Below are 55,741 nucleotides of genomic sequence, written 5' to 3'. Positions count from 1 at the left end.
AATTAAACATCAATTTACAAGTAATGAAATTAGACTTTCATTAACTAATTATTGCCTTTTTTTTAAAAAACAACAAACAAAACACATATGAAAAAAATATTAGTGGAAACAATTCTGTAAATGCGCTCTATTATCTGGGAGATGACATAACGAAAGACTATCCAAATGTGGAAGGAGCGGCAAATCAAAAAAATGATGCTCATTTCCTTGAAATGGCGGCAGCGCTTTCAATAATAGATTTTGCAAAAAAGGATGCTACAGAATTAGTTACTATAGATGGTAAAGCTGAAAACCCTTTTTATAAAGAATTTGGTATTAAATCAAATTCCAATTCTTTAATATTTGAGAATCTTGGAGATTCCACACAATTACAATTAAAAAAACCATTAACGCAATACACTAAATTTTTAGTGTATTTAAGAGACAAGGTTCTAGAAAGTACAGATCAAAACTGGGCTAAAAATGTAAATATTTCCAATCTTTTAACACAACCTTTTTATAGTAATTATTTAAAAAGATTCAATCAGTATTACGTGGAATGGTTAAATGAAATGGCGCACAATCAGCGAAGTTTTTCCCCATTAAACCTTAATGTTAATGATAACAATTTATTTGAAATGGTTAAAAATGTAAAGCCGAATATTAGCTGGTTAGAATCAGGTAAAAATTACAATCGTTATGATTTTTTACTCTCTAAACATGACAAAGAAATATTAAAAACAGGTTCACAAGAACAGCAGTTTATGGATCTATTTTATAACACAACTGAATCTTTAGTAAAAGAAAAATATAAATTCTAAGAAAATGGCAAAAGTATTTCGTTTCCATGATGGTAGTAATAATATAGAGGACTGGCAAACTTCAACGGCTTATGGTAAAAATGCCATTGAAGCAATAAAAGATCCCAACGGGTCATCTGCTAATACAGAAATAACCTCGATACCAAGTCCATTTGCGAGAATGGATCTGGTAAAAACAGCATTTGAAAACTTGGTTAATTTAAATCAGGTGGATGGTAAAACTATTTTTCATAAAATGGTTTCCGATTGTTTAGATGTAGGAGAAATATTTTTTAATAGTGATAAATTAAAGGAAAAAATTAATATTGTAATTTGGGATAAAGCCAATGATTTAAACAAGTTATTACATTCTTCTAATCCCAAACACAAACTATTAGGAGAAACATTAAAATTGTATTTAGAGCAAGATGCCAAAGCCTATAATTTTGACAAAATTCAAAGACTATATCTTCTTAATTACAAGAAAGGAAACAATGAATTAAACATAATTGGAGGGACTTCTCCAGCAACTTTATTTTTCACCTCTGCTAATAAACTAGATATTGATATTCAATTTGGTACTGACATTGTTTTTGATGATCATTATCAGCCATTATATAAAAGGGATTTTAATTTTCAAAAATTTATTTTTGGGATACGTAAATTTATGCCTAGTTTCAATCCCCTTTTTAAAGGGGTAGATGATTATTTAGAAATGAATTATAAAATGCTTTCTCATGAGCAAAGGACCATTTTAAATAATTATACTGAAGATAACTTTAATACCGAATTTGAAAAACTAACAATAGCGGGTGATGGTATTGTCGAAATTTTAGGTTTTCCACTTCGTAAAAAAACAGAAAGTCCCATTGATATCCAAAATAATAGTGGATTTGTTATAGATTCTGAAAAATACAAAGAGGGTAGTAAACCATTGGTATTACCAATTGATAATCATCCAGATGAAACATTTTATACAACGGCAATTTGGGATAGAAATAATAGGGCAAATATATCAGATGACAGTCCTATAAAAGAAAGAACGTTACCTTATGATGATTCAGTTTACCCATACCTAACCATTAGTGATTTCTTAGAACCATATATAATTCGCACTATTTACCCCATTGATAATGATAAATTCTTCAATGGTAATTTTTCAATAGACTCAGGAGAAATTTCTAAAGGTTTTTTATTACCTGTAAAAAAGGAATATTTTGATTATTTCAATGTGGAAGACTTACAAGGAGTTACTTCAGACGGAAAAAAAACAATTGAAATCAAACAATCTTCAACTGGTGGCGTAAATGTGACACTTCGTATCCCGATCAAAAACAGAAAATACGTAACCTACGAAAGAACGTATTATCCTCCAATGAAGGAGTATCAAATTCCAGAACCTGATTTGACTAGAAATAAGGGGGCTATAATTGAAAATCAATTTGGATTAACGCTGTTTCCATTTTTGAAATTAGAGGAGGATACACAAAATTTTTATAGGATTGCTTTTATGGATAGAGATATCCTAGAGCACAATAAAAATAATAAATACAGTCTTGATTTTTTTAAAAATAAAGATAATAAGAAGGTAATAGAAAAAGCAGTAAAACAAAGAAGTGAAAAAGCTATTGATAATATATCTTCTGAATATTATGTTTTAGAAGAAGGCTTTGATTATATTGTTGTGAAAAATAATTGGGCAAATGGAGTGGTTATTCCGCTATTTAAAACGATTACTCATGGTGCTGCTGCGTTTACCTTTGCTGTTGACTTTGGCACCACTAATACGCATATCGAGTATCGTAAAGATAATGGAGAGCCAAAACCATTTGAAATCGTACAAAATGACATGCAAACAGCTACTTTGTATGATCTTAACAACCCAGAAACAATTAAGTCAATCAATGCCGTAAGTGCAACGCGTTTATTTGATATAGTAGTTCAAGAATTAATCCCTGAAGAATTAAATAAGAACTCTGAATTTCATTTTCCACAGAGAACAATTATAAACTCAAAAAAGAATTTAGATTTAAATAGAGATACCTATGCCTTATCTGATTTTAATATTCCTTTCGATTATGAGAAATATCCAATTCATAAAAACTCTTTTATCCGAACAAATTTAAAATGGTCCAATTACACCAATAACCCAAATGAATCAAAAGTAATCGATGCCTATTTTGAAAATCTTTTATTTTTAATCAGAAACAAAGTGTTGTTAAATGGAGGTGATTTAAATAAAACTAAATTAATTTGGCTTTACCCTTCTAGTATGTCGACTTATAGAATTAACCAACTGGAGAGTAAATGGAATGAGTTATTTAAAAAATATATAAATAAATCCATAGCTCCAGAGAAAATTTCGGAGTCCATAGCTCCATTCTATTATTACAATACACAGTTAGGAGTTAATGCTTTAGCAAATCCTGTGGTGTCAATTGATATCGGAGGTGGTACAACAGATGTTGTAGTCTACACGAATAATAATTCAGAATTATTAACTTCTTTCCGTTTTGCAGCTAATAACGTTTTCGGTGATGCATTTGGTCGTTCTTCCAAAATAAATGGATTTATCCTAAAATACTTGGATCGTATTAAATTTCTACTAGAGGTAAATAAGCAATATGATCTGCTAAAAGTATTAGAAGAGGTAATAACTGAAGGAAAATCCGAGGATATAGTTGCTTTTTTCTTTTCGATCGAAAAAAACAAGAAAATTAAAGACAATAATATTCCAATATCATTCAGTAAAAAATTAAAGCAAAATGATGATTTTAAGATTGTCTTCCTTCTTTTTTACACTTCTATTATCTATCATATTGCAAAATTGATGAAGGCACAATCACTGAATGTACCTCGTTACATTACTTTTAGTGGTACAGGATCTAAAATTATTAATCTCGCCGATGGAAGTGACAAACTAAAAGGCCTATCAGAATTAACACAAATTATTTTTCAGAATATCTTTAACGCTGATTCAATTCCTAAGATAGATTTAAAGCAAGATGAAAACCCTAAAGAGATTAGCTGTAAAGGAGCTTTAATGATTAGCAACTCTCAAAACGTAGATATTGATGTTCTGAAAACTGTCCTATTGGGAACTAAAGAAGATATTTTAATTCCGAATACAACTAAATCATATAATGATATTAATTCAACGATAGAAAATGAAGTTGTTACTGAATACAATGGTTTTATTGATTGGTTCTTTTCATTGAATAAGCAAATTAGTTTTAATAATAATTTCGGAATCAATCAAGCGCATTTAAATGCCTATAAAGATTATCTAAAAGAAAATGCTTTAGATAATTTAAAAATAGGATTACAAGAGAAAAAAAATGACTTAAAAGGAGATCTAAACGAAAATATAGATGAAACATTATTTTTCTACCCATTAATTGGAGGAATAAATCATCTAGCGTTTAACATCCATACTGAACTTAACATCCACGGAGCATGAAAAATATCTTTTTGATTATATTATTAATAATATCCAACACAGGGCTTAAAGCACAAAGCAACATAGGTCCTGACTTAAACGAAACAGTAGATTACGTCACTTATGTGTGTATTAATTCGACACTTTCTAAAAATGAAAAAGTTACTAACGAAAATAAGCAAATAACTATAAATGATATTCCACAATCATATACAAGTACCATTGATTTATTTAATGAATTCCAGAAATTAAAAAAACGATCTAACATTATAGATTATTCTCATTTTTTTTCTGAGGAAATTTTCTCTGACCAAAAAAGGTTCGGTAAAATTTATGCCTTTGCTGATAAGAGAAAAGGAGAAGAAATACTACGATTAAAAACTGAAATATTAAATTATATTGAGGACAAAGAAAATGTTAGTGATCAAGAAGTCATAACTTCAGATACAGTAGATAGTGATTCAATGACCTCGGAAAACATTGTAAAAGGTACTGAAACAGCAAGTGATGACACCAATGATTTTGGGTCCCAAAACAGAAGAAATAAAAATTCATCTTTTTTCGATTTAAAATTTTGGGTTATTCTGATAGGCGTATTTATATTATTAATAATGATAGCTCTGTTTTTTCTTACTAAGAAAATCTTTCAAATTGAAGACTCTTTAAACCATTTAAAAAAAGTAAGTAAGGAATCAAAATCGAATACAAATCAAATTGATTTCAACATAAATTATAATAAACTAGATGACGAGATAAGAAAACTTAAAAGTCAAATAAGAGATTTGAGTCCAGTTCAAGATTACAATAATAATTCTGTAAAGAGTGATATTCCTGAAATAAAAAATCATATTGAATTAGAAGTTACTCCAAAAAAACCACAAGAGGTTTTTTACATGGCCACGCCTAATGATATGTTTTTTGATATGCGCAGTCAATCTAGCATTCCTAGACCAACTCAAACTTTATATAAATTCACTGCTGATAATATGGATAAATCAAAAGCTACTTTTGTTTTTGATTCAGATGAAATAGGAATAAGTGAAGCTGTAAATGCTCCTCATAGATATCTAGATTCTGTATGTGAATCTCAAAACGCACACAATCAAAACGCGAAAAAAATTACAACCACAAAACCCGGAATCGCAGAAAAAAGAAATGATAGATGGGTAGTGATAACTAAAGCTAAAATTAAATACGAATAGATATGCATGATATACTAATAGGAGGTCTAATTGCAATTATTGTAATGGCACAAATCTTAGTGGCAATTACCACTTCAAAAAAAATATCGCTTTTTAAAACTATAGTACCGGAGGCTAATAGTTTTGAAACAGTAAAAGTTTTTATTCCTGAAGATCAAATAAAAACGGTGACCGTGGAATACATTTTAAATAATCTTTCTATTTACAGTAATTCAACTTCAGCAGATAACCTACCAAAAGAAGGTACTTCTGAGAAGATCTTAATCGATATTCCCGAATATGTGAATGGAGAAATTGAGATGACTGATTTTTCCGATGATGATGATGATGATGATGAAACCAATCATGACAGTACTGATTTAGTTTGGGTAATGAACGGGACTTTGGAGGAAAAAATCCCTAGAAGTAGTTTGTACCATTATCAAGATATGGGATGGTCTTTACTTTATGAGTAAAATTACGAGTCTTAAAGTTTAAAAATAATAAAACACTATGGAATCAAAATATATTGAAATTACGCTTATAAAATCTAAGGGAGAATCTAATGTAGTATTCGATAAAGTACTAAGTTCAGTAAACACCTATTTACTACGAAATAAAGGAGCGGTTAGCGATTTTAATTTAATTAAAGATGTAGTTGAACGAAATACAGATGCAATTGATGAGGAGATAAATACATTATTACCTATACCCTTATATTTAGGATTAATGGGAACTATGTTAGGAATCGTTATTGGCCTTTTCGCCATGCCTAGCATTAGCGATGCCAATTTTGAAAAGGCAATTGATATCTTGATTGGCGGGGTAAAAATAGCCATGATTGCAAGTTTTACGGGACTATTATTAACCGTTTTGCTTTCGGGTTGGAGGTATAAGGGCGCAAAAACTAAGGCTGAAGGGCTTAAAAACGATTTCTTTACTTGGATACAAACACATCTTTTGCCAGTTTTATCACAAAATATTTCCTCAAGTATCTACTCGCTGCAAGCTAATCTGCTTAAATTCAATGATACTTTTGAAACTAACATTCATAATTTTAATGGTCTAATGAACCGCATATTAGATTCTTTTGAAGGTCAAACAACCTTGATGAATGATCTTAAAGAGGTTGACGTTGCTCAGTTAGCAAAATTAAATGTAAATGTGCTACAGGAACTTAGAACGAGCACGAAAGAATTTGAAAAATTCAACACCTACCTCCACCAGGTTAACTCTTTTGTTGATAATGCTCAAAAGTTAAATTACAGTATTAACGATCAATTAGAACGTACACACTCTATGGAAAAAATAGCAGATTCTATAGGTACAAATATTGATATGAATAAAAAAATCATCGATATTCTGCAATCTGAATTAAGAGAAGTAAGCAGTAGAAAGCAAATGGTTTCAGATGCAGTAATTGATGTTGATAATGTTTTAAGTAAGAGTTTAGAACAGTTAAAAATACATATTGATACACAAATAAAAGCAATAACAGATATAACCATTAAAGAAGAAGACCTATTAGAAAAACTGTTGAAAGAAGACAGAGGTAATTTAAATGAATTAAAAAAATTAGGGGAATTAAAAACAAGCATGTCTAATATGGAACAGGAAGCCAAGTCCCAAAACAACAAATTAGAGGCACTTAATACTTCTATAGATAAACTGTCTGACGCAATTTTAAATCAAAAGCAACAAACAGGCATAGAAATCCCAAAACCAATTAAATATGCAGGATATGTTTTTGTCTATTCAGGAGCTATCATTGGCGTTGTCTTTAGCGGGTGGAAAATATTTGAATTTATTTTTAAGTAATTATGTCAAAAAAAACAAATTTTTTCTGGGCCAGTTATGCTGATTTGATGACCAGTCTCTTTTTTATAATGTTAGTATTATTTGTACTTACTGTTGTTATGATGAAAAGACAGTCCAAAGCAACTGAAGAACAATTAAAAAAAATAGTAGAAATTCAAAACTCTGTAAAGGAATTGGACACAAAATATTTTTCTTATCAGGAAGAATACAAGAGATTCACTTTAAAAGAGCAAATTCAGTTTGATCCAGCTAATAGTAAAATTAAAGATGAGTATAAGGATTACCTATTAGATGTAGGGAAAAACATTGAAAGTTTAATTGTTAGGTTACAAAGTGAATATAAAAACAACGATATCAAATACATGATAATAATTGAAGGTATGGCTTCAAAGGATAATTATCAGTATAATGATAATTTAAGTTATCAACGCGCACTATCTCTTTTAAAGCTATGGGATAGTAATAATATCCATTTTGACCCCAATTTTTGCGAACTTCAAGTCGCTGGTAGTGGTATAAGAGGTGTAGGTCGTTATAGTGGGAAGGATGAAACAAAAAATCAACAATTTTTAATACAAATTATTCCAAAAATAGGTAAAATTGAAAATCAAGACAATTAATATAGCATACGGCATAGCAGCAATTGCTTTTTCAATGTTATTGACAGACTGTACGAGATGCTCTAGATCTGGCAGAAACAATACAAGAGATGCAAAGACTAGATACAACTCCGTCTCCGGTTCAACTAGACATGGCAAGACGATGGTTAAAATGTCAGAAGAAAACGGGATTTATAAAATACCAGTTGAGATAAATGGTAGTAACATGAATTTTATTTTTGATACAGGAGCAAGCATTATTTCGATCTCTGCCACAGAAGCGATGTTTTTATACAAACAGGGGACTTTAAAGGAAGAGGATTTCATTGGAAATGTTAATTTCCAAGATGCTACAGGTGCTATATCTGAAGGAACAATAATTAGACTAAAAAGTGTAAAGATTGGAAATAAAACCCTTGAGAATGTGAGGGCTTCTGTAGTCCATAATAATGAAGCTCCTTTGTTATTTGGTCAATCAGCATTGGCTGAATTTGGAAAAATATCAATTGATTATAAAAAAAATGAAATCACTTTTGAATAATTACAGTAGAAAAATTGTACTTCTTATACTTTGTATAACATTATTTTCTACTGTTTTATCAGCGCAGACCAAACTGCTATCTTGGAATATAGAAAACATTGGCAAATCGAAATCAAATCAAGAAATAGCATTCATTGCTAATACAGTAAGAGATTTTGATATTATTGCAATCCAAGAAGTCGTTGCCGGTTATGGAGGCGCACAAGCTGTGGCAAGACTGGCTGACGAACTAAATAGAAAAGGAGCCAAATGGGATTATGTAATCAGTGACCCAACGAGCAGCAGTGCTTATAAAACCGAACGCTATGCCTATATCTGGAAAACAAATAAAATCAAAAAGATAGGACAAGCTTGGCTGGAAAAAAAATACAACTTAGAGATTGACAGAGAACCTTATTATTGTACGTTTCAATACGAAAACAAGCAATTTACAGTAGTTAACTTTCATGCAATAACAAAAAGCAAACAACCCGAAACGGAAATCAAATACTTTAAATTTTTGCCTGCCGTATATCCAACATTAAATCTAATTTTTGCTGGCGATTTCAATTGTCCACAATCGCATACGGTGTTCAATCCATTGAAAAAAATGGGATATAGATCAGTATTGATCAATCAAAAAACTTCTTTGAAAAGAGATTGCATAATGAATGAATGCCTAGCTTCAGAATATGACAATATGTTTTACAATTCCGCAAGAGTTACAGTTAAAAATTATGGAGTAGTTCCGTTTTATCAAAAATTCAATTCTTTAAAAGAAGCACGAACTATTTCGGATCATATCCCAATCTGGGCAGAAATTGTGTTGAATTAAAAGGAGGAGCAAACTAATAGAATACGTTAAACAGACTTCAAAAACCAAATAGCATCTTATTTAAAAAAGACAAATAAGAACAATAAATTAAAAAATGTAACAATGGATTTAACAAAAGTAAAAAATATAGTTAAGAGTCTTGAAAACGATTTCTACAATAAAATAATTCTATTGGATGATTTAAAACAATGTGAGTATCTATTACTCAATTTTGAATATAAAACTATAGACAGAGTTATTCACTATATTGAATTCCCTATTGGCGATAATTTAAAGAAATCATTTATTTCATTACAAAACAACACCCCTCCAGTTAGAAACAAGGCTTTTTTAAATGACAGCTTGATTAGGGATAAATGTGATACTATAAAAAGTGAAAAAGTACATTGTAGTCCAAAAGATGTCCGTTTGGAATTTCCAATTGAAACCGACAACGATAGATTTTTGGAGAAACAGCAACTATTTTACTTGCAAGATTCTGTAAAGACATGTAGTTGCAAGGAATGTTCTGGAGATGGTTTAGTAAGCTGTTATGACACAGTTTGTAATGGGAATCATTCCTGGGAATGCGACGAATGTATTGGAGAAGGAAAAGTTTCTTGTCCTAAATGTAGTGGAGAAGGCTGGAATCGATGCGGAGGCCTATTCACTGGATGTGGAGGATCGGGAAAAGTAAAAAAAACAGTTCGTCTGGCTAGTGGAAAAACATCAGAAAAATTTGTCAACTGTTCTTCCTGCTCAGGAAAAGGTAAGGTAAAATGTATGACTTGTAATGTTACAGGCAAAGTTACTTGCTCTAAATGTTCGGGAAAAAGAACCATCACCTGCAATTATTGTTATGAAGACAGAAAAAGATACGGGTTAACAGACTGCCGTAATTGTGATGGTATGGGAGAGTTTGGAGAATTAGACTTTGTTGTATCCAAAATAGAGAACAAAAAACACCAGAAAATTATAATTAATGGTCCTGCATTACAATTGGATCTAAGTACGATCGAAGATTACTTTTCACATCTAAATGATAAAAAAGAATTATTTTATCAGCATAATACGGTCGTAAAAAATGACTACTCTGAGTTTGAAAAGAAACATTGTGAGATCTTAGAACAAGAATTAAATTTAGATAAAAACTCATTCCCTAAGGTTTTGACAGAAAAAATAGCCTATAAATGTATTAAGTGCGTTGAGTTTAATTACAAGCATATTTTATCTAATGTAATCCACAGTGGCGTTATAATTGACTACAATTCCGCACCCAGCCTCCATCTTTACTCTAATCCCGAAGAATTAAAAATGGACTTAAAAAATGCGGCAAAAACAACGACAAGTTTTTTATCCAAAATTTTTAAAACTAAAAAGTTCAAACTTAAAACAAATAGACTCATTGAAATAAAGTTAATGATTTATTTAGCAAAAGCAGATGGAAAAATTGAAGAGTCCGAAAAAATATTTTTATCTGAAATAATTAAAAATTTAGATGATTTCACCAATACTGAAAAGAAAGACTTATTTACGTTAATGGACACAAAAGTATTGCCAATGTTAACATTTAAGGACTTGAAATTTTCTAGTAATGAGGTTGAAAATCAAATTATTGGAAGACTAAATGAAATGGCCTTGGTAGATGGCGAATTTGAACCGGCAGAAATAAGGTTTATTGAAAATTTAAAAAACACTGCTATGTAGAACACCGTTATTTTTAGAATTGTACTTAGAAGAGGATGTTGATACGGAAAGTAAGATTGATGAATTAGTAAATAATTATTTAAAATCAATTGCATTACCTCACTTTGAACACATAAATTTAGATAATTTGCAAAATAAATAATACAATTATTAAACTAATTATGAGCACCATACTTCTACTCTGCCTACTCGGCATGCCTAATGATTACTTTCACTTCATGCGTTTTGTTAGGCAATAGTAGACGTCTATTTGGCAGATTCACCTAATGACCAAAAAAAATGATGTCTTTATCCCTGCAGATCACCCACCACATCAAAATCACCTTCGAACTCTCTTCGCTTTTCAAGTTTTTGTCTTTATAAAATCATACATTTGTTAGTAATATACACCTACTTAAAATGACAATGGATCAGGATAAATTTATTTTCTGCCTTGAAGCCGTCCCTGATGTAGAAACTGACACTACAACAGAAGTGGTCAAAAGCTTAGAACAATTGGCTTTTACGCATGGGATTTCAAGTATTTACAAAACATGCGATACGATTGAAGGTTTGGACGATAGTTTAAGTGCTTTACTCTATGACGATCACAATTTTACGGATTATGAAATTATCTATTTAGTGATGCAAGGCGAGGAAAACAGTATTTGCATCAATGAATATTACTACAGTTTAGAAGAAATAGCGGAATTATTTGAAGGAAAATTGAAAGGTAAAATTGTACACTTCGCAAATGAAAAGGTGGTGGACTTAAGCGCGGAAGAAGCCCAGTACTTTTTAGATATTACCGGAGCAAGAGCAATTTCGGGTTATGGAGCAAAATTCGATAATCTAAGTAGCATTCATTTGGATAAAGTATTTTTCAGTTTGTGCCAAGACGAAGATGATCTGATACAAATCGTTGAAGAATTACATGAAAAGCACTTTGCTCTTTGTAAGCTCCTTGATTTTAGATTGTACTATTAAAAAGCAAATCTCAATACCTTTTTAACCAATTAAAAAAGTAAAGAATTACACCGTTGAACCTCTTTTAAATTTTCAGTGAAATATGCATCAAAAAAGCACGAATTGTGAAAGCTGATTACTCCAATATTTTTTATAAAAAATACCTCGTTTTAATTCCAACTTTCGCTTATCACACTTCCTTTTTCCTCCTGTTTAAAGACATTAATTGAGCGGGGAATCCGTTCTTGCAGTTCGGCTACATGGGAAATAATTCCAACAATTCGGTTCTCTTTGTACAGCGATTGCAACGTTTCAAAAACCACAGCAACACTTTCGGGATCTTGCGTTCCAAAACCTTCATCAATAAAAAAGAAATTCTTATCGTTTTTATTTAAGGACTGAACACTTTCTGCCAAAGCCAGAGCCAAGCATAAAGAAGCTTGAAATCCTTGACCTCCGGAAAGCGTTTTCACACTCCTCGAAACTCCATTGTTGAGATAATCAATTACCTCAAACTCATTGGAACTATTAATCGTTAGACTCAATTGGTTTTTGGTCATGCGATGAAAACGAACATTGGCCACATCGGCTAAATTTTGTAAATAAATACTCGAAACATAGTTTACAAAGCCACTTGCATTAAACATATTTGCCAGCGTAACTAAATTAGTCGCACGGGTATTTAATAGTTCAAATTGGGCTAGCAAATCTGCTTTTTCAACAAATTGTGCCTGAACGCGTTTCAAATTATCTTGTAAAGCAGAAACAATTCCTAATTGAGTTTCAAATTTTAATTTGAAAGTAGAAAATTGTGCTGTTTTTTCTTCTAAAATTTTATTTTCGAAAGTTTTACCAAGGATTAGTTTCTCCGCTTCGGAAACAGAATTAATAACAATTAGTAAATTCCCGGTAAAAACTTTCACTTTCTCTTTTTCTGCTGCTATATTCCAGTTTTTTAAAAGTATTGTTCTCACTTCTTCAACTGATGAAAAAGAATGTTCTTGCAGTAATTTGGCAATTATTTTTTGTGTCTGTACTAGAGTTTTTTCATTCTCAGTTACTTGTAATTGTAATGTAATTAAACTTCCTGTGAGCGTTGCTATTTCTTGATTTTGAATTGCAATTTGCTCCTTTATCGCTTGATAATCTGTAGCTATTTTTATATTTTTATTATGCAGGATGATTTTTTCAGCTTGAATTGAAGCAGCTGAAATTGATTCGTAATCGACATAAGAAAGTACTTTCAATTGCGACAATTCATTAGCAACAGCGCCCTTTTTTGTAGCTTTTATTGCTTCGAATTCTCCCTTCGAAGTATTGTTGTTTTTTAGTACCAACGAAATACTTTCCCGCTCCTTGCGAAGTTCGTTTTCGTCCTTTTCTAAAACTACTATTTCTTTTTCTAAAAGGTGTTGTTGTGTTTTTGTCGATTCAAAAGACTGCGAATCTTTTGCATCAAAATCTTTCCAAGTGAAATTTGACAGATGTATTTTTTGTTCCTTTTCGATGGTTTCGCCTTCCGTAATAATTCCTTTCCATTGCGATTGAACATGATTTATTTCGAATTCTAATTTTTCAGCTTGTGTCTTTTTCAAACTGATTTGCGTTTCTTTATCGGCTAAACCAGTAATTGTATGGGTAATAATTACTAATTGATTCGAAAGATCTTCCCCTTGCATCACATTTGGATGTTCTTGCGAACCGCAAAGCGGGCAATTTTCGCCATCGTGCAAATTTTCAGCATAGTGAACCAACTCTTTCGATACTAAAAGTTTATTTCTTATTTCAATTGCTTTTTCTTTTTCGAAAAAAATTGTTTCTGCTTTAGTTGCTAACACCTTTTTCCAACTATCAAAAGGCAGTTCCAAAAGTAGAAAAGCTGCTGTTTTTAACTTTAATTCTTGCTTCAAAGAATTAAGTTTTATGTTAAGTACATCAAAATTATTTTGGAGATTTCGCTGCTGCTGATACCAAGTTCCTAAATCAAATAATAAAGAAGTATCCAATCGATTTTTTTTGGCCTCGACCAACTGACTCAGAATTATCTCCAATTTTGCGACTAGATCCTTTTCTATTTTCTCACTAGCTAAAAACAAAGCTTCTTCCACTTTTATTTTTTCATCTAAAACGGCCAAAGCACTCTTTGCAATTACAATTTTTTCAATCGATTCTAAATCGGATACTTTATGCTTAGAAATGTCAAGCGTTTCAAAATCAGGCTGGATTATTTCTAAAGCAGATTGACTTTTCAAATTGTTTTCCACTACTGATTTCTTCTTATTTTCAATAGTAATCAGATTTTCTTTCGCTTTTTCCAAAGCCGTTTTCTCTGTTTTTAGAGTGATTAAAGTGGATTTAAAATTCCGTTCCGTTTTTTCGAACAAATCGATTTCCAACTCTAAAGCATTCATCTTCACTTTTTCAGCATTCAATTTAGAAAGCTGCTGTTGCTTTTTTTCTAAATCTTCAAAGTTTGCCTTTAATGTATTGAGTTCATTTAGTTCTTTTTCAACTAAACTTAACCCTATTTTATCGTTTTTCAATTCGTTATTCGATGCTATAACTTCCTTCTCTAAGGCCAAAATAGCATCAGCAGAAATAGCTTCAAATCCTGATAAAGCGCCTTTTAATTGATCTAGTTTTGTTCTGGTGGCACTCTGTAATAATCCCACTTTGGATGCTAAATCAAAACGTTGAAGGTGAAAAATCTCTTTCATCATATCCGAACGATCTTTGCCTTTCAAATCTAAAAATTCCTTAAATTTTCCTTGTGGAATGATAATGGTCCGACGAAAATTTTCATAGGTTAAACCAATGATGATAGTGGCATCAGCAGAATTCATTGGAACCCATTCCTCCCCTTTCCATTCATAGGCCAGACGTTCAATAGGAGTGGTTTCTTCAAAGCGTTTTTTCCGCTTCCAATCGGCTACAAATTTGAATTTCCGTTCTTCAAAATTTAAGAATTCAAATTCGATATTGGCCTTATCAGATTTTAGATTCAACATATTATAGGAACGCTTGTCTGTCTTGTTTAAACGCTCCGTGTCCCCATATAAAACAAAACCAATCGCTTCCAAAATAGAAGATTTTCCGGATCCTACTGCTCCAAAAATGCCGAATAATCCAGCATTAGTCAATTCTTCAAAATCTATCGTTTGCCTTTTCTGATAGGAATACAAACCGGTTATACTTAACTTTAGTGGTAACATAAAAGGTTTTTTTAGTCGTTTTTAGCTTGACTTCCAATGATCTCATTAAACAAATCCAATAGTTCCTCGTTCGGTTCCTGTTTGTGTTTCGATACAAAGTAATCTTTGAACAATCCCTGAATATTCTGATCTAAATTTACTTTTGGAGTGTGTTGTTCCGCATTCCCATCCTTAGTCACAATTGGAATAATAAAGATAATTCCGTCGTGACTTTCATGGATTCTTTTTAAATCTTGACTGGCGAAAAAAGTATCGCTAACCAAAGTCAGCTCAACCAAACAGTACGGGTTTTCTAATAACCAAATTACTGCTTCGTCTGTATTTTCAAACCGTTTTCGATGTAAAACCCTACCCGATTGCAGCGGAATATCTGTAAATTTTACAACCTCGTTTGGTTGTGCTTCAATTAGAACTACTTTTTTATCCTGACCCGCTTCTGCAAAACTATAGCACAACGGACTACTGGAATACACGACTGGATTAGGATGTCCCCCCACGTTTTGAAAACGATGTAAATGTCCCAAAGCGGTATATTGAATTTGGTGTGGAATGCAATCCGTGTAAACTATATCTGCATTACCAATTCGCAACGGTTTTTCACCCTCTGGTTCTTCTAAGATTTCGCCTCCACGTTTCAGCATATACAAATGGGTGGTTAGGATATTAACTCCTTTAGTATCGCAGTATTTATCAGCTAACGCCGCCCAAGAATCTTGTAATAATTGATTCAATTGTCCCTCCTTATTTTCGGCTCCTAAATAGGTTTTCAAGCGCATCTCGTTCGCATAAGGGGTTGTGATAATGCGAATAGGAAATTCATATTGCGGCAGTTGAATTTCTAAAAATCCATTTTCCGATTGCGTAATTTCAAAACCGTTTTCGATGGTGACAGTAGGAATGGTCACATCAGGATTCCCTACAAAAAGAATCCCACATGCTCTAGCCAAAGGATTTGGAGCATCAATTCGATCTGGACTATCGTGATTTCCCGCAATAGCAATTACAGGACGTTTGCCATTATTAGTCAATTTTTTCAACGTCTTATATAACAAATCTACAGCTTCGACTGGTGGATTGAACGTATCAAATAAATCCCCTGCTACGATAACTACATCCGCATTTTGGACATCCGCTATTGTGCATATTTCATTCATTACTTTCTTTTGTTCTTCCAAACGAGAAAAGTGATCCAGTTTCTTTCCTAAATGCCAGTCGGCAGTGTGTAGTATTTTCATGCTGTATTTCTATTAAATAGGACTTTCAAAAATAGTAGTTTTAAAAACTAATTTTCTACAACAATATGGTAATAAAAAAATTATAAAATGCAGTTTTTATGAAATTAGATCTTGCAATTTTTTGACGTTTTGAATCGTTTTCTCCACTTAATGAGATTAAAGATTAGCTGTACTTGTACAAGCAATACTATTTGCAGATGATCTCTGCCATATGACCTTTTACAATTTCTTTTTTTTGCTGTAGCGCTTTTAAATTGAATTTGTCGCTCGTATTGCAACGACCTACTGAAAACAATTTTTAAGGTGGTAGTAATTAAAATGAAAAAACCGTCTCCTATTAAAAAGACGGTTCTAAAGATTTTAAAATATTTTTAAATATTCAATTTGCTATTCTTTCGACCAAAACTGAAATAGACCACCAAACCGATCAACAACCAAATTCCAAAATAAATCCAGTTCCAAACACTCAATTCTGCCATCATATACAAACAAGATATAAGACCTAATAATGGTATCAATGATAAGTTTGATCTGTAAGACCATACGACTAATCCTATCATAACAATAAGGAAAATCCACATTGGAATTTTATGCTTGAACAAACTAAATCCACTTTCATATTTAACTGAATCTGCTAAGGGCAAACCTGCAATAACATTAGAATATTTGGCGTCATCTTTCTGATACTGATTTAATAAAAGTTCTAAATCTGGGGTTTTATCCGTACTGTTTTTGGCATCTATACCTACTAAGTAAGCATATACTTTTTTGGTTTCCTCTTTGTTTAATGAAGTAATAATTGCTTCTGAGCTATTGATTTGAGTTTCATTAGTAATGAAATCCATTGTCGCTTTTTTGTTGTAACCAAAAGCAAATACCAATCCAATTACAATCAAAACGGGCAATATAAATTTTGAATTTACATAAGGGGTTTTGAATTTTCCACGAGGAATATCGGTTCTATTTTGCAATACTAACACTCCTGCACAAACCAATACAAAAGCAAATAAAGTTCCAATACTACATAAATCAGTCACCAAAGTCAAGTTTAAAAACAATGCTGGAACTGCCACCACAAATCCGGTAACAATAGTCGCGTAAGAAGGTGTTTTGTATTTTGGATGTACTTTTGAGAAACGCTTTGGTAACAAACCATCACGACTCATACTCATCCAGATACGCGGTTGTCCCATTTGAAAAACCAATAAAACACTAGCCATTGCCACCACAGCACTAACCGCAATAATTCCCGACATCCATTTCAAGTCTAATTTTTCAAATACAAAAGCCAGTGGATCACCTACATTTAATTGATCATAAGAAACCATTCCCGTTAATACTAACGCTATGGCAATATATAAAATAGTACATATAATAATAGCCCACATCATCCCTTTTGGCAAATCACGCTGTGGATCTTTACATTCTTCGGCAGTTGTTGAAATGGCATCAAAACCGATATAAGCAAAAAATACAGCAGATACTCCTTTTAAAACTCCAGTAACCCCATTAGGAGCAAAAGGATCCCAATTTGCCGTATCTACGTAAAACACCCCAACCGCAATCACCAGTAAAACGATACATAATTTCACTACTACCATGATATTACTCGCATTTCGAGATTCTTTCATTCCACGGTAAATCAAGGCGGTAATTAAAACAATAATCAATAAGGCTGGGAGATCCGCTACAAAATGAAACGAACCTATCACTGGTGAAGTGGTCCATGCCATATAAGCATCTTGCAAAGCCGGACTCAATTTAGCATATTCTTTTCCCCCTTGCATTAGCGCAGTAGCGTCATCGAAACCTCTGGAGGCAGACAAGAAATCCATCTGAACCCATTGTGGTAGATGAATGCCTCCACTATCTAGTAAACTCGTAAAATAATCACTCCATGAAATAGCAACAGTTATATTACCCACAGAATATTCCATAATCAAGGCCCAACCAATAATCCAAGCTATAATTTCACCAAAAGCAACATAAGAATACGTGTAAGCACTTCCGGAAACCGGAACCATAGAAGCAAATTCTGCATAAGCGAAAGCGGCAAAACTACAAGCAATAGCAGTAAACAAGAATAGAAAAATAACAGCTGGTCCTCCATCAGAACTGGCTTTTCCAATAGTACTAAATATACCCGCTCCTACAATAGCAGCAATTCCAAAGGCAGTCAAATCACGCGCTGTCAAATGCTTACCTAGCGCATTATGTCCATCGGCATTATTCTTCTCCACCTGTTTTAAAATATCCTGTACTGTTTTTTTTCTAAATAAACCCTTTAATGCCATATTGTGAATTTTATCATTAAAAATTAATATACTGTGAATTGTATATTTTTATCCTCTAAATCGTGCAAATAATGTTCGAAATTCAAAAGTATAAAACAAATTGAACTAATACAGTTTCTCCAACTATTTTTTATATTATTTTAAAAAAAAAGTTAAAATAGTTTATTTTATTTATTTAAAAAGTCAAATTAAACTTAATAAAACTTTTAAAAGGAAAATAATTTTAAAAAAGTAAGAATTCGTTTTCGTATTACAATCGGTTTAAGGTCGTCCTTACTTCAAGCAGCTCTTTAAAATAGAAACTGGATGCAAGGCTTTTCTGCTGGTTCCATCATAAATCTGGTGGCGGCAACTCGTTCCTGCCGCGGCAATGGCAGTCGCAGCATCAGTGGCTCTAATTTTTGGAAACAACGTATCTTCTCCCATTTGCATACTAATTTCATAATGTTCTTTTTCATATCCAAAAGAACCTGCCATGCCACAACAACCCGAGTTATAAATAGTAACTGAACTGTTTTTAGGAACATTTAACATCGCAAAAGTCGCTTCCATTGTACTCAAGGACTTTTGGTGACAATGGCCATGAATTTTTATTGTTTTCTGCTCATCAGAAAATTGGTCTGAATGTATTTTCCCTGCAGTAATCTCGTTTTTAAAAAACTCTTCAATTGTAAATACGTTCTTGGCTAATTTTTCGGCACTTTCCTTATCATCAGCCAATCGGATGTATTCATCTCTAAAGGTTAATATGGCTGAAGGTTCTATTCCTATTAAAGGAAATTCAGCAGTAATATAATCCGAAAAAACAGCCACATTAGTATTGGCAATGGCTTTGGCTTCTTCAAGAAAGCCTTTTGAAATAAAAGCCCTTCCACTTTCCTCATGATCTACCAAAATCACTTCATAGCCTAATGACGTTAATAATTCATAGGCATCAATCCCCACCGAAACATCATAATAATTAGTAAATTCATCACAAAACAAGCAGACTTTTCCATTTACAAATGAAGCACTTGGCGCCTGGTTCCAATTTTTCTCATACCATTTTCTAAAAGTATTTGGAGCCAATAATGGTACTTCTCTTTGGGACGCAATTCCCATAGTTTTTTTCACCATCGGCAAATTCACCATAAAATTAGTAAACCGAGGAACAATGCTACCTAAACCATTTAGTTTAGCGTTAAAAGCAAAAACTTTATTGCGCCATAAAAAACCATTTGCTTTTTGATAGTGGTACAAAAACTCTGATTTCATAGCGGCCACATCTACATTACTAGGACATTCGCTGGCACAAGCTTTACAACTCACACACAATTCAAATACCTTATACAATTCTTCATGGTCAAATTTATTCTCTTTATCTGAATGAGTCAAATATTCTCTTAGCGCATTGGCTCTAGCCCGAGTGGTATCTTTTTCATTTCGTGTAGCGCGATAACTGGGACACAAGGTTCCACCTGCCGAAGGTAATTTTCTGCAATCACCGGAGCCGTTGCATTTTTCTGCAGCACGCAAAATCCCCATGCTGTCCGAGAAATCCTGAATGGTTTGTATCTCGGGTTCGGCTCTGCCAGATTCTACCCGAAGGTTTTCATCCATTTTGAAAGCATTCACAATTTTCCCTACATTTAGGATCGTATGAGGATCAAAAGCAAGTTTAATTCTTTTCAAGAGTTCGTAGTTTTGATCTCCAATCATAAAAGGTAAAAACTCACCTCTAACAATTCCGTCACCGTGTTCTCCACTTAAGGAACCTCTATATTTTTTGACCAAAATAGCCACTTCGGTTGCGATGTTTCTAAATTGATGCAGTCCTTCTGTTGTCTTTAAATTTAAAACTGGTCGCAAATGCAATTCTCCAGCTCCGGCGTGTGCATAGTAAATGGCACTCTGACCGTGGCGTTCCATCATCGCAGAGAATTCGGCAATATAATTGGGCAAATCGCTCAACTCAACAGCGGTATCTTCAATAGAATCTGCCGCTTTATTATCGCCGACAATACTGCCTAAAAGTCCAAGACCTGCTTTTCGCAACTCATTTATTTTAGCAATATTAGCTCCGTAAATTTTAGGCAAAGCATATCCAAAATTATTTCTTTCTAAATCAGCAATCAACGCATTTGCTTGTACTTCGGCATCTTCCATGCTAATATGTGAAGCCACTTCTAGCATGATAACCGCTTTTGGTTCTCCTTGAATAAAGAATCTGTTTTTGGCTTGCTCTCTGTTGGTTTTAGTACAATCCAAAATCGTGTCATCCATCATTTCACAGGTGTACAAATGATGTTTCATAGCCGTAACCACAGCTTCTAAACTTTCCTGAATGGTATGAAAATGAGCCACAACCATAATATTATTCGTAGGAGGTACATCGTCCACTTTCAACGTAATTTCGGTTGTAAAAGCGAGCGTTCCCTCGCTTCCGCAAAGGAGTTTTCCTAAATTTATTGTATTTTCTGTTCCTCCAAAAAGTTCTGATTTTAATAATAAATCAATCGCGTATCCGGTATTTCTTCTGTGAATTTCAGGTTTTGGAAATTCTTTTATAATTTCTTCTTGATTTTTTGTGTTCGAAAGTTCTTCAAAAATGGTTTTGTAAATGGAACTTTCGAGGGTGTTCCCTTTTGTTTTTTCAATGAATTCCGCCGACGTTATTTCTTTAAATACTGCCAAAGTCCCATCACTCAAAACCGCTTTGATTTCCACAATTTTATCTCGGGTAACTCCGTACCGAATAGATGTGGTTCCCGAAGAATTATTGCCTACCATTCCTCCCATCATGCATCGATTTGAGGTTGAAGTATTAGGTCCAAAAAACAATCCGTGTTCTTTTAAATACAAATTCAGTTCGTCCCGAATCACTCCTGGCTGAACGGTAACCGTTTTTTTTATGGAATCAAAAGCAACAATTTTCGTAAAATGTTTCGAAACATCTACTATTATTCCATTACCTACCGTTTGACCCGCTAAAGAAGTTCCTGCCGTTCTGGGCGTAATTGAAATCTTATTTTTTGCTGCAAAGCGAATAATTTTGACAATATCTTCCTCTGATTTTGGTACAGCAACAGCAATTGGCAGTATTCGGTACGCAGAAGCATCTGTAGCGTATAAGGTTTTATGAAGTTCATCATGTAAAAGGGTTCCTTCTAATGATTGAGATAATTGCTGTAATTGAGATGAGATTGACATTGCGTAGGGTAAATTGCTTTTATTTTCACAAATATAAATATATAGCAATGGATTCGATTAAAACAATTAGGAAATATTCAAATCCTTTTATTATTTAGGGCAAAGTACTTTTTGAACTTCTTTTGAAAAAATTGGCAAAGAAATTGCGCTATTAAAATAGATGAAATTTTAAAAGCATTTTAGCTGGTCCATTTCACTAAAAAAACTATTTTTGAATACTTTAAATACAGGACTCTAATGAAAAATCACAAGCACACTCTTTTGCTTCTTGCGTTTCTACTGCTTTCCATTTGGAATAGCAACGCACAAGCATTGGCAACCAATCCAAAAAATGAATTTAGGGCCGTTTGGATTGCTACCGTTGTAAATATTGATTGGCCAAAGACTAGTACTGACAACGTTGCTAAACAAAAAGCAGACTACATTGAGATTTTAGACACCTACAAAAAGTTAAATTATAATGCCGTTATTGTTCAGATAAGAAGTGTGGGAGATGCTTTTTACCCGACAAAATTAGCGCCTTGGTCTCGTTTTTTAACTGGAAAAGAAGGACAAGCACCAAAACCTTATTTTGATACATTAGCTTGGATGATTGCTGAAACTCATGCCCGTGGGTTTGAATTTCATGCATGGTTAAATCCATATCGCGCTACAATGGATTACAACACATCGCTTTTGAGTCCCGAGCACGATTATTTCAAACATCCAGAATGGATGATTAAATACGGTGGGAAATATTATTACAATCCGGCATTACCGGAAGTTCAAAACCATTTATTGAAAGTGGTTGAAGAAGTAGTTCAAAATTATGATATTGATGCCATTCATTTTGATGATTATTTTTATCCATATAGAATAAAAGGAGAATTATTTGACGATACCGCCTCTTTTAGCACGTATGGAAACGGAATGAGTATAGCGGATTGGAGACGCTCCAATGTGAATACTTTTGTAAAAGAAGTATCGGTTTCTATAAAAAATATAAAACCATGGGTACAATTTGGCATCAGTCCTTTTGGGGTTTGGAGAAATAAATCAGTTGATCCAAGAGGTTCAGAAACAGAAGCAGGACAAACAAATTACGATGATTTATTTGCTGATCCTTTGGCTTGGATGGAAAACAAATGGATTGATTATCTTGTTCCACAATTGTATTGGAGCATGGATCATCCCAAAGCTTCGTATTCAAAATTATTGCGTTGGTGGTCTGAAAACTCTACGAATACCGCAATCTATATCGGAAATGGAACCTATAAAATAAATACCGATTCCGATAAAAGATGGAATAATCCAAATGAAATACCCAATCAGATTGACATCACAAGATCCTATAAAAATGTTCAGGGAAATGCTTTTTTTAGTGCCAAATCATTTTTGAATAGAAATCAAAGTGTAACTAAGTTGCTGCTGGAAAATCAGTATAAATATCCCGCTCTTCCCAATGTAGTTCCAAATTTAATTCGCAAAGTAGCGGAAGTTCCAACTGTAAACTCGATTGCAAAAAATGCACTTTCTTCCCGTTTTAATGTAAACTATCCGTTAAATAGCTCTGTACGCTATGTTATGATTTATGGTCCTACAACCCAAACCGCACTTGACATCAATGATCCAAGTCAGATTATAGATAAAATTGCTTTTAATGATAAAAAAGAAGCTTTAGAAATAGTAATTCCATCTTACAAACTAGATAAAAGTAATACATGTGCCATTACATTCATCGATTTTTATGGCAATGAAAGTGAAGCAACTTTAGTAAACTTTACGCTTTAATTTCAATTGAATATAATTTGCCCTAAATGAAAAAAGACAATAGCCCTTGGAATTGGATTCCTACTTTAAACTTTGCTTCAGGATTGCCCTATGCCATAATTATTTCGGTTTCGGTAATTATGTATAAAAACCTTGGAATCAACAATGAAGATATAGGTATTTACACTAGTTTACTTTATTTACCTTGGGTAATAAAACCGTTATGGAGTCCGTTTATTGATCTTTATTCTACTAAAAGAAAATGGTTTGTAAGCATGCAATTGCTCATTTCCTTAGCTTTTTTAATTGTGGGTTTAACAATTCCTTTGAGTAATTTTTTTGTCATCAGTTTAGCAATTTTTTGGGTTGCCGCATTTGCTTCAGCCTCCAATGATGTTGCTAGTGACGGTTTTTATTTGGTGGTTTTAGAAAAAGAACAACAATCCTTTTTCCTTGGAATTCGTAGTACTTTTTACAGGCTTTCCATGCTTACTGGAAACGGATTAATCGTGGTTATTGCCGGTTATCTTGAACAAGAATATGGCGATAAACAAAAAGCATGGTCGTATACAATGATAGTAGTAGGATTGATTATGACTGTAATTACCATTTATAATTATTTTTCGACTGCAAACATTGAAGCAAAAATGGCAGTAATGAAAACAGTTTCGATTCCGCATAAAAGTTTTGGGGAAGTTTTTGCCACTTTTTTTCAAAAGAAACAAATAGGCTTAGTTTTGGCGTTTATTCTTCTCTTTAGATTGGGTGAATCTCAATTATTAAAAATGTTAACTCCGTTTTTAATTGATCCAATCAGTGCTGGTGGTATGGGATTAACCACGCAAGATGTTGGCGTTATTTACGGAACTTTCGGCGTACTTTCACTTACAATTGGTGGCATTATAGGAGGAATTGTTATTTCAAGAGATGGATTAGGAAAATGGATGTTGCCTATGATTTTGGCCATGCATTTGCCCATTATAGGATTCATACTCCTTTCGCATTTTCATCCGGGATCCGTTTTCTACATTTATGCAACCGTTATTGCGGAACAATTTGGTTATGGTTTTGGTTTTGCCGCTTTCATGATGTATTTGATTTATGTAGCTGATGGCGAATCAAAAACATCGCATTATTCTATTGCCACAGGATTTATGGCGCTTGGAATGATGCTGCCAGGAATGTTAAGTGGATTTATTCAAGAATATTTAGGCTATGGAAATTTCTTTATATGGGTTTTCCTCGCTACCATTCCGGGATTGATTTTATCCCGTTTTTTGATTTTTCCTAAGGATTTTGGGAAGAAATCAGAACAAGAAAAAACAGAATAGCTTTTTTTAGAATAGACAAGTTATAAAAGTACATAAAACACGCTTAAAATTGGTATTTCTGGAACTACTTATATAAATATTTTATGATCAATACTTTACCTTCCATGTCTTTTATGTTTAAAATTAGTATTATACCCATTTCAAAATGACCTTAGAACAAAAAATAGGACAATTTTTCTTTCCCGCAGTTTTCATTAATGATACAGAAGAAAATATTCAAGCTACCGAATTGCTAATTAAAAAACATAATATAGGTGGATTAACTTTTTTCCACAGCCGTGCAAGTGCTGCTACTAATTATGAAACCAAGAAAAAGGTAATCTTAAATGACGGAAGTTGTCAGCGATTAAAAGAACTTATTGCTCGATATCAAAAGTGTGCTACGACTCCTTTATTGATGAGCATTGATGCCGAATGGGGTTTAGCCATGCGCGTCGAAAAAACACCTCAATATCCTTATGCCATCACGCTTGGAGCTTTACCAGAAAGTGAAAAAAATTTGGTTTACGAAGTAGGAAAACAAATCGGCTTAGACTTAAAATCGGTTGGGATACAGTATAATTTGGCGCCGTTAGCAGACATCAATAATAACTCCAATAATCCAGTTATTGGGTACCGTTCCTTTGGAGAGCATAAAGAAAAAGTAAGTACTTTTGCTTTAGAATATCTCAAGGGAATGAATGATGTAGGTGTTTTAGGTTGTCTCAAACATTTTCCTGGACACGGAAATACAAATGTCGATTCGCATTTAGGATTACCCGTTTTAAAAGAAACACTCGAAGAATTATTAGCCAATGAATTAGTCCCTTTTATAGAAGGAATCGCCCACAATGTCGATTCTATTATGATTGGTCATTTGGCCGTTCCTGCTTTAAACGATGGAAAAGATACTTCAGCAACGCTATCAAAATCGGTTATAGAAACACTTTTGCGAAAGCAATTAGGATACAATGGTTTAATTATTTCGGATGCGTTGAACATGCGAAGTGTTTCGAGTTTGTATGAAAAAAAGGGACAGTTGGAATGGGAAGCTTTCAATGCTGGAAATGATGTATTGTGTTTTGCTGAAAATGTTCCCGAAGGAATACAGGAAATCTTAAAAAAGGCAACAACCGATCGTATCGAGGCTAGTTTTCAACGCCTGTGGAAATGCAAACAAAAAGCAGGAATTGTAGATGGAAATTTGAGTTTGCTAAATTTTTCAAAAAGTGATTTTGATTTTGAAACTACTTCGGAACTAAACCTAAGAATTGCTCAAAACTGCATTACAAAAATAAAAGACAATCACAATTCTATAGCAGTTTTTGAGGCTAAAAATCGAGACGGCTTCGCAAAAATAAGCCTTTATAAAGATCTTGATACTGTATTTTTTAAAACATTATCTCCAGCTTTGTCTTCTCCTGAATTTAATTATCAAACTGGAGGTAGCTCCATTCTAAATGATCTGGAAAAGAACTTGCATAAATTTGACACCATACTCATTTCTTTGTTTGTTCCAAAGACTAAACCTTTAAATAATTTCGGCATTGAAGAAGATGTGCTTCAATTTTTAGGTACTTTTTTTTCTACCAAAAAATGTATTTTATATGTTTTTGGAAATCCTTACGTGCTCCAAGTCATCCCAAATCTTCAACATACTCTGGGAATTGTAGAATTATATCAAGATTTTGATGAATTTCAAGAAGTTGCTGCGGAACAACTTTTAAATGATACTTTTTGCAAAGGAACTCTTCCTGTGATGATTAACAACTTGTAATTTACGTGTTAATAGCTTAAATGAAGAATCATAGTAATTCCCTATTTTAAAATAAATATTTATAATTAAAAATTATTTCATTTTCCCTTTTGTCTGTCTACTTTTGCACCATCAAAAAATAACTTAAAAAGTAAATAAAATGTCATTAGTAGGTAAAAAATTTCCAAGTATTGCAGTAGATGCTATTTCTGAAATGGGTGATAATTTAAAAATCAACATATTTGAAGAAGCGACGACTAAAAACAAAAAAGTACTTTTGTTTTGGTATCCAAAAGACTTCACTTTTGTTTGTCCAACTGAATTACATGCTTTTCAAGCGGCTTTACCAGAATTCGAAAAAAGAAATACAATAGTTATCGGTGCATCTTGCGATACAAACGAAGTACATTTTGCTTGGTTAAATACCGCAAAAAATAATGGTGGAATTGAAGGGGTTACCTACCCTATTCTTGCTGATACAAATAGAAACTTATCTAATATTTTAGGAATCCTTGATATTGAATCAACGGGTTACAGCGAAGAAACGGATTCTATTATCATTGAAGGATCTAATGTTACGTATAGAGCTACTTACCTTATTGATGAAACTGGAAAAATTTTCCACGAAAGTGTAAATGACATGCCGTTAGGTCGTAATGTAAATGAGTATTTACGTATGGTCGATGCGTTCACGCACATTCAAGAAAAAGGGGAAGTTTGTCCTGCAAACTGGGAAGCTGGAAAAGAAGCCATGAGCGCTGACAGAGAGAGCACTGCTGAATATTTAAGTTTAAACTAATAAAAATAAAGATACAAAGGTTCAGAGGTCCTGAGCAACAAAGGTTTTTTGTTGTGCAAATTCACGAAGTTCTAAAAACTTTGTCCCTTTGAACCTTTGCCTCTTTCAACCTTAAAAAACAAACTTATGTTAATCGAATTAACTGAAGATACGTTACAGGATTTAATTACCAAAAATGAAAAAGTAGTCGTTCAATTTTCGGCATCATGGTGTGGAAATTGCCGAATTATGAAGCCAAAATTCAAAAAATTAGCTACAGAAAACGAAGCGATCACATTTGCTCTTGTCGATGCTGAGAATTTTCCTGAATCCAGAAAACTTGCTAACGTGAGCAACTTGCCTACTTTTGCCACTTTTGTGAATGGTAAACTGGTGAACGAAACACAAACAAACAAGCAAGAAGTGCTAATTGAATTAGTGAACGAAATCGTTTAAAAGTTGAATTTATCTTAGAGTTCAGTTGTTATAAACCGCAATAGACTTAAGAAATAAACAAATCAATGAATAACCGCATAAACAAATAAAAATGAAATTACCTGTAATTAAGCATTTGACACAATTTATAGAAGAAAATGATGAAGATTACATCATCGAAACTATTGAGGTTCTGGAAGCAATGAGTGAAATTTCATCTTTGAAAGAGGAAGAATTAGATGTAATTGGGGAATTAATTTCGAATATGTACGGTGCTTTAGAAGTAAATAAACTGGTAAAAACCGGAACAGATAAAAAGGAGGCTTTGAACTCTTTTATGAAACGCGTTTTGGGTTCTATAGACAAATAATATAAAGTTGCAATGCCTAATTTCCTAACGCACTCCTAAACGAGTGCGTTTTTTTTATGCCATTACCCAAACACATTATACTCTAAAGGTTTACACATCGATCCAAAAAGCAAACTTTAAACCACTATTTGAGAACTTATTCTTAAATAATTTTCATACTTTTGAACCTCACAAAAAAACAAACATCATGGCTTCAATAACATTAGGCGGAAATCCAATCCACACTTCAGGAGAATTACCAAAAGTAGGTACTAAAATAGCTGATTTAAAATTAGTTAAAACAGATTTATCAATAGTTTCATTAAGTGATTTTGCGGGTAAAAAACTAGTCTTAAATATTTTTCCTAGTGTTGATACAGGAACTTGCGCAGCATCCGTTAGAAAATTCAATGAAAGTGCCAGTGCATTAAAAAACACCACTGTTTTATGTGTTTCAAGAGACTTACCATTTGCACAAAAACGTTTTTGTGGTGCTGAAGGACTAGATAATGTCGTTAATTTATCTGATTTTCAAGACGGTGAATTTGGCAAAACTAATGGTTTAGAAATTTTGGACGGACCTTTGGCAGGATTGCATTCAAGAGTTGTGATAGTTCTTGATGAAAACGGAACAATTATCCATACAGAACAAGTACCTGAAATTGCTGATGAACCAAATTATGAAGCTGCATTAGCCGTACTTTAATCGTAACTTGATGGAATTTCAAAAAGACAATACTTTTTTTTCAGGAAGATTAAAAAGTGTTTCGTATGCCCTTAAAGGAGCTTTAAAACTAATCACCACTGAACACAGCGTTATGGTCCAATTTTCTTTAGGGATTTTGGTTACCACAGCAGGTTTTTATTTTGGTATTTCCAAAACGGAATGGCTTTTTCAAACCTTAGCTATCGGATTGGTTTTAAGTATTGAAGGTTTGAATACAGCCATTGAAAAAATAGCCGATTTTATTCATCCTAATTATCATGAAAGAATTGGCTTCATTAAAGATATTGCTGCGGGAGCGGTATTTTTTGCCGCTATGACAGCGATAATAATTGGATTAATCATATACATACCACTTATTTTTTAGGTAGTAGCACAAAAAAAGAATGGCAAAAACAACAAAAACAGTCCCTTTGAACAAAAAAACCGTTACTAAATCAGAGGCAAAAATTCCATTGCATTTAACCAAACAACATAAAATTGTATTTGGTGCTTTACTGGTTTTATTCTCCGTTGCTTTACTATTTGCCTTTGTGTCGTTTTTTATTTTCGGACAACAAGATCAAAGTGCCGTTCAAGAATTAACCAATCGATCCGAGATCGTCCAAAACTGGCTCGGTAAATTTGGTGCATTCTTGGCTGATTTACTTATTTACAAAGGATTTGGGATTGCTGCATTTATATTTGTGCGTTTGTTTTTCCTCTCTGGAATCTACATGGTGCTGGGTATAAGTGTACGAAAATTAAAGACCATCTGGTTTTGGGATTTATTTGTAATTATTATTTTATCCGTCTTATTTGGTTTTTTTGCAACGTCAGCGCCTGAATTAGGAGGAACAATTGGGTACGAATTAAATTTATTTCTACAAGATTACATTGGAAAACCAGGAACTTTATTGATTTTATTGTTTGGATTAATCATCTACGTGATTTTTAAAATCAAACTTTCGCCTGAAAGCATTCAGTCCTTTTTTGAAAACACAAAAAAAGAAATTAAAGCCGTTGCTATCCCTACTCCTTTTAATAATAAGAAAGGAGATTATAATTTAGAGGAATTTGCAGTTGCCGAAGAAGAATTAGATACCATTCACATCAAAACGAATGGTTCACAATTCGAAATCAATAAAGAAGCATTAAAGCCAACCATCAGCCATTCCTCTGATATCAACAGAGATCCTATCGCGAAGCCGCTTGCCATGGAAGTTACACCCATCGCAGCTCCAGAAATAATTTCCAATCCCTTAGATACTTTTGTTATAGAAACAGCGCCGGAAGAGGACATTATTGAGGAAAACTTGGCGTCAAGATTAGTAGCTGACTTTGGATTATTCGATCCAACTTTGGATTTATCCAATTACAAATTCCCCACAATCGATTTATTAAAGGAATATTCAACGGGAGGAATTACCATCAACCAGGAAGAATTAGAAGAAAATAAAAACCGAATTGTAGATACGCTTCGCAATTACAAAATAGAGATTGCTCAAATAAAAGCTACTGTTGGACCATCAGTAACTTTATATGAAATTGTTCCAGAAGCAGGAATTCGTATTTCTAAAATCAAGAGTTTAGAGGATGATATTGCCTTATCGCTGTCGGCATTGGGTATTCGTATCATTGCGCCTATTCCAGGAAAAGGAACGATAGGAATTGAGGTTCCTAACAAAAATCCAACAATGGTGTCGATGAAGAGTGTTATTGGCTCTGCCAAATTCCAAGAGGCTGAAATGGAATTACCTATTGCTCTTGGAAAAACAATTTCGAATGAAACTTTTGTAGTCGATTTAGCCAAAATGCCTCACTTATTGATGGCTGGTGCGACCGGACAAGGAAAATCAGTAGGATTAAATGCCGTTTTGACTTCGCTTTTGTATAAAAAACATCCCGCGGAAGTAAAGTTTGTTTTAGTCGATCCTAAGAAAGTCGAGTTAACGCTTTTCAATAAAATAGAAAGGCATTATTTAGCAAAACTTCCAGATATGGATGACGCTATTATTACAGACAATGCAAAAGTGGTGAATACTTTGAATTCGCTTTGTGTGGAAATGGACAACCGTTATTCATTATTGAAAGATGCTATGGTGCGTAACATCAAAGAATACAACGATAAATTTAAAGCTCGAAAATTGAATCCTGAAAACGGACACCGTTTTTTGCCTTATATTGTTCTAGTTGTTGATGAGTTTGCCGATTTGATTATGACCGCTGGTAAAGAAGTAGAAGTTCCTATTGCTCGTTTAGCACAATTAGCTAGAGCCATTGGAATTCACTTAATTATAGCCACGCAAAGACCATCTGTAAATGTAATTACCGGTTTGATAAAAGCCAATTTCCCTGCCAGAATAGCGTTTAGAGTTACTTCAAAAATTGATTCTAGAACTATTTTAGATACGCAAGGTGCTGATCAGTTAATAGGACGTGGTGATATGCTTTACACGAATGGAAATGATGTCGTGCGGGTGCAATGCGCTTTTATAGATACACCAGAAGTAGAAAAGATAACGGAATTCATTGGCTCTCAAAAAGCATATGCGACCGCTTATTTACTTCCAGAGTTCGTTGGAGAGGAAAGTGGCATTAATCTTGATATGAACATATCCGATAGAGATACTTTGTTTAGAGAAGCCGCAGAAATCATTGTAAATGCACAACAAGGATCGGCTTCCTTGCTACAAAGAAAACTAAAATTAGGCTACAACAGAGCCGGCCGATTAATCGATCAATTAGAAGCTGCTGGAATTGTTGGCCCATTTGAAGGAAGTAAAGCACGAAGTGTAAACATTCTAGATATGAGTTCTCTTGATCAATTTTTCAACAATGAACAAAACAATTAATACAATGAAATCAAACATTCAAGATTCTAAACAAAATTATACACAAACTATGGGCAAAAGACTCCTTTTTATAATGGCCTTATTCCTTTTTGGTTTTTCGATTCAAGCACAAGATAAAAAAGCAAAAGACCTTTTAGATCAAGTTACAGCTAAAGTTAAAAGCTATAACAACATAACAATAGATTTTAAATATTCTTTGAATAATGCAAAAGAGAATATCAATCAAGATAGTAAAGGAAATGTTACCATGAAAGGAAACCAATATGTTTTGAACTTTATGGGAGTTACAAAAATATTTGACGGACAAAAAACATATACTATAGTTCCAGAGGATGAAGAAATCACCATTTCTACTGTTAATGAAAAGGATGATAATGCTATAACACCTTCTAAAATGCTTACTTTTTTCAATTCTGGTTACAAATATAGCATGGATATTTTGCAAAATGTAAAAGGAAGAAAAATTCAATACATCAAACTGGTTCCTGTAAGTGCCAAAGACCAAAGAAAAGAAGTATTACTGGGAATTGATGTGCAAACAAAACACATTTATAATTTGATTGAAGTGGGTAAAAAAGGAACAAAGACAACATTAACGGTTAATTCTTTTAAAACCAACCAACCTTTGTCAAAAAATCAATTTACATTTGCGGGGAGTAAATATCCAAATTACTACATCAACAAATTAGATTAATGTACTAGGTGAAAATTCTTGACAAATACTTATTAAAAACCTTTTTGACTACATTTACTACTGTATTTGTAATCCTGTTTTTTATATTCATACTTCAAACCGTGTGGTTATTCATATCGGAATTAGCCGGGAAAGATTTAGATCTATTAATGATTATTAAATTCCTAGCTTTTTCTATGCCTAGAATTGTACCCCTAGTTTTACCCCTTTCGATACTCTTATCTTCCATAATGACTTTTGGAAATTTAGCGGAGAATTATGAATTTGCGGCGATGAAATCTTCTGGAATTTCGCTACAGCGAGCCATGAGAAGTTTAACCGTATTTATTGTTTTATTAAGTATCGTTGCTTTCTTCTTTTCGAATAATGTAATTCCTTATGCCGAATATAAGTTTATCAATTTTAGAAAAAACATTGCGCAAGTAAAACCCGCTTTGGCTATAGCCGAAGGACAATTTAATGATGTTGGCTTTTATAATATCAAAGTCAATAAAAAAAGTGGCGCTGAAGGCAATACACTAACTGGTATCACAATTCATAAAAAGTCAAAAATTGGTGACGGGAGTAAAACCGTGATAAAAGCAAAAGACGGAGAATTAATAAGTAGTGAAGAATCTAGTATTCTCCAATTAGTACTTAATAATGGCTATTATTATGAGGATATTGTTCCAAAAAAATACGAGGACCGCAGTAAAATGCCTTTTGCAAAAAGCTCTTTTAAAAAGCAAATCATTAATATTGATTTATCAGAATTGAATAAAGTGGATGTAAATGATGAATCCGTAGCCAATACAAATACAATGCTTACTGTTAACGAACTAAATTACACGTTGGATTCATTGAATAAAAACATGAAAACCGATATCATTTCGTTTACAGAGAACAGCAATAGCAGAATTGCTTTCCCTCCGAAAAAACAGCTGATCGCATCTGCAAAAAGCAAACCACTTCCCAATAATATCTTGTCGTTATATACTAATCAACAAAAATCAGATATTTTAAAAATAGCCAGTAGCAATGTAGCAAGTACAACCTACTCGATTGATACTTCTAAAACTGATTTTTTTAATAAACAAAAAAATATAAACAGACATTTACTTGCTTATTATGACAAATTTGTAATTGTATTTGCTTGTTTTCTAATGTTTTTTATCGGTGCCCCTTTAGGCGCTATCATTAGAAAAGGAGGTCTCGGTCTTCCTATTGTTTTTGCGGTTTTAATATTCATCACCTTTCATTTTATAAATACTTTTGGAAAAAGAATTGCTCAAGAAAACGGAATGACCCCCTTTATGGGCGCTTGGTTATCTTCAATTATTTTGACGCCATTAGCAGTATTATTGACCTACAGAGCTACAAACGATATTGGATTAATAAACATGGATGTCATTTTGGCTCCCTTTCAAAAAGTACTAAAAAAAATATTCCCATCACGAAACTAATACCCACAATGGATTTAAATAAAATAGAACTCAATACAATTGAAGAAGCAATAGAAGCTATTCGTCAAGGAAAAATTATAATTGTTGTAGATGATGAAGACCGAGAAAACGAAGGTGATTTTTTGGCTGCAGCCGAAAAAGTGACTACAGAAATGATTAATTTCATGGCCACACACGGCCGAGGATTAATATGTGCTCCGTTGACAGAAAGCCGTTGCAAAGAATTGGGATTACATGTTATGGTTACTAATAATACGGATCCAATGGAAACTGCGTTCACGGTTTCAGTAGATTTAAGAGGAAACGGCGTAACAACAGGGATATCTGCAGCAGATAGAGCAAAAACAGTTTTGGCATTGGTCAATCCAGAAACCAAACCGCATGATTTGGCAAGACCAGGTCATATTTTCCCTCTTATTGCTAAACAAGGTGGTGTTTTAAGAAGAACGGGACATACAGAGGCAGCAATTGATTTTGCTCGTTTAGCTGGGTTTAAATCAGCTGGTGTGATTGTAGAAATAATGAATGAAGATGGAACCATGGCGCGACTTCCGCAGTTAGTAGCGGTGGCAAAAAAATTCGATTTAAAATTAGTTTCAATTGAAGCGCTAGTTGCCTACCGAATGCAACATGACAGCTTAATTATTAAAAAGGAAGATTTTGATATTGAGACTCGCTTTGGTAATTTCAGGTTGCGAGCGTACCAACAAACCACCAATAAACAAATACACATCGCTTTAACTAAAGGGACTTGGAATTTAGGAGAACCAATATTAACTAGAATACATTCCACACAAGTTAATAATGACTTATTGGGAACTCTAACTAATAACGTTGATCAGCAACTAGACGATATGTTCAAGGTTATTAATGAACACGGTAAAGGCGCTTTCATTTTTATCAATCAAGACATGCAATCAGTGAATTTACTAAGTCGCCTTACTGAGCTTAAATCATTACAAGAATCTGGACAAATGAAAGCACCAAAAATCATTATAGATAGCAAGGATTTTGGAATTGGCGCGCAAATTTTACATGATATTGATATCTCAAAAATAAGATTAGTTTCCAATACAGAGGGTACTAAACGAGTTGGTATGATTGGATATGGACTCGAAATAACCGAATATGTAAAGTATTAAAACTTTTAATTACTTTTTTTTTAAAATATTTTAAGCCTAAAGCATACAAAATGAAACGGTTAAAAAATAGTCAAAAAAATAGATGCTTTTTTTATAAAAATAGATTTGCATAACCAAAAAAGGTTCTTATATTTGCACTCGCAATCAGGTAATGAAAGCGACAGACTGGAGAAATGGCAGAGCGGTCGAATGCGGCAGTCTTGAAAACTGTTGACTGTAACAGGTCCGGGGGTTCGAATCCCTCTTTCTCCGCTGGTTAATTCAAATAACCTACTAAAACCCTTTAAATCTTATGATTTAGAGGGTTTTTTCTTTTATACCCCTTCCAAATTATTCATAGTTTATCATATTAAAAGGGGTACTATTCGGGGCACTTGCAAAATTCAAAAACATTGTGCCCCTACCTATGGTAAACCCAGTAATAGCAAGGAGTTCATTAAATGGACATCTTGTTTTGTGTTGATATTAATTTTAAATTTCTATTAACTTAAAGGTCACCAGCTATGAATGAAAACATCTCAATCCTCTTTTACTTAAAAAGAGCCAAAGTCAACGCACAAGGGTTAGTTCCTATTTTTCAAAGAATAACTATCAATGGCAAACGCATTGATAATAGTACAGGAAAGTTTATAGACCCCGCCAAATGGCATACCGAAATGTCTAAAATGAGGGGTACCTCAGAAGAAGCTCGTTCAATAAATGGACATCTTGAATATTTGAAATCCAAAATATACGATGCTGAGAAAAACTTAATCAAAACCGATATTCCTATAAATTCCGAAACATTAAAAAACAAATTACTGGGTATCAAAGAACGTCAAAGAACCCTCATCCCTATCTTCAAAGACCACAACAATAAAATCAAAGAATTGGTAGGGAAAGAATATGCACCAGGAACACTGGAGCGTTACAATACTTCTTTAAAACACACCATTGATTTCCTGGAATGGAAATACAAAGTTTCCGATATCGAAATCGACAAAATAAATCATGCCTTTATAACCGATTATGAGTTCTACTTGCGCAGCGTTCGGAATTGCGCGAATAACACGGCGGTGAAATACATCAAGAACTTCAGTAAAATCATCAAGATATGTTTGGCCAATAATTGGATTGATAGAAACCCTTTCAGCAACTACAAAGCCAAAGTCAGAGAAGTGGAACGGGTATATTTATCAGAGGGAGAAATTCAGAATATCATCAACAAAGATTTCAAAACAGAAAGGCTATCCTTAGTGCGCGATATCTTCCTTTTTAGCTGCTTTACCGGCTTGGCATACATTGATGTCAAAAACTTAACAAAGTCCCACATAAGCATCGGTATTGACGGAGAGAAATGGATATTTACCCACCGCCAGAAAACAGAAACAGCTTCGAAGATTCCAATTCTTCCAATAACCCAAATGATTATTGATAAATACGAAGATCATCCGGAATGCTGCAATCAAAACAAACTGCTACCCATTTTGAGCAACCAGAAAATGAATGCCTATTTAAAAGAAATTGCCGGTGTTTGTGAAATCGACAAAGAACTCACCTTCCACATTGCCCGGCATACATTTGCAACTACAGTTACGCTCACAAACGGAGTTCCTATAGAAAGCGTAAGCAAAATGCTTGGACATAAAAACTTACGTACCACCCAGCATTATGCAAAGGTGTTGGATAAAAAAGTAAGTGAGGACATGATGATTTTAAGAAACAAAATGTTAAACAGCATCAATAATAAAATTATCAAAAAGACAAGTTAGGATTTTCAATGGTCTAATTTAGATTAAAGAGTTTGGAATAAATAGTTCAAGAATAGATTCTTTTTGTAATTTGTAGTAGATTTATCTTGGTCTGTAATTTTTTTCAAAAGAACGCTTTAAAACTGTACGATATGCTATCAAAAAAAATTGAAATACTAAAATATTTACTATTGTAATATCGTTTTTATTTCTTCAGTATTACATTGTTATTGGCTCTCTTGACTTATAGTTATAATAAAACTTTGGATTTAAAAAAAGAACTTGTCCAAATAAACAAAGAACTGCATCAGGAACAAGTCACTTTCGAAAGAAAACAAAAGACACATGATAAAAAAATGAAACAGCAGCATGCAAAAACCGAACGGATGATCAAAGAGATCAATTTACATAAATAGGACTTATAACCGGTTCTGTTCAACCTGAGTTTTCATTTTTCCTGCTACACACGCAAAGACCCCCCTGCTGTTGGCACATGGTACTTTAATTACCATATATACGAAGATATTCAAGTGCATTTTTTTTGAAGATTCTATATTTATTTGCAAAACTTTCATGAAATATATTTAAATCAAAAAATTTTCTTTCATTCATATTTTCACATGAAAATGATGCAGCATATGAAAAAGCTCCCTCATTTTTATTTATTTTTTTAGAATAAAAGTTATTTGAAATTACCCAAGTTTCGCATTGGAACATCATCAGATTAGTAATTTTTCTTTCAAGCCTTTTTTCACTGTCAGTGAAGAACTCATTTACATAAGCTTTTACATCCGATTCATTTTCTTTTTTATAAGCCATCATAAAAACTGACTTATCTTTATTTGGAAATAGATTTACAAAAATATCACTTACGTCTTCTTTATCTTTTCGATACTTTCTGATGTATTGTTGCAATTCCAAACTTGTTTCATAGTTGTAGAATGCTGATAAACAAATGCCTTTTATCGATATTTCTCTAACTTTAAAAACATATGATTCTGAACTATTATTTAAATCTTTCCAAATTACATTTTCTGTTTTTTGTAAATCATTTATCCCGAGTTTTTCTTGTGAAAGTGAACCATTTAAAACCGCCATATCAAATAAGTCAGAATGATTGGCAATCAAGCACTCATACATACTTACGTTTACTAATTTCCTGAATTTTTCATTATAAACAGTTCGTAATGTGAATAATAAAAGGTTTCTGTAATTAGAGAAATCAATTTCTTCTACTTCAATAGTTTTAAATAATTCAGTATCATGTGTTGAACAAAAGCAATTAAACGAAAAAGCTTTGTTAATTCCAATCTTTCTAAAAGAATGCACATTTTCGTTGAATTTATTTATTTGCATTTCAATTACATGTCCATCTTCGGCAATGGATGAAAGTATTCCATTTTTCTGAAGAATATGAGAACTAATAGATTTTTCGCTACAATCAGGATGAAAACAAGTATTTATTTTGTCAATAGCTTTTGCTTTACAATCGTGAAATGCTTTCGCAACTTTTATTTTTGGTTCCATATTAATATCAAAAACGAGGTTGTTTATTATGCTACTTTTTTAAAGATTTAGATTTCCATAAGGTTGTGCAACGGCTACGTCTGTTAGCCGAAGCCTTAATCATAATGAAAAACTATAATTTCAAAATAGACTTCTTTTTTCTGATCTTGCGGAAGATGAAATATATAACTAAAAGATGACTCTCCTCTTCCACTTGGTTGTTTAACGAAGTAGGGATGTTTCGGAGCTTCTTGTCTAATAGTGTTTAAAACATTAGAAAACTCTTTGTTTGTGACAAAAATTATCAAAGCAGCTTTTGAATCTCGCCATGTCAAATACCTATCAAATAATTGAAAGATCGCCTTTTGAAATTCTGAATTGCCATGCCAAAATTTGCACTCTGCTACAAACAAATTTGAATTATCTTTAGCATATTTAAGAATTATATCTGTTTTGCCGGCTCGATTAAATGTTTCTCCCGAAGCTGTAGTATTATCATATCGAGTTTCTAATAACAATAGAAATTGATCTCTTAGTCCTTCTTCATCTTTATTTTTATATGTTGAAGGCTTTTTTTCCATACTTTTTCCAAAATCATATATGACCTTTAAGATATCTTCATACATCTCTTTTGCCATCATCGGTTCAGAAGCAAACTCTTGATTTTTTGGTACTCTGGGCTGAGGAACAATTTTCTTTTTTATTGTTGGAGTTGAGAAGACAGATTTTGTCTGATCATCGACTTTTACATTAATAGCAGTAAAAAAGTCATCCTCTTCCAAATATTTATTTTTTTGTTGTTTGAAAAGAGACTTTACAGTACTTTCTAAACTGTTATTCCATCCCTGCGCTTCAATATTTACATTGTCAAGATTAGCAAATGCTCCTCTTTGAAATTCATTCTTAGCATTCTTAAATTCATTAGGATCTTTTTTATATAATTTGAAACTAAAGGAAACAGTATTATTATAATCGTTGACGTTAATCTCCTGGGTTCTCATAACCCATGAACTGGGTCTTACTTGAAATAATACTGCTGCTCCGGTAAATGAATAGGAAACAGTAAAATGATACACATCAGTTTCATATTTTTCTTTATAGAATCTATCTTCAACTATTTCTTTTCGCGTTATTGGTTTTTCAATAACTTCAGAATCAAAATATACTTTTAAAGATTCAATTGTATATTCTGCAATTAAGTAGGAAATGTATTCTTCTTCATCAATTCCCAATAAATATTGCTTGTCATTACCTTCAATTTCTTTCTTTAAATTATTAATTAGGTTATCTTTAAACCTATAACTATCAATTTCTGCAAATGCTTTCATATTCTATTTATTGATATATTTCATAAAGTTTTCTGTTAATGTCAGTTCGTCTATAGATACCCAGACGAACTCAATTTTGTTCATTAGAAAGTAAATATATTAGATCTAAATTACAATTATTATTATTTTTTAACTACCTCTGGTTCCTTTCAACAGCGAATTCTTGGCGGGGCTTGCAGACCGCATGAAGTCTTGCTTATTATAGGCAGTTATTCTAATGTTTATATAAGCAGTTTATTTATACAGAATATTCAATAACGTTAAAATATGGTTTGTTTTCTTTGTCAATGCCTGAAAAAATAGCAGTGAGCGACTTTCCATCTGCTGATAATTTACGTTTATAAATTGCACCTATTTGCCCTTCTTTCAAAAAAAAACCAATTGTAATTTCCTCAGTTACCTTATGTGCAATTATTGAGTCAGTATCTTCTTTGCAGCAAATTGGAAAAGTTTCGTCATCTCTTAACACTGACTTCTTTTGTTCAACATTACTTATAAGTTATTGTTTAGTGTCCATCCACTATAATAAACACAATCCGATACAAATTTTACTTTTATCCATTTTCCTTCATTTTGAAGAACTGTTAGTTTTGTACCAATAGGAATTGTGAACTTCACTTTTAGCCTGTTATCTGGACTTTCTTTTAGAAATTTTATATTTGTCGTAACGGTTTCAAAAGCAGATTCTGTAATGTAGATGGTCTCTTTTGAAACTTTATCATCCATCAGCATTTCCTTAACACTACTAAATAAGGGTACAACAATACAACACACCAAAAGTTTTATGGCTATTACACGCACGCCTGTGTCTTTTAAATTATCTAAAAAATCAGTTATCCATTTGACAAAAAGTTCTTTGTCTTTACCACTTTTATAATTCTCGGACATTTCACTGAACGTATCAAGAATATATTTTGTCACATATGTAATTGCTATTTTGTTCCCCTCTGAAGTTGCATTATCAATATCATAGGTTAGTGCAGCAGTTAATTGGCCATCAATATCGATTTGAAATTCATCATCATACTCGTCCAAGCCATTGATAAGCTTATAAAGATTTTTTATGTTGGAATCAAACCGGAAAATTGATTCAGAAATCTTAACCACATCAGCCATACTTTTTGAAGCAGCATTTAAACCTGAAATTATGTTTATGGCGTTCTTCTCAGCAGAACTTTCTGAAATAGCTGGCATAATCATTTGCCAATTGCTTTGAGTGGTAAAAACACCTTTTAAAGCACTATTAGTAGTATTATTTAAATCAAGAATCAATTTTGGCACCGTTGGTAACTTTGGGTAATCTATTGCTAGGGAATAATCCATTGCGACAGATGCAGAATTGGAATATGTAACCAATGCATCATTTTTAAACCATGCAATAGAATCTAACAATGGCATGACACTTCTTGCATATTTTGTTACATTTTCAGCATCTCGCATAAAACTGGTTGATTTCTCAATAGCAACGGAAATACCGCTGGTTTTTCCCAGTATTCTATCCGTTTTTGCAATTATATCACTTACTGCTGTATACGCTGATATTGGTCTGTAAAATTTATCGTTCATCATGACTCCCAAATATATAATAACAAATTTAACGATAAACAAAATGACAAACAAGGCAACTTTTCAACATTCCTAAGAACGACATTCACACCTCTATTTGACGCAGAAAAGCTGGCATGGTTCAGTTTTTTGTTATCCTCATGGTGCAAAACATCCATAATAATGTTAGCAACTATTTTATTACTAATGCGATAAATAACTCATAGAATTTAACTTTGTTAAAATTTATGATTGATGATTAGAGTATATTTAGATTGGAATGCATTTAGCAGATTGGATGATAATGATGAAACATATAAAAAAGCATCTGCATTTTTAATAGATGATTCAAAATACATCATTCCATTTTCTCACGCTCATATGCTTGATTTGCACAGAGGCTATCTCAAAGTTGGGATGGAAGGAATTGCTGGTAAATTGGATACACTTCAAAAGTATTCGAGGGATTTGTTAATTACTGATACCGACGGAGACGAGTTAGAATTCATCAACATTTATGTTAAGAAAGCGATGGAAATGCAGGTTGAAACTTATGATAACCACAAAGCATTAAATATTACTCTCGATGACTTACTTGAACCATTAGAACTTCTGAAACCATTATTGAATATTCAAATCACCAATCCCATGGCAAAACCTGGTGAAGATATAGATGATAAAGAATATAAAAAACTTATAAGCAACGCACCAAGAACGGCAAATGAAGTTCAAAAACTCATAGGGAATTCTGAAACCACATCAGTAGCAGACTTGATGGGAAATCTAATTAAGATGGCAAGTACTTTATATCAAGACAACTCTTATAATGAACTTAGGGATGCATATCAAAAAGATTTGAAAGTGAATACAGGCCGAATGAGAGATAAGCGTTTTGACCCTATGGAATCGCTTGACGAAATTGCAAGGAAAATGAAATTGGAAAATTTCATGGAACTGCATGAACGTTTGTTAAGTAAAAAAGATAATATAAGTCTCTTCAAAAGAATTCAGGAACTATGCCGCCTGTTGGATTTTAACGGATTTTTCCCTGATGTAATAAAGGAAGGACATCACTTAGACAACATTGAAACCGATTATCAACATATCGGATATGGTTCAACTTGCGATATTTTTATTAGTGCCGATAATAATACAAGGGAAAAAGCAAAGCTCGCATATAAACTCTTAACCATTGATGTAAAAGTATTTACACCCAAAGAATTTGTAGACTTCATTGAGAACAATTCAAGCGAATTTGAAGATAGTAATACCTTTTTAGATTATCTTTTTTGGTTAAGGGACAACGAACCTTCTGCTGTTACAAATGAATTTGAATACCATTATGTTCCCTCTTATGTTTTAGAATATTTTAATATAGTTGGTCTACCATTAAATGACGAAAAGCACTTTATCCTACACAAATTTGGTTCAGCAAACAGGATATCAATGTTCGTAAAAGAAGTTTCTTCGGTTCGTGATAAGCTATTAGAGTTTTATGGAAAACCAGATCTTGAGCAAAACCAAATTGGGGATTATTTTTATGCTGTGTGTTGGATGACCGAAGATCTGATGCTAATCGAATTGAAATACACTGATAAAAATCTGACACTGGAAGTAAAACAATGCCAGAAACTTAAGGGTGGAAGCGTATTTCTAACAAAAGCAAATTCAGGTTTAAATGACCCCTCCTAAACTCATAAATCTTCCCTCTCAAATAAAGTCCTACAATCCACACAACAACTACCCCCTACTACTTCATACCATTCCATAGCTCGAAGAGAGAATGCTTAAATGTGATTCCTTTTAGGAGCATATCAGAAACTACTTTATTGGCAACAAATACTCCCGAATTGACAACTCTTTCTCCTGAATTGACAACTCTTTCTCCCGAATCGACAACTTCGCTCCCGAATTGACAAGTCCCCTCCCAAAATGACTATTCTTGCTCTTAAATTGACAAAATGAAAACAAGAATTATTTCCTATTTCAGTTGACCCAAATCGAAACCAAAATAATCAAAAAGTATAGTCCCAAACCAAGTAAATACAGTAAAACTAAGATAATTTACCCCTATTCAATTCCCGAATTGAACACTATACTTTTAGCAAATAAAAATTACATTATGTAGTTTTGTCTGTCTTTTCAAGCACTTGTCTTGCTATTCCGCAATCAATTCCTCACGATATAACTTCATGGAAAATCAAACAACACAACAGCGCATCAAGGCAATTTACCAAATGCTTTTTGAAATGGCAACCGGTAACCTCTCTTTTAGAATTTTCAAAACTGATCAAAACGACGAAATTGGCAAACTGTCTGAAATGCTTAACAGTCTTGCCGGAGAAATGCATGATATATTACTCCAATCAGGTTACGTTAACCCACACTACAGTTATCAAAACTTAGTACAAACAACATTTATCTTAGACGATAACTTCATAATTCGTAGTTTCAATGCACACGTTCCAGAAGCGCTCTACTATAAATCAGAAGAATTATTTCAGGTAGATTTTGGAAAATTTATTGCGCCACAATCCTTCAGTATTTGGAACCAAAAAAAGAATGAAGCTTCACTTGATGATAATTACCATAGCACCGTTCCGCTTATTTTTATAACAGGTAATTATAAATTACTTCCTATTTTTTGCACCATTTCTCGGCTTCGCTATAGCGACAAGATAATCGTAAACTCAATTACTACCATCTTACAAGAATTGCTATCAGACCCGAAGTATGTAATAAAAGTAAATCCAGAAAAACAATCCGAAGCGGTCGTCATGCAAAATCTTTATGATTACATCTTAAATCACTTGGAGGAACCACTGCCTACCCTTAAAGAATTAGCTGTGCTTTTTGATACAAATGAATACAAATTGAAACAGGGATTCCGAGAATTATTTAAAACCAGTATTTATAGTTTTTACCATGAAGAAAGATTAAAAAGAGCGCATTTGATGGTCAATCAAACAAATATTCCACTCAAAGAAATTGCTATAATGAATGGTTTTAACTCCTACCTCAACTTTTATAAAGCTTTCAAAAAAAGATTTAAATATGCACCAAGTGAAATAGATCGTGGCCCTCATGAAGCTGTTTAATTTCTAAATGCCTACCCCACCCCCTATTTTGAATAACGAAAGTTCTGATTTGCATAACATAACAAATTTTTATTATAGAATTTTACACCACTAAAAAATCTAAAATGAAATTAACTGCTACAATCAGAGAGATAATCAAAAGTATAATCAGCTATTTATTCATACTGATTTTTGTTTATGCAGCATTAACCAAGTTAATAGAGTTTCAAAATTTCCAGGCACAGCTTGGTCAGTCACCATTGTTGAGTGCTTACACTGGATTTATCTCATATTCAGTTTTAATTGTAGAATTGGTCATCGCTTTTTTACTTTCAATACCCAGAACACGATCTATCGGACTACTTTCCTCTTTTGCACTAATGATTATGTTTACGGTTTATATAATCGTTATACTCAATTATTCCTCATTTGTACCTTGCTCTTGTGGTGGCATACTTGAGAAGATGAGTTGGAAAGAGCATTTAATATTCAATAGTGCTTTTACATTATTAGCTGCAATAGCTTCATTACTTATAGCAACTGACAGAACTCATACACTAATAAAACTTTCAATAATCGCCATTACAGCATCCGCTATAATAGGCACTTTATATCTATATTCAGAAGACACAATGCACCGTGTAAACCCATTCATTAGACGTTTTATTCAAGGTGCAGCCTCTAAAACAGCGGAAGCCGAATTAAACAATAATTCAAAATACTTTGCAGGAACTGACGGTAGCAACATTTATTTTGGAGATAGCGAAGCGCCACTCTATATAATAGCTTATGATACCACTTTAAAAACCAAACGTCAATATAAAATACAGTTGGAACGTGAAAACTTTCCATTCACTTCAGTACAAGTCAGAATTGCACCGCCTTATTTTTATCTAATGGATGGCACGGTACCGGTTATTTATAAAGGAATTAAATCCGATTGGAAAGCCAAATTACTCATGTATGACAACAACTACTATTTCTCACAAGCCGAAATCATTGCTTCTGACAAAATTGCTTTTCGTGCGCAACAACAAAAAACGCTTTATAATATTTTAGGAACTTTTACTTTCAAACACAATTTACAAGTTCAGTATGCACCTCAACTACTACAAAAACAAATAGATGGCTTTTTTGATACCGATGGAATGATGCGATTTGACAGTAGATCTCAAAAATTAATCTACACCTATTACTACCGCAATCAATACATTGTCGCGGATAATAACGGCAACTTAATCCATCGCGGAAATACCATTGACACCACTACCAAAGCAAAACTAAAAGTAGCTCATATCAAAGAAACCGGGCAACGAAAAATAGCTTCACTTCCGACAACGGTAAATCAACTAACCGCTGTTTCAAATAATCTGCTATTTGTAAATTCTATGCTAATCGGACGATACGAACCCAAAGAAATGTGGAAACAAGCGGCTATCATTGATGTGTATAATATCGAAAAAAACACCTATTTGTCAAGTATCTACATCTATGATATAAACAAAACTAAGTTGAAGGAAATGTTTGTGGTTAACAACAATCTCTATGCAATAATTGGACATCGGGTTCACAAATACCAATTGAGTAAAAAACATTTCAAAAACTAGTAACAATATCAAAATCTATTCTGATCAGTAGCAGGAACGAGACTGAAAACCTGTAAAAAAGAGTAAGTCAAAAAAAGTAATTAAAATTCTATTATCATGAAAACTATTTTTAAAGTGATTTTGCCAGTTTTGGCATTCACAATGGCAAGTGCCGGAGCAGTTATGTCAAAAGATGCTAAAATTAAAGATGCTAAAAAATCGGTGCTAATCTCAGGATTTATCCAAAATCCTTCACCGGCTAACTGTCTTCCGGTTTCTGTAGATTGTAATACAACAATTGGTCCGGCGTGTATGTCTAGTGAAGCAATTCCAAGACAAGTGTGGTTAAAAAATGCTGCTAATGCATGTAGTGTAAACTTGTACAAAACTGCACACTAAGCAGTAAAAAGAAATATGCAGTTTCTTGTTGGAAACTGCATATTGTTTTAATTGGTTTCAAAATCCGCCTTCATCCACTTTTTCTTTGGGGCATCTTTTAAATAGTGACCAAACCAGTCTTCCACTTTCAAAGTCAAATCTTCCTGATTTTTATGATTAAATAAAACATGCCCATCATAAGGATAAACCAACATCACATGCTCTTTTTTCAATCGTCTCAAAGCAGCATAAAATAGTTCTCCTTGTTCAGGTTCAACATTTTCATCCAATTTTGCGGACCATGTCAGTAAAGGAGCTGTAATCTTTTTAGCATTTTGCAAAGGGGAATTTCGGTAATAAGCTTCTTTATTTTCAAAAAAGGGTACACCCATTCGAAACTGTTGATTTTCATAACGGAAACTATCAATAGCCCCCCAATCATTATTATAATTAAAATAATTCCCAACGATATCAGAAACGCCTGCTCCACTTATTGCAGTGGCAAATAAATCGGTTTGTGTAATGATAAAATTAGTTTCATAACCACCAAATGAATGTCCAAATAATCCAATTTTATAAGCATCTGCAACACCCATTTGAATCACTTTATTAGCGGCCCCAGTCACACATTCAGTTGCTGAAATACCTGTATTTCCTTTTTCATAAGCAATATCTGCCAACAAAACCGCATATCCACTAGCTGTTAAGTTTGTGATGTTAAAACCTAGCATATTTTGATTGGTAGGATTTACATATTTGTGGACGTCACGGGAAACTATCTCATAAATATAAACAATCAAAGGAACTTTTTTGGTAGCATCGTAATTCGCAGGATAAAACAATGCCCCATTCAATGGAGTTCCCTTACTATCGGTATAATGAATCATTTCCGATTTGCCCCATTGATACTTCTTTTGTTGTTCATTGCTTTGAACAATTACTCGCTCAGAGCCATCATCAACATACACAATTGCTGGCGACGAATCATACCTTTCTTTAACACAAATAAAAGCACTTCCTGTTTTAGATTTCATGTATTTGGTAATCATAGCATTTTCAAAAACAAGGGAAGTCATTGCTTTATGGGGTTGCCATTGATAATAACCCACTGCACCCCCATACATATCAATAGCAGTCAGAACACTATTTTTAGATAAATCATAAATATACGTACCGCTATCTGCATAGTTAAATTCGTGAACATTAGAAATTGCAGATTTATCAAATTGAAAACGCAGCTGCTTTTCCTTACCGTTGGTTAATCGTTTACGGTGTTTGCCATCGGTCGAAATCGCCCAAATATCATAGTGGTCATAACATAATATAAATTTTCCGTCTTTACTCCAGTCAGTCTGACCCCAAACCCGCAATTCATTACCAGGATCAACTGCACGATTATCCCAGATAACATTCAAATCCTTTGTTAAATTGAGATGTGTTTTCTTTACAATATCATAAACCCACCAATTACTTTCTTTATAATAACTGATATACCTCCCGTCCGGAGAAAAATCCATTTGACTATCTACCCCGGACTGTTCTTTTAAAAATAAGTCCTTCGCTCCAGTCCTAACATTCATTAAGTAATAATCCATATCAGCATTCACTTTATATTGCGGTTCATACTGATATTTATCGGCTATAACAGAATAATCTTGACTACCGTTCAACGCAACCCATGAATATTTTTCAGAACTAAGTTGCATAACTATTGCTTCTTTTGGTAGCCAAACAGCCAAAAACTGTGGATAAGCAACGCTTGCTTTCAACTTACGTTCACGATAAAGTGAAAGGTCCTTAGAATGCCAAACTTCAATACCACTGGAATATACAGTTGTGTCTTTAGCTGCAATAGTGGTTACTCCAAAAAACACTTTCTTTCCATCACGGGAAACTTTTAATTCAATATTTTGTTCGGGAGCAATTTTCATATGCGTTGGAAAAGTAACATCAGATGATTTCAGAGTAAATAGTTTAGTATTTAAAAAATCATAATAATACACTTCCTTATTACCTTTGTCAATGCCATAAAACGCAACAGAATTACCATTAAATTGCCACTTAAGTACTTCAAAAGTTTGTTCAGTCGGCTGTATGAATAGCTGATTACTAAAAGATTTTTTAAAACTCAAAAATCCAACCGAACCTTTTCCATTCACCGCAGTAGTATAAACCAACTTTGTCTTATCAGCATTCCATTCATAAGTACTCACATTTTCAATACGTTCAATTGTTGCTCCATTTTTTCTGACAACAAGCGTAGAAGCGTCTTCCAATGTAACTAAATACTGTCCATCTGCCGAAAACGAATAACTACTAACATTCGGATATAATTTTTCAGTTCCGCTATTCAAATCAAACAATACCAAACGTTCCTTTTTGATAAAAGCAAAATCTTTTTCACCATTAAATGTACCAGTAATCACATTTGGAAATACAAACTTCTTTAAGCTTTTAGTGTGCACCACAAATGTAGTATCTAAATTATTTTCGTACGAAAATCCGTAACTGACCCAAGCACCATTTCCAGACAATTGCTCGCTTGCCATCGTATGCCACAAACCATAATCAGCTTCGGTCACATTTTTCTTAGTTAGCGCCTGTCCCATAACAGGGCAGGGAACTAACCCAACTAAAATTAGGGCGATCGCGCCATAAAATGTTGATAAAAAAGAGAATTTCATTAATAACCCGGATTTTGAGAAATGTTCGGATTCGCCAATAATTCTGTCTCCGGAATTGGCCAATGAGAATCGGTACTATTCCAACCCAATTTCACAATCGGTAAAACAGTATTTAATGTTCCATTTCGTTTCAAATCAAAAAAACGATGCCCATATTCTGTAAACAATTCATAGCGTCGTTCTTGTTGAACTGCATCTATAATTTCAGCTGCGGTTGTTGCTGTAGTATTTGGCAAACCAGCCAAACTTCGAACCGTATTCAAATCTTGTTTAGCATTGATCAATTCACCTTGGCGTGCTCTTGCTTCGGCACGAATAAGATATTGTTCCGCCAATCTAAACACAATAGAATATTCAACAGATGTTCCAGTATTGGTATTTTGCTTGTATTTATTAGCATGATACCAAGTGTTGGAACCATCTGTAACGCTCGCAATCCAATGACTTTTTCTAAGGTCATCATTCGCAAACGAATTATACAACTCAGCCCGCAAGCCAACAAACGGCGGTGGTCCAGTCTGAAATACAAATACCGAACCTTCATCGGCATTATTACCTTCCAACTTTGGATAGAACTGCCAAATCGTTGCAGTACAATCCTTCAAAAATACCTTGTCAATATCCGTTTCCCAAACATACTCAGCATTATTCAAAACAGCCGAAGCAGCATTTGAAGCTTCAGCCCAATTACCGTTATACAAATACGTGCGTGCCAGTAAAGCCATTGCAGTCGAACGATTTGGCCGAACACGATTAGGTACAATATAAGCCTCGGGCAATAACGCAACTGCCTGCTCTAAATCGGCAATAATAGCAGTATAAACCTGAGCTGTTGGCATTCTGTTAACCAAGCGGTTTACCTCATAATCAGTGGTAGTAATGTAAGGCACATCACCATACAAATTCAGCAAATAAAAATGCACCAAAGCTCTAACAAATAACGCTTCACCAACAAACTGATTTTTATCAGCAGTTGAAAGGACAGTCGAATTCCCACAACCATAAATCACAGCATTAGCACAATAAATCTGATGGTAACTTTCATTCCACAATTGTGATGCAAGCGATGTGGTGGACTGCATAGAATTATTAAAAATAAACGAAATATTATCATCAGTAGTGCCATAATAAGTAAGCTCGTCAGCATACAATCCCAAACTTACACTTGAGCCAGTGGTTAATCCTGCCAACAATCCTGTATCTCTCAATTTCGAATAAATGTCAATCAATGCTGCATTAGCGGTTGTTCTATCCTCAAAAACAGTTACTCCAGTCAATTGTGAACTCGGAGTTTCCACATCCACAAAACTATCGCAACCCATCAAACTTAGTAATACAAATAAACTCAGTAGTGTTATTTTAAAATTTTTCATAGTCATATAAATTAAGATTATAAAGTCAGTTTAACTCCAGCCGAATACACTTTCAACGGTGGCAAAAAGTTACTAAACTTAAATTCGGGATCTCCTTTAGAATAATTGGTAAAAGTCAACAGGTTTTGGCCTTGCAAATACAATTGACAACGAACTCCTTTACTCATTTTCAAAGGCAAATCATACGTCAACGATATGTTTTTCAAACGCAAATAAGAAGCATCTTCTATATTACCTGTACTCAATGCATAACGGTAATACGCATTAATTATATCGCCATTAAGTCCTGTAGTAAATGGTTGTTGCCCATCCGGGTTGCTGACACTTGCCAATTGATTGACTGGAGTTCCGGGAACACCAGATGTTGTTCCAAACGTTTCTTGCTTCACAAATTGAAACAAGAAATCCAATTGCAAATTTTTATAGGTAAACTGGTTTTGCAAGCCACCAAAGAAATCCGGACTCAAATCAGCAATGTTGGTTCTATCGCCAAGCGAAGTAATCACTCCATCACCATTCACATCCTCAAACTCATAAACACCAGTTGTTGGGTTTATGCCGATGTAGTTATAAACTTTTACGATGTTTATGGGTTCGCCAACCACATAACGGTTCGCGTTGGTGGAACTTTCCAAACTAGGATATGACACCAATTTATTGCTGCTAACCGAAATATTAAAATTAGTAGTCCATTCAAAATCCTTGCGCTGAAAATTAACGGTTCTTAATGTAAACTCCAATCCACTATTTTGAACCGTAGCATCAAGATTAGCATTCAACGAACTAAACCCAGTAGTTCCCGGCAACGGTAAACCAACTAACTGATTCGATGAACGATTTAAGTAGTAAGCAGTGGTCAAAAACAGTCTGTCTTTCACGAAACCTGTTTCCAAAGCAACCTCAAACTTTCTATTCGTTTCCCATCCGAATTCGGGATTAAACAACCGAATCGGTTGCAATCCGATCAACCCTTGATACGTATTACCCGAAGAAGTATACGTATCCAAAAACTGATAGTCTCCTATTTGATCATTACCAGTCGCTCCATAACTCGTGCGTAATTTTCCAAAACTAAGTATCGAGTTATCTTTCAAGAAAGTTTCATTCGAAAAAATCCATGCCGCTCCTACCGCTCCAAAAGTAGCAAACTGCTTTCCTGGTCCAAATCGGCTCGAACCATCACGGCGACCAGTAATATTAATTATATAACGGGCATTCCAATTGTAGTTGATTCGGGCAAAAAAGGCTTGATACTTATAAACGGTTTCTTCACTGAGGTCAATCGTTTTTATCGATGCCGAAGCCAAGTCGTTAATCAAACTATTACTCGAATACCCAAAACCATTCATAAACAACCGATTGGTTTTCTGTTGCTGAAAAGTACTACCGACCAAAGCCTCAATTTTACCTTTGCCAAGGGTAGTATTCCAATTCAATTGTGGCTCAAATATCCAAGTGCTTCTATCGGTTTGGCTAACACTCAATCCCGAAAATTCACTTCCCAACCCATAAGCCGGATTATACATCGTATGCGGTTGCGTTCTACTTTCAGTATTTTTCAAATCCGAATAACCTAAACTTGATTTCGCTTGTAAATTTTTCAAAATCTGATACGACAATACAGTATTCGCAGTCAAATCTTTAATCCTCGAATCAAATTCCGATTCCAGTAACGCCAACGGATTATCCCAAGTGCTGTTCGCCCAATTCAAATTTCCATCTGCGTCATACAATTCAGGCGCATTAGGTGCAAGAGTTCTCGATACCGCAGTCAAATCCGTAGCGGGTTGATTATTCTTTTGAGCTGTATAATTGGCAGAAAACACCAATTTAAACTTGTCATCATCCGAAGTATGATTCATGTTAAAATGTGCCGCACCTTTATTATATTGAAAATCGCCCGGAAAAACAGTGGTCTCCGTTCTATAATTACCACTCAATAAATATTGCGTTTTAGCATTGCCGCCAGATACTGAAGCTTGTAAATTGTTAACGGTGGCTGTTCCACCTATAAACGCTTTCTGCCAATCAGTATAGCGGGTTGCATCCCATGTGCCATTGACATCATAGGCAAAATCAGGATAAGTACTAATACCATCATTAGCAAATGCCTGTTGGCGCATCGCTAAATACTGTGGCGTATTCATCAATTTCGGCGTTTTTGTAACACTTCCTACATTTGTAGAACCATTCACCATAAAGGTGGTTTTTCCTATTTTACCTTTTTTGGTGGTAATCAGCACCACACCATTAGCACCACGCGAACCATAAATCGCTGTAGCATCAGCATCTTTAAGCACCTCAATACTCTCAATATCCGACGGATTTATAGAATTCAACGGACTAGTCAAACTCGGTGCAGTACCGGAGGTAGCAATGGAACCAATGGCTTCGGATGAATAGGGAACTCCATCAATAATATACAACGGCTGGTTACCATCACCACGCAAACTGTTTTGCCCTCTTATTTTAATGGTAAAAGAACCACCGGGAGAACCACTGTCTTGTACAATATCAACCCCAGCCATTCGTCCCTGCATAGTGGCTAGGACATTTGTTACTGGTTGTTTTTCAATATCCTTCGCAGATATTTTAGCAATACTTCCGATGCGCTCGCTTTCTTTTACTGAATAATAACCGGCATTAATTTTCACTTCTTGAAGTTGGGTGGCATCCTCTTGCAGTCGTACATTAATAACAGCATTACCCTGTACAGGCATTTCTATAGTTTTGTAGCCCATAAAGGAAAAAACCAGCAAATCGGTTGGAGCGGCAGTTATCTCATATTTCCCTTCAAAATTAGTAATGACATCAGCACTTTTTCCTTTAATAGAGACAGTTACTCCAGGCATTTGACCCTGATTATCAGTTACGGTTCCGGTAATTTGCTTAATCTGAACTTGTTTAATCTGAACTTGTTTCAGATTCTGCTTTGGCAAGCTATTGCCCACTTTAAGCAAAGCCGCAGAGATTATGGGCGTATTAGCAAGAGCAACACTAGTATTCAGCAGTATGCAAATAAGCAGATACCAAAGTACCGTCCTACCCTTGTTTAATGAAATATTTTTCATAATATTGGTTTAGTTAATGTAAATGAATGTTTTTGTTAGCTATAGGTCCTCTATACAGTTGTCGAGACGGTGAGAGGGCCTTTTTTTTATGCGTTTAGCCACGAAGGGTTTTGTTTTTTTATTTGATCATAGGCGTTTTTAAGAGTTAGGAGTTATAGGTCATAAATTGGTGTTAATACTAAATAAGCTTTAGCTATTTTTAAATCTTTAAAAACATTTGCAACCATATAACCACAGGCATATTATTGCTATTAAAGCCACTATTAATGCAATTTGTATTTGTTTATAGTATTTCATCTTTGCAATTTTTATATGTAATGGGTTAACTTATCACTGCAATCTGACCAATGTTGGCTACTTTCTATTATTGACATTGCTATTAAAATTGCTATTGTCATTGCTATTCTTATTGTGTTTTTATTATGTTTTTATTGCATAGGCAACTGGGTTTTAAAGTTTTTTTTAAAAGGAAAGTACACTGCCGTTGGCAGTTGCAGCCCGACGCAGGCAGTGCATTTCCAAACTAACTAATTCAACAAATTAATTTGTGTGCGAGACTTTAAAAAAGAAGGAAGATTGGCTAAGAATGGCAGCTGGCTTTGTGCCAATAAAAAATGGCGCAGAACTCAGCTTAAACGCTTCAGAGGTACTGGTATACCCGCCACACGAATAAGTGAGCCCACGCCATGGGACGTGAGCATCGTACTTATCATCTCGTGTGTTAAAATTACCAGTTTTCTGAAACGAGATTCAAAGCGAATGCTTCAAATATTTTATATGAAGAATCGCAAAAATACATTACTTTAATGTAATGATTAAACAAATATACTAAAAAAATATTAACGTGGTAATATATTGCCACATTAATTTCTTTAAATTTAAAGAAATTGCCTAAAAGATAGGCTATGATTAATGAAACTACGAAAAGTGCATTTTTACTAAAATTTGGTAAAAAACTCGGAGAAATAAAAAAACTCAAAAATTTAAGTTATAGGACGATCGCTAAAAACTGTGATCTAGATGCAAGTTTTATAAGTAAAATTGAAAAAGGTACTGAAAATATAACTTTAGAAACAATACTTAATTTATCGTATGGACTTAATATTCAACCTAAGGAGTTTTTTGATTTTAAAGTAGATTTAGAAAAAGAATAATTGGATTATAAATAAGTTAGGTTTTTTGACATCTTTTTTTGTGAAAAAGACCCAAACAATACTATTCAATTCGCGAATCACACACTATACTATTTGCATCTAACTCCATAAAAATATAGGTTTGACACTTAATCAAATTTATAATAGCTATGGAATGGTATGAAATAATAGGACTAATTGTGATATGGATTGTAGGTCTTTATGTAACTGGGAAGTTTTATGAGCGCATGAGAAACAGGCATTTTAGTGATCGTTGGAGGAATAAGAAGAAATAAAAGATGCTGTGTGGGTGTCTTTTTTTGTTTTAAAACTAATTGATAATTTATAAAAAAAATACTATATATTTGAGAATCGATAAAGCGAAACAAACCTTCGTTTATCTACCCATATTAGGGTTTATATATGAAGGTTTGTTTCGTCTATATACTAGTGTGCGTCAGTTTAGTAGGAATAAATAAAAAAACCAAAATAACATGTCAAAAACAGAAAAGTTAAAAACCGAAATTACAGAAGCAATCCGAAAAATAGAAACTCTAAATGAAAATAACAAATTTGAAGTTTATAGTATTTATTCAAATATCTACAAAAAGTGCACGGATATGAATCGAGAAGATTTTAAATCAGAAATTGAATTCGACAAACATTGTTCAGATGTAAAATCAAAATATAATACCATTCAATTAGAATTAAGTAATTTACAAAACCCTAATTCAATGGTTGATGTTCAATCTAATTTTGCTCAAATTAAAATATCTTTACATAATCTTATTTAAGACGATTATATCCAAAGGTTCTAATTTGTTATTGTGCATTTGGTCTAATTTACGGGATATTACAATTATATTTTTTAGCCAGTGGTCAATATTATCGCAAGTAGGAATGTTTTTTTAAACCCAATACATAAGTATCGAGTTCATTAACTAAGGCTTCTGATTTTATTTTTATATCTGTATTTAACATTTCTTTTAATTTAAAGATTGTTTCCGTCTTAAACGGTGCGGAAGCGAAACCGAAAATTGTAACCTGACAAAATAGTCGAGAAAACCGAAGGCATAACAGATAAGGGTTCGTTGGGCTTGAAAAGCCAACAATGAACCCGCGGTTGAACGGAACCGGTTGAGAGTCCGCTAACACTATGGCGTTATCGTAAAATTAGTAGAAGGATTACCAAGAGGATTTAGAGTCCTCTTTTTTTAAGGATTGGTTTTCGTAGTTTATTTCGTGTTTCCCTTTCCCGAAGTTTCGGGATTGAGCATAAAATCCCTTACCTGTATATTCCAGTCATGATGTGCCACTAATTCCGGTCATGATGTGCCACAAAATAATGAGCTAATTTCTGTTCAAATTTACATTTTTTTATTGAT

The 55,741-nt window shown here is 33.5% G+C and carries 41 protein-coding genes and 1 tRNA gene; 31 read left to right on the top strand and 11 right to left on the bottom strand.

Annotation, left to right across the window (positions count from 1 at the left end):
* Positions 1-167 precede the first annotated feature (167 nt).
* From IWX83_RS13340 to IWX83_RS13295, 11 genes are all read left to right on the top strand, one after another.
* Entirely contained in the window at positions 168-800 is a 633-nt protein-coding gene (locus IWX83_RS13340; protein ID WP_196830309.1) for a hypothetical protein, read from the top strand.
* Between the two features lie 4 nt (positions 801-804).
* On the top strand, positions 805-4,239 hold the full coding sequence (locus tag IWX83_RS13335; RefSeq protein WP_196830307.1) for a hypothetical protein: 3,435 nt from the start codon (positions 805-807) through the stop codon (positions 4,237-4,239).
* A complete protein-coding gene (locus IWX83_RS13330) occupies positions 4,236-5,420 on the top strand; it encodes a hypothetical protein (RefSeq protein WP_196830305.1) in 1,185 nt (394 codons plus the stop codon). The genes IWX83_RS13335 and IWX83_RS13330 overlap by 4 nt, the downstream gene beginning before the upstream one ends.
* A 2-nt stretch (positions 5,421-5,422) precedes the next feature.
* Positions 5,423-5,875, top strand: a complete 453-nt coding sequence (locus IWX83_RS13325) for a hypothetical protein (RefSeq protein WP_196830303.1) — start codon at positions 5,423-5,425, stop codon at positions 5,873-5,875.
* Positions 5,876-5,912: 37 nt separating this feature from the next.
* A complete protein-coding gene (locus IWX83_RS13320; RefSeq protein WP_196830301.1) occupies positions 5,913-7,217 on the top strand; it encodes a hypothetical protein in 1,305 nt (434 codons plus the stop codon).
* A 2-nt stretch (positions 7,218-7,219) separates the two neighbouring features.
* Positions 7,220-7,837, top strand: a complete 618-nt coding sequence (locus tag IWX83_RS13315; protein ID WP_196830299.1) for a hypothetical protein — start codon at positions 7,220-7,222, stop codon at positions 7,835-7,837.
* Positions 7,818-8,357: a TIGR02281 family clan AA aspartic protease gene (locus tag IWX83_RS13310; protein ID WP_196830297.1), complete on the top strand. Its 540-nt coding sequence runs from the start codon at positions 7,818-7,820 to the stop codon at positions 8,355-8,357. Before IWX83_RS13315 ends, IWX83_RS13310 begins: the two co-directional genes overlap by 20 nt.
* Complete coding sequence (locus IWX83_RS13305) at positions 8,338-9,171, top strand: endonuclease/exonuclease/phosphatase family protein (RefSeq protein ID WP_196830295.1); 834 nt, start codon at positions 8,338-8,340, stop codon at positions 9,169-9,171. The genes IWX83_RS13310 and IWX83_RS13305 overlap by 20 nt, the downstream gene beginning before the upstream one ends.
* A 102-nt stretch (positions 9,172-9,273) precedes the next feature.
* Entirely contained in the window at positions 9,274-10,857 is a 1,584-nt protein-coding gene (locus tag IWX83_RS13300) for a TerB family tellurite resistance protein (protein ID WP_196830293.1), read from the top strand.
* Positions 10,858-10,979: 122 nt separating this feature from the next.
* Positions 10,980-11,096: a DUF6804 family protein gene (locus IWX83_RS17475; protein WP_370568423.1), complete on the top strand. Its 117-nt coding sequence runs from the start codon at positions 10,980-10,982 to the stop codon at positions 11,094-11,096.
* 166 nt (positions 11,097-11,262) lie between these two features.
* On the top strand, positions 11,263-11,823 hold the full coding sequence (locus IWX83_RS13295; protein WP_196830291.1) for a DUF6642 family protein: 561 nt from the start codon (positions 11,263-11,265) through the stop codon (positions 11,821-11,823).
* Between the two features lie 149 nt (positions 11,824-11,972).
* Here IWX83_RS13295 and IWX83_RS13290 read toward each other — a convergent pair whose 3' ends face one another.
* From IWX83_RS13290 to IWX83_RS13275, 4 genes are all read right to left on the bottom strand, one after another.
* The gene (locus tag IWX83_RS13290) at positions 11,973-15,014 is read right to left on the bottom strand and encodes an AAA family ATPase (RefSeq protein ID WP_196830290.1); all 3,042 of its coding nucleotides are present in this window, start codon (positions 15,012-15,014) and stop codon (positions 11,973-11,975) included.
* A gap of 11 nt (positions 15,015-15,025) precedes the next feature.
* Positions 15,026-16,249: an exonuclease subunit SbcD gene (locus tag IWX83_RS13285; protein ID WP_196830288.1), complete on the bottom strand. Its 1,224-nt coding sequence runs from the start codon at positions 16,247-16,249 to the stop codon at positions 15,026-15,028.
* A gap of 371 nt (positions 16,250-16,620) precedes the next feature.
* A complete protein-coding gene (locus tag IWX83_RS13280) occupies positions 16,621-18,543 on the bottom strand; it encodes an amino acid permease (protein ID WP_196830286.1) in 1,923 nt (640 codons plus the stop codon).
* A gap of 273 nt (positions 18,544-18,816) precedes the next feature.
* Positions 18,817-21,732, bottom strand: coding sequence for an FAD-binding and (Fe-S)-binding domain-containing protein (locus tag IWX83_RS13275; RefSeq protein ID WP_196830284.1), 2,916 nt, complete (start codon positions 21,730-21,732; stop codon positions 18,817-18,819).
* A gap of 237 nt (positions 21,733-21,969) precedes the next feature.
* Between IWX83_RS13275 and IWX83_RS13270 the strand changes: the two genes are divergently transcribed.
* From IWX83_RS13270 to IWX83_RS13205, 14 genes are all read left to right on the top strand, one after another.
* A complete protein-coding gene (locus IWX83_RS13270) occupies positions 21,970-23,502 on the top strand; it encodes a glycoside hydrolase family 10 protein (RefSeq protein WP_196830282.1) in 1,533 nt (510 codons plus the stop codon).
* 26 nt (positions 23,503-23,528) lie between these two features.
* Positions 23,529-24,812 (top strand): MFS transporter, encoded by a 1,284-nt coding sequence (locus IWX83_RS13265; RefSeq protein WP_196830280.1) that lies wholly within the window; start codon positions 23,529-23,531, stop codon positions 24,810-24,812.
* A gap of 145 nt (positions 24,813-24,957) precedes the next feature.
* Entirely contained in the window at positions 24,958-26,568 is a 1,611-nt protein-coding gene (locus IWX83_RS13260) for a glycoside hydrolase family 3 protein (protein WP_196830278.1), read from the top strand.
* 139 nt (positions 26,569-26,707) lie between these two features.
* Positions 26,708-27,346 (top strand): peroxiredoxin, encoded by a 639-nt coding sequence (locus tag IWX83_RS13255; RefSeq protein ID WP_073354583.1) that lies wholly within the window; start codon positions 26,708-26,710, stop codon positions 27,344-27,346.
* Positions 27,347-27,472: 126 nt separating this feature from the next.
* On the top strand, positions 27,473-27,781 hold the full coding sequence (locus IWX83_RS13250) for a co-chaperone YbbN (RefSeq protein WP_073354585.1): 309 nt from the start codon (positions 27,473-27,475) through the stop codon (positions 27,779-27,781).
* 91 nt (positions 27,782-27,872) lie between these two features.
* Positions 27,873-28,130, top strand: coding sequence for a hypothetical protein (locus IWX83_RS13245; RefSeq protein ID WP_066077240.1), 258 nt, complete (start codon positions 27,873-27,875; stop codon positions 28,128-28,130).
* Positions 28,131-28,317: 187 nt separating this feature from the next.
* Positions 28,318-28,815 carry a thiol peroxidase gene (tpx, locus tag IWX83_RS13240; protein ID WP_196830270.1) on the top strand — a complete coding sequence of 166 codons (498 nt, stop codon included), beginning with the start codon at positions 28,318-28,320 and terminating at the stop codon, positions 28,813-28,815.
* Between the two features lie 10 nt (positions 28,816-28,825).
* The gene (locus IWX83_RS13235) at positions 28,826-29,200 is read left to right on the top strand and encodes a diacylglycerol kinase family protein (protein ID WP_073354590.1); all 375 of its coding nucleotides are present in this window, start codon (positions 28,826-28,828) and stop codon (positions 29,198-29,200) included.
* Between the two features lie 19 nt (positions 29,201-29,219).
* On the top strand, positions 29,220-31,667 hold the full coding sequence (locus IWX83_RS13230; protein WP_196830268.1) for a DNA translocase FtsK: 2,448 nt from the start codon (positions 29,220-29,222) through the stop codon (positions 31,665-31,667).
* A gap of 4 nt (positions 31,668-31,671) precedes the next feature.
* Entirely contained in the window at positions 31,672-32,361 is a 690-nt protein-coding gene (locus tag IWX83_RS13225; RefSeq protein ID WP_073354621.1) for an outer membrane lipoprotein carrier protein LolA, read from the top strand.
* An 8-nt stretch (positions 32,362-32,369) separates the two neighbouring features.
* Positions 32,370-33,803 (top strand): LptF/LptG family permease, encoded by a 1,434-nt coding sequence (locus IWX83_RS13220; RefSeq protein ID WP_196830267.1) that lies wholly within the window; start codon positions 32,370-32,372, stop codon positions 33,801-33,803.
* Positions 33,804-33,811: 8 nt separating this feature from the next.
* On the top strand, positions 33,812-34,945 hold the full coding sequence (gene ribB / locus IWX83_RS13215) for a 3,4-dihydroxy-2-butanone-4-phosphate synthase (RefSeq protein WP_196830265.1): 1,134 nt from the start codon (positions 33,812-33,814) through the stop codon (positions 34,943-34,945).
* A 167-nt stretch (positions 34,946-35,112) separates the two neighbouring features.
* A tRNA-Ser gene (locus IWX83_RS13210) sits at positions 35,113-35,197 on the top strand.
* Positions 35,198-35,448: 251 nt separating this feature from the next.
* A complete protein-coding gene (locus IWX83_RS13205) occupies positions 35,449-36,696 on the top strand; it encodes a site-specific integrase (RefSeq protein ID WP_196830264.1) in 1,248 nt (415 codons plus the stop codon).
* A 480-nt stretch (positions 36,697-37,176) separates the two neighbouring features.
* On the opposite strand, the gene IWX83_RS13200 is transcribed toward IWX83_RS13205, so the two are convergent.
* From IWX83_RS13200 to IWX83_RS13185, 4 genes are all read right to left on the bottom strand, one after another.
* The gene (locus IWX83_RS13200; RefSeq protein ID WP_196830262.1) at positions 37,177-38,202 is read right to left on the bottom strand and encodes a hypothetical protein; all 1,026 of its coding nucleotides are present in this window, start codon (positions 38,200-38,202) and stop codon (positions 37,177-37,179) included.
* Between the two features lie 95 nt (positions 38,203-38,297).
* On the bottom strand, positions 38,298-39,509 hold the full coding sequence (locus IWX83_RS13195; RefSeq protein ID WP_196830260.1) for a hypothetical protein: 1,212 nt from the start codon (positions 39,507-39,509) through the stop codon (positions 38,298-38,300).
* Between the two features lie 238 nt (positions 39,510-39,747).
* Positions 39,748-39,978, bottom strand: coding sequence for a hypothetical protein (locus tag IWX83_RS13190; RefSeq protein WP_196830259.1), 231 nt, complete (start codon positions 39,976-39,978; stop codon positions 39,748-39,750).
* 23 nt (positions 39,979-40,001) lie between these two features.
* The gene (locus IWX83_RS13185) at positions 40,002-41,078 is read right to left on the bottom strand and encodes a hypothetical protein (protein ID WP_196830257.1); all 1,077 of its coding nucleotides are present in this window, start codon (positions 41,076-41,078) and stop codon (positions 40,002-40,004) included.
* A 231-nt stretch (positions 41,079-41,309) separates the two neighbouring features.
* On the opposite strand from IWX83_RS13185, the gene IWX83_RS13180 reads away from it, so the two are divergent.
* The 4 genes from IWX83_RS13180 to IWX83_RS13165 all read left to right on the top strand — a co-directional run bounded on the left by IWX83_RS13180 (position 41,310) and on the right by IWX83_RS13165 (position 46,116).
* Positions 41,310-42,746 (top strand): hypothetical protein, encoded by a 1,437-nt coding sequence (locus IWX83_RS13180; RefSeq protein WP_196830255.1) that lies wholly within the window; start codon positions 41,310-41,312, stop codon positions 42,744-42,746.
* Between the two features lie 500 nt (positions 42,747-43,246).
* On the top strand, positions 43,247-44,152 hold the full coding sequence (locus IWX83_RS13175; RefSeq protein ID WP_196830253.1) for a helix-turn-helix transcriptional regulator: 906 nt from the start codon (positions 43,247-43,249) through the stop codon (positions 44,150-44,152).
* Positions 44,153-44,256: 104 nt separating this feature from the next.
* Entirely contained in the window at positions 44,257-45,738 is a 1,482-nt protein-coding gene (locus IWX83_RS13170; protein WP_196830251.1) for a MauE/DoxX family redox-associated membrane protein, read from the top strand.
* Positions 45,739-45,834: 96 nt separating this feature from the next.
* Complete coding sequence (locus tag IWX83_RS13165; protein ID WP_196830249.1) at positions 45,835-46,116, top strand: DUF6520 family protein; 282 nt, start codon at positions 45,835-45,837, stop codon at positions 46,114-46,116.
* Between the two features lie 47 nt (positions 46,117-46,163).
* On the opposite strand, the gene IWX83_RS13160 is transcribed toward IWX83_RS13165, so the two are convergent.
* The 3 genes from IWX83_RS13160 to IWX83_RS13150 are packed head-to-tail and all read right to left on the bottom strand — an operon-like array spanning position 46,164 to position 53,223.
* Positions 46,164-48,779: a prolyl oligopeptidase family serine peptidase gene (locus tag IWX83_RS13160; RefSeq protein ID WP_196830248.1), complete on the bottom strand. Its 2,616-nt coding sequence runs from the start codon at positions 48,777-48,779 to the stop codon at positions 46,164-46,166.
* The gene (locus IWX83_RS13155; protein WP_196830246.1) at positions 48,779-50,152 is read right to left on the bottom strand and encodes a RagB/SusD family nutrient uptake outer membrane protein; all 1,374 of its coding nucleotides are present in this window, start codon (positions 50,150-50,152) and stop codon (positions 48,779-48,781) included. Before IWX83_RS13155 ends, IWX83_RS13160 begins: the two co-directional genes overlap by 1 nt.
* Before the next feature lie 17 nt (positions 50,153-50,169).
* Complete coding sequence (locus IWX83_RS13150; protein ID WP_196830244.1) at positions 50,170-53,223, bottom strand: SusC/RagA family TonB-linked outer membrane protein; 3,054 nt, start codon at positions 53,221-53,223, stop codon at positions 50,170-50,172.
* A 905-nt stretch (positions 53,224-54,128) separates the two neighbouring features.
* Between IWX83_RS13150 and IWX83_RS13145 the strand changes: the two genes are divergently transcribed.
* Together IWX83_RS13145 and IWX83_RS13140 are read left to right on the top strand one after the other, a co-directional pair.
* Positions 54,129-54,377, top strand: coding sequence for a helix-turn-helix domain-containing protein (locus IWX83_RS13145; protein WP_196830242.1), 249 nt, complete (start codon positions 54,129-54,131; stop codon positions 54,375-54,377).
* Positions 54,378-54,850: 473 nt separating this feature from the next.
* Positions 54,851-55,150 (top strand): hypothetical protein, encoded by a 300-nt coding sequence (locus IWX83_RS13140; protein ID WP_196830240.1) that lies wholly within the window; start codon positions 54,851-54,853, stop codon positions 55,148-55,150.
* Positions 55,151-55,741 lie beyond the last annotated feature (591 nt).

It is taken from the genome of Flavobacterium sp. CG_9.1 (assembly GCF_015751645.1).
In the GTDB taxonomy this organism is placed as follows: Bacteria; Bacteroidota; Bacteroidia; order Flavobacteriales; family Flavobacteriaceae; genus Flavobacterium; species Flavobacterium xanthum.
Note: the sequence above shows the minus strand (reverse complement) of the source record. Positions and strands in the feature narration are given on the sequence as shown.

Excerpts from the sequence above, each read along its gene's own strand:
- IWX83_RS13330 (WP_196830305.1), top strand. The coding sequence starts at position 4,236 with ATGAAAAATATCTTTTTGATTATATTATTAATAATATCCAACACAGGG.
- IWX83_RS13175 (WP_196830253.1), top strand. The coding sequence starts at position 43,247 with ATGGAAAATCAAACAACACAACAGCGCATCAAGGCAATTTACCAAATG.
- IWX83_RS13140 (WP_196830240.1), top strand. The coding sequence starts at position 54,851 with ATGTCAAAAACAGAAAAGTTAAAAACCGAAATTACAGAAGCAATCCGA.
- IWX83_RS13155 (WP_196830246.1), bottom strand. The coding sequence starts at position 50,152 with ATGAAAAATTTTAAAATAACACTACTGAGTTTATTTGTATTACTAAGT.
- IWX83_RS13305 (WP_196830295.1), top strand. The coding sequence starts at position 8,338 with ATGAAATCACTTTTGAATAATTACAGTAGAAAAATTGTACTTCTTATA.
- IWX83_RS13160 (WP_196830248.1), bottom strand. The coding sequence starts at position 48,779 with ATGAAATTCTCTTTTTTATCAACATTTTATGGCGCGATCGCCCTAATT.
- IWX83_RS13230 (WP_196830268.1), top strand. The coding sequence starts at position 29,220 with ATGGCAAAAACAACAAAAACAGTCCCTTTGAACAAAAAAACCGTTACT.
- IWX83_RS13255 (WP_073354583.1), top strand. The coding sequence starts at position 26,708 with ATGTCATTAGTAGGTAAAAAATTTCCAAGTATTGCAGTAGATGCTATT.
- tpx (WP_196830270.1), top strand. The coding sequence starts at position 28,318 with ATGGCTTCAATAACATTAGGCGGAAATCCAATCCACACTTCAGGAGAA.
- IWX83_RS13170 (WP_196830251.1), top strand. The coding sequence starts at position 44,257 with ATGAAATTAACTGCTACAATCAGAGAGATAATCAAAAGTATAATCAGC.
- IWX83_RS13260 (WP_196830278.1), top strand. The coding sequence starts at position 24,958 with ATGACCTTAGAACAAAAAATAGGACAATTTTTCTTTCCCGCAGTTTTC.
- IWX83_RS13300 (WP_196830293.1), top strand. The coding sequence starts at position 9,274 with ATGGATTTAACAAAAGTAAAAAATATAGTTAAGAGTCTTGAAAACGAT.
- IWX83_RS13285 (WP_196830288.1), bottom strand. The coding sequence starts at position 16,249 with ATGAAAATACTACACACTGCCGACTGGCATTTAGGAAAGAAACTGGAT.
- IWX83_RS13165 (WP_196830249.1), top strand. The coding sequence starts at position 45,835 with ATGAAAACTATTTTTAAAGTGATTTTGCCAGTTTTGGCATTCACAATG.
- IWX83_RS13245 (WP_066077240.1), top strand. The coding sequence starts at position 27,873 with ATGAAATTACCTGTAATTAAGCATTTGACACAATTTATAGAAGAAAAT.
- IWX83_RS13275 (WP_196830284.1), bottom strand. The coding sequence starts at position 21,732 with ATGTCAATCTCATCTCAATTACAGCAATTATCTCAATCATTAGAAGGA.
- IWX83_RS13150 (WP_196830244.1), bottom strand. The coding sequence starts at position 53,223 with ATGAAAAATATTTCATTAAACAAGGGTAGGACGGTACTTTGGTATCTG.
- IWX83_RS13195 (WP_196830260.1), bottom strand. The coding sequence starts at position 39,509 with ATGAAAGCATTTGCAGAAATTGATAGTTATAGGTTTAAAGATAACCTA.
- IWX83_RS13315 (WP_196830299.1), top strand. The coding sequence starts at position 7,220 with ATGTCAAAAAAAACAAATTTTTTCTGGGCCAGTTATGCTGATTTGATG.
- ribB (WP_196830265.1), top strand. The coding sequence starts at position 33,812 with ATGGATTTAAATAAAATAGAACTCAATACAATTGAAGAAGCAATAGAA.
- IWX83_RS13290 (WP_196830290.1), bottom strand. The coding sequence starts at position 15,014 with ATGTTACCACTAAAGTTAAGTATAACCGGTTTGTATTCCTATCAGAAA.
- IWX83_RS13280 (WP_196830286.1), bottom strand. The coding sequence starts at position 18,543 with ATGGCATTAAAGGGTTTATTTAGAAAAAAAACAGTACAGGATATTTTA.
- IWX83_RS13235 (WP_073354590.1), top strand. The coding sequence starts at position 28,826 with ATGGAATTTCAAAAAGACAATACTTTTTTTTCAGGAAGATTAAAAAGT.
- IWX83_RS13225 (WP_073354621.1), top strand. The coding sequence starts at position 31,672 with ATGAAATCAAACATTCAAGATTCTAAACAAAATTATACACAAACTATG.
- IWX83_RS13265 (WP_196830280.1), top strand. The coding sequence starts at position 23,529 with ATGAAAAAAGACAATAGCCCTTGGAATTGGATTCCTACTTTAAACTTT.
- IWX83_RS13145 (WP_196830242.1), top strand. The coding sequence starts at position 54,129 with ATGATTAATGAAACTACGAAAAGTGCATTTTTACTAAAATTTGGTAAA.
- IWX83_RS13325 (WP_196830303.1), top strand. The coding sequence starts at position 5,423 with ATGCATGATATACTAATAGGAGGTCTAATTGCAATTATTGTAATGGCA.
- IWX83_RS13270 (WP_196830282.1), top strand. The coding sequence starts at position 21,970 with ATGAAAAATCACAAGCACACTCTTTTGCTTCTTGCGTTTCTACTGCTT.
- IWX83_RS13295 (WP_196830291.1), top strand. The coding sequence starts at position 11,263 with ATGGATCAGGATAAATTTATTTTCTGCCTTGAAGCCGTCCCTGATGTA.
- IWX83_RS13335 (WP_196830307.1), top strand. The coding sequence starts at position 805 with ATGGCAAAAGTATTTCGTTTCCATGATGGTAGTAATAATATAGAGGAC.
- IWX83_RS13200 (WP_196830262.1), bottom strand. The coding sequence starts at position 38,202 with ATGGAACCAAAAATAAAAGTTGCGAAAGCATTTCACGATTGTAAAGCA.
- IWX83_RS13205 (WP_196830264.1), top strand. The coding sequence starts at position 35,449 with ATGAATGAAAACATCTCAATCCTCTTTTACTTAAAAAGAGCCAAAGTC.
- IWX83_RS13180 (WP_196830255.1), top strand. The coding sequence starts at position 41,310 with ATGATTAGAGTATATTTAGATTGGAATGCATTTAGCAGATTGGATGAT.
- IWX83_RS13185 (WP_196830257.1), bottom strand. The coding sequence starts at position 41,078 with ATGATGAACGATAAATTTTACAGACCAATATCAGCGTATACAGCAGTA.
- IWX83_RS13250 (WP_073354585.1), top strand. The coding sequence starts at position 27,473 with ATGTTAATCGAATTAACTGAAGATACGTTACAGGATTTAATTACCAAA.
- IWX83_RS13320 (WP_196830301.1), top strand. The coding sequence starts at position 5,913 with ATGGAATCAAAATATATTGAAATTACGCTTATAAAATCTAAGGGAGAA.